Below are 57671 nucleotides of genomic sequence, written 5' to 3' on the forward strand. Positions count from 1 at the left end.
AGATTTTGGAGAAACTTCATTTTATTATTCTTCAAATATATTTAATTGTATTTATAATTGTGAATATTGCTATTTAAGAGGTTTGTATTCATCTTCTAATATTGTAATTTTTGTTAATATAGAAGATTTTTTTGAAGAAATCAATAAAACAATTAAAGATAAAAGAGCATATATATGTATTTCATACGACTCAGACATATTAGCTTTTGAGAATATAACTGGTTTTGTAAGAAAATGGATTGAATTTGCAAGTAAGCATAATAATTTACTTATAGAGATAAGAACTAAGAGCAGCAATTTTAGAAGCATTAAAGATTTAGAAATACCAGCAAATGTTATATTTGCTTGGACTCTATCGCCTCAAGAAATAATTGATAATTTTGAATATAAGACACCTAGCCTTACTGCAAGGCTAAATGACATAAAGTTAGCTATTTCAAAGGGTTTAAAAGTAAGGATATCTCTTGAACCTATCATGAAAATTAAAGGGTTTGAAGCGATTTATGGTAAATTTATAGATAAAGTATTTACAGAAATGCCATCAGAGGCTATAAGAGATGTTAATATTGGAGTATTTAGAATGAGCGAAGAACATATAAAGAGGCTAAGAAGGTTAGATAAATATTCGAAAGTGTTCGGGTATGATTTTAAGAAGGAAAACGGAGTTGTAAGTTATTTTGATGAAGAATATTTAAGAAGTTTTGTAAGAAAAAGATTAATTAACTATATTGATAAAAAGAAGATATATTAGAGGTGATATTAATGTTTTTAGGATGTCATTTGACGATTTCTAAAGGTTATTCAAAGGCTGCAGAAGTTGCAATTAGCATAGGAGCTAATACTTTTCAGTTCTTTACAAGAAATCCTAGAGGTGCAAAAGCAAAAGCACTAGATATGGAGGATATAAAGAAATTTGAAAATATATTAAATGAACATAAATTTGGTCCATTAGTAGCTCATGCTCCATATATACTTAATCTTGCTTCTCATAAAGAAGATACTTGGAATTTAGCAAAAAGAGTGATTAAAGAGGATTTAGAGAGATTAGAAAGTATTCCTTGTCCATATTTTACATTTCACCCAGGGAATCATCTTGGTAAGGGGATAGACTATGGAATAGAAAGAATAGCTCAAGGACTTAATGAGATAATTACAGGCAATGAAAATACTATGATTTTATTGGAGACAATGTCTGGAAAGGGAACAGAGGTAGGCTATACATTTGAGCAAATAAAGAATATAATTGATAAAGTGAAATACTCTGAACTGATAGGAGTTTGTTTAGATACTTGCCACATATATTCAGCAGGGTATGATATAGTTAATGAACTGGATAATGTTTTAGAAGAGTTTGATAAAATTATAGGTATTGATAAACTAAAAGCTATACATCTAAATGATAGCATGAAAGAGTTTGGCAGTAGGAAAGACAGACATGAAAAAATAGGAAAAGGAACTATAGGGCTTGAAGCCATTTTAAACGTATTAAATCATCCTCAGCTAAAAGATTTACCATTTATTTTAGAAACTCCTAATGAGCTTGAGGGATATAGGGATGAGATAAAGTTATTAACTGAAAAAGAGTAAATTATATAGTTATGAAATTAATCCTCGGGTAGATAACCCGAGGATTTTAAATTTATTATTTACATTCCAGAGGATTTTTTTAAATCAAAAAATATAGTTGTATTTTCGAAAAAAAGGGTATATAATAATACACAGATGAACATATGAATAGTTGTTCATATATAAAGGTATGTAAAGGGGTGTTTGAATGAGCAAAAAAATTCGAAAAGAATTGATATTAGAAGGTTTAGATTGTGCAAGTTGTGCAGCTAAAATAGAAACAAAAGTAAATGAATTAGCTGATGTTAAGATAGCTAATCTAAATTTTGTTACTAAAACTTTAACTATTGAATTATTTGATGAAAATAAAATAGAATCGGTTATTTTAGAAACTAAGGATATTGTAAAAAAATTTGAACCTCATGTAATTGTTAAAGAAAAAATTATAGAAAAAGTATCAAAAAAGGTATTAGTATTAATGGGGCTTATGTGTGCTAGCTGTTCAGCTAAAATTGAATCAAAAGTAAAACAAATAAAGGGAGTAAAAAATGCTTATATAGATTTTACCGCTGGAAAATTAATTATTGAGGCTAATAAAAAAGATTTAAATAGAATAACGAAAGAAGCAGTAGAAATAATAAAGAAAATAGAACCAGAAGTAGATGTAATTGATGAAAGTAAAAACAATAAAAAACATAAAGGACATTCTCATGAACATGGACATAGTCACTCTCATGGAGAAGGAGATAATAAAAAAGAGCTTATAAGATTATTAATAGGAGCAGCATTTTTTGGTATTGCTATAATTTTTAAATTTTCATTTTGGGTTGAGTTTATACTATTTCTTATGAGTTATATATTAATAGGAGGAGAAATATTATTAAGAGCAGGTAAAAATATATTAAGAGGTCAAGTATTTGATGAAAACTTTTTAATGGCTGTAGCAACAATAGGAGCTTTTGCAATAGGAGAGTTTCCAGAAGGTGTAGCAGTTATGCTGTTTTATCAAGTTGGAGAATTTATGCAAGATATAGCTGTTAATCGTTCTAGAAAATCTATTGCAGAGCTTATGGATATAAGACCAGACTATGCAAATCTTAAAGTTGGAGAAGATATAAAGAAAGTATCGCCAGATGAAGTTAATATTGGGGATATAATTGTGGTAAAACCTGGTGAAAGAGTTCCACTAGATGGAATAGTTGTGGAAGGTAAATCTATGGTAGATACATCTGCACTAACAGGTGAATCTATGCCAAGAGAGGTTAACGTTGGAGATGAAATATTAGGTGGATTCATTAATAAGAATGGTCTTTTATCTATTAAAGTAACTAAGGAATTTGGAGAGTCTACTGTATCTAAAATACTTGATTTAGTTCAAAATGCAAGTAGCAAAAAGGCTCCAACTGAGAACTTTATAACAAAATTTGCAAGATATTATACGCCTGTAATAGTGTTCGGTGCTTTAGCTTTAGCTATTATTCCTCCACTTGTAATTGAAGGTGCTACATTTTCAGAATGGATTTATAGAGCACTTGTATTTTTAGTAATATCATGTCCTTGTGCTTTAGTTGTATCTATACCATTAGGGTTCTTTGGAGGTATAGGAGGAGCATCTAAGAGAGGAATTCTTGTAAAAGGTGGAAACTATTTAGAAGCTTTAAATAATGTAGATACTGTAGTATTTGATAAAACAGGTACTTTAACTAAAGGGGTATTTAAAGTTACTGAAATAAAAGAAAAAAATGGTATTTCTAGAGAGCAGTTATTGGAATTTGCTGCATATGCAGAAAGTTATTCTAATCATCCTATTGCAGTTTCGATTTTAAAGGAATATGGAAAAGAAGTAAATAAGGATGATATAGAAAGCTATGATGAAATTTCCGGACATGGAATTAAAGCAGTTGTAAAAGGTAAAGTTGTAATTGCAGGAAATGATAAATTAATGAAAAAAGAGAATATTGATTATGAAAGTGTCGATGCAGCAGGAACTATTGTTCATATAGTAATAGATAAAAAATATGCAGGTTATATCATTATTTCAGATGAAATAAAAGAGGATTCTGAAAGATCTATAAGAGAATTAAAAGCTATTGGCGTAAATAAAACAGTGATGCTTACTGGTGATAATAAAAAAGTAGCTGATAGCGTAGGTAAAAAGTTAGGGTTAGATAAAGTTTATGCAGAGCTTTTACCTCAACATAAGGTAGAATTGGTTGAAATGCTGGAAAAAGAGAGACAAACTAAAGGTAAGTTAATATTTGTTGGAGACGGTATAAACGATGCACCAGTTCTTGCAAGAGCTGATATAGGAGTAGCGATGGGTGGATTAGGCTCAGATGCAGCTATTGAAGCAGCAGATGTAGTACTTATGACTGATGAGCCATCAAAACTTGTTACTGCGATTAGGGTTGCAAAAAGAACTAGAAAAATAGTATGGCAAAACATAGTATTTTCATTAGGTGTTAAAGGAATAGTATTACTTTTAGGTGCATTAGGATATGCTACAATGTGGGCAGCAGTATTTGCAGATGTAGGTGTTGCTTTAATAGCAGTATTAAATGCAATGAGAGTTTTAAATGTAAATAATATTTAATTAGTATACCTCGGGCTTCATGCCCGAGGTATTTTATTCTTGGGTTATTATAATAACTCCATTAGCTAGACCATAAATATTACCTGCTAATACTCTACCTAGTTCAGAAGCTATTTTCTCTTGAGATTCTTTGTCCTTGGCTAAAAAAGTAGGAGCACTTGAATGAATTACTAAATTTTTGTCTAGAGTAACAACAGCTAATATACTTCTTGTTTGACTTTCTTTCATTTATATTAAACTCTCCTTTGATTTTATTTAGTTTTTTCTTGTCTTTTTTTATTCATTTCAAGTATAGGAACATTAAGAATAATTTCTTTTAACTTATCTATATCTTTAACAATGGGAACAATAACTAAAGCTAATTCTCCCGTATCAAAATTTCTTCTAGTAGCTACATATCTTTCAAGTCCAAGTAGTCTAGAACATTCATGAATAATGGCTGTTCTCTGCCCTTGATGATTCAATATTATTTTTTCATTATCACCTTTAGGTTTTAATATAACACCAATTCCGTTTTTTAATATTCTTTCTCTAGTAGCAGATAAACCCACATTCATTACAAAAATGTCTCCAACATATAAATTTGCTCCATCTTTAAATTTAAGAGGGGCTTCTTCTATAGTAATAATATCCTTTAATGTATGTCCTTTAGTGTATTGTTTAAGAAGAAATGCAACAATAAAGCCAATTACTGTTGCAAGAATTAATATTATGGAATTTGTTTTGATATATTTTCTTATCATGAATGCAGATATTGTAGTTGTGAGCGAAACAATCATAACAATATAATTTCTGGCCTCAAACGTTTTAGCTATGCCATCTATATAAGATTCACCTCTAGGAGCATAACTATCTCTTTCAAGTGAATGAAGAGTTTCTTTTTCCATTTTTCTAATATCTCTAAATTGCTGTATAGCTAAGGCTAAAAAAGTTACAGCAACGTAGTTCTTACCCAATAGAGCTGGATAAGCAACTGCTCCAATAGCTGCTGCTATGAAGCCTGTTGTTAAATGAATTAAATATCCATTTGGGAAAGTAGGGTATTGTCTTACATCTCCTCTGAGCATCCACCATCTACTTATAAAGCCTACTAAGATACCTATAGATATAAATAGTAAAACATGTAATTCAAGAAGATGATTTTGTTGCATATTAATTCCCCTTAACTTATAATCTATAGGAAATTATATTCCTTACTAAACTATGGATAATTTTAAATATAATTTCCGTAATGGATATGGGCAAAATCTTCCTTAATTTATTTGAATTGAAGATTTTGTTCTTTTTTTGTTATTTTTTTCAACAATAAGTTTTAATATACATTTGCTATTTAGAAAATTACATCAAATAAGTTTACTTTCATGTTTTACATATGAATAAACTTATTTGTATAAAAAGATAATATATATATGGTTAACAGGAGGGATTTAAGTGCAAGGAATATTAGTGAGTATATTGGTAGGTTTATGCACTGGATTAGGAGCATTACCTTTTTTGTTTATAAAAAAAGTTCCACAAGCTTTAAAGGATGGGCTTCTAGGTTTTGCTGGAGGGATTATGGTATTTGCAAGTTCTTTTAATTTAATACAGCCAGCTTTAGAAAAAGGCAACTTAATAAGTGTTATTGGAGGTATAATAATAGGTACACTATTATTAACTTTTATAGAATATTTTGTTCCTCATACACATACAAAAAACTATAAGGAAAATGATAATGGTAGCGTGCTAAAAAAAAATATACTTTTAGCAATAGCGGTTGCCATTCATAATGTACCAGAAGGTTTTGCTATAGGAGTTGGATACGGAACTGGTAATATGAGTACAGGTCTAAATTTAGCATTAGCCATAGGAGTTCAGAATATTCCAGAAGGGTTAGTTGTTGCTGCACCATTAATTGAAGGGGGATATCCGAGAGGTAAAGCACTACTTTTTTCTTTTTTAACAGGGATAGGAGAACCTATTGCTGCTGCTATAGGTTTTTTTGCTGCAAGATTAACAGATAAGTTACTTCCATTAATATTATCAATTGCTGCGGGAGCTATGTTTTATGTAGTATCGCATGAATTAATACCAGAAAGTCACTGTAATAATAATGAGATGTTAGCTACATATGGGTTTATTATAGGGTTAATACTTATGATAATATTTAGAACTGTTATTGGAGAGTAGAGATACTCTCTTTTTTTATAATCTATAGGAAATTATATACCTTATTAAACTGCGGATAATTCTTAATATAATTTCCGTAATTACATTGTAGTTGATTTTAAATCGAAGATTTTGTTCATTAAATTGAATTTTTTTCAAGCTATTCGAATATTGTTTAAAAGGGTCTATACAATTTCAATTAACAATAACCAAACATTATTAAAAGTTATTAAAAGTTCCAATTATAATATAGCCAAGAATAGGCAAAACTTTAAAATAGTATTTAAAGTTAGGAAAAAACACAAGTAATAGGAAGTGGTGTTATGATTAATAAAAATAAAATCAATATTTTTACTGATTGCTTAAAAATTATATTTATTACATTGGTAACAACTATTTTAATTGAGAAGTATATAATAGGCATTACTTTAGTAAAAGGAGGATCTATGCTAAATACAATTAATAATAATGATAGGTTGCTTATTAATAAGTTATCATATATTTATAAAAAACCTTCACGTGGAGATATAATTATTTTTAAACCACCACTAAAGAATCGGAAAGGTGAACTATTTATTAAGAGAGTTATTGCTGTAGAAGGTGATGAGTTTAAGATTGTAGGTAATCATGTATATATAAATGATGAACTTTTGATAGAAGAATATATTAGTGATGAAAAATACATAGAAAGAGATTATAATATTTTACAGGGGATTGTACCTAAAGGATATGTTTTTGTTTTAGGTGATAATCGAAATAACAGTAATGACAGCAGAACTTTTGGATTTGTACCAATAAAAAATATCGTGGGAAAAGCAGTAACGAAGATATGGCCTATTAAGGGTGATACAACATTAGCGGTAGAGTATCCTAGAGATGGTGATGGAATAACTGATTGAAGGATGAGTACAAAGGATGGGTGCAATGGATTTAGAGAAGTTTGTAAAGGAAAAAGCAATAGAAGTTGGATTAGATATAATAGGTTTTTGTAGTGCAGAGCCATTTTATGAAATAAAGGAGTATTTAATACTTAGAAAACAGAAAGGATATGTAACAGAGTTTGAACCAAAAGATATAAAATTAAGAGTTAATCCTAAAGAAATTATGCCATCAGCTAAAACAATAATTACTGCTGGTCTTTCATATAATGTTGATTTCAAAACTAATATTGATACAAAGAATATTTTAAAAGGTAGACTTTCTAGATCTTCATGGGGAATTGATTATCACAATGTGTTATATAGAAAATTGGAATCATTAGCTAATTATATTAAAAAGGTCAAAAATATAGAATATAAAATTTTTGTTGATACTGGTACTCTAGTAGATAGAGAAATAGCTAAAAGAGCAGGAATAGGCTGGTATGGTAAAAACTGCTTGATAATAAATGATGAATATGGTTCTTTTATTTTTATTGGGTATATTGTAACTAATCTTGAGATTGAGGTTAATAGTGAATCTATTAGTAAGTGTGGGGATTGCAGGCTTTGTCTAGATGCTTGTCCAACCAAAGCACTAGAAGATGCTTATGTATTAAATCCTAAAAAATGTATTTCGTATCTTACTCAAACAAAAGAGAAAATTCCATATGAATTAAGAGATAAAATGAGTACTAAAATCTATGGGTGTGATACTTGTCAATTAGTTTGTCCGAAGAATAAGAATGCTAGAAAAGGTAAAACTAAAGAGTTTATTCCAAAAGTAACAGGTGGGTATTTAGATATTGTTGAAATATTTAATCTATCAAACAAAGAGTTTAAGAAGAAATACGGTCATATAACTGGAAGCTGGAGAGGAAAAAATATTTTAAAAAGAAATTGTGTTATAGCGTTAGGGAACTTAAGAGATAAAAGAGCTATAGAGTTATTATATAAAGCTTTAGAAGATTCAAGTCCAATGATTAGAGAGTATTCAGCATGGGCATTAATGAAAATAGATAGGAAACTAGGGAAAAAAATGTTACTATTACATTTAGAAAAAGAAAAATCAATAGAGGTCAAAGAAGAGATACATAAATTTATTGACTATTTTGATAGGATAACAGATTAATTATGTTAAAAATATGACAAAATATTAAAAATATTTGTCAATGAAGGAAAAATGGTTTTAAATGTGGTATATTAATATTGGTTATGTATTTTGATTTAATATATTATTTTTAGGGAGGTCAAGTATATGAACGGTAAAATGAAAGTTGTGTTAAAGGATAAACCTGGTGTTGGAGCAGTGCTTTCAGAAAAAGATATACCTAAAATAGGACCTAATGATGTTTTGGTTAAGGTTTTAGCGACTTCTATATGTGGTACTGATTATCATATTTATAGCTGGGATGAATGGTCACAAAAAAGGATTAAACCACCAAGAGTAATGGGCCATGAATTTGCTGGTGAAGTTGTAGAGATTGGTAGTAATGTAAAATCTGTAAAAGTTGGAGATATAGTTTCAGCTGAGACTCATATTGTGTGTGGAGTTTGTCCTCTTTGTACAACCGGTAATGCACATATCTGTGTAAACACGGAAATATTAGGTGTTGACACTGATGGTACATTTGCAGAATATGTAGCAATACCTGAAAGTAATGCTTGGGTAAATGATAAAGATGTTCCTGTAGAATTATTATCAATACAAGAACCATTAGGCAATGCAGTACATACTGTATTAGCTGGTGAGATTGTTGGAAAGAGTATTGCAGTTGTAGGTTGTGGACCAATAGGATTAATGGCAGTAGCTGTTGCAAAAGCTGCAAGTGCATCGAAAGTTATCGCTATTGAAGTAAATGAATACAGAATAGAATTGGCTAAGAAAATGGGAGCTGACGTTGTTATAAACCCAATCAAGGAAAACGTTATCGAGAGAGTGTTAGAGGAAACTTCTGGATATGGAGTAGATGTTGTTGCAGAAATGTCTGGTAATGTTATAGCAATACAACAGGCATTCAAATATATCAAATTAGGTGGAAGAATGTCATTACTTGGAATTCCTGCTAAAAATGTTGAGCTAGACTTTGCAAATGATATTATATTCAAAGGGATAACAATGCAAGGAATAGTTGGTAGAAGAATGTATGATACATGGTATCAAGTAAAAGGACTACTTGCTTCAGGCAACTTAAACCTTGAGCCTATAATTACTCATAAATTACCATTAGAAGAATTTGAAAAAGGTATGGAGTTAATGAAGAGTGGTAATTGTGGAAAGGTAGTATTGTATCCTAATAAATAATTTATATTTAAGGAGGTAAAAATATGAGTAATGTGCATGAGCTAACATTCTTGAAAGAAAAAATTCAAGAGCTAAAAGATCAAGGAGTTTATAGAAAATTACCGATATTAGAAGGAGCAAATGAAGCAGAGGTAATACTTAATGGTAAAAGAGTTATAAATCTTTCTTCTAATAACTATTTAGGTTTTGCAAATCATCCAAGACTTAAGAAAGCTGCAATTGAAGCAGTTGAGAAATATGGTGTTGGAGCAGGAGCAGTAAGAACTATAATAGGTAATATGGATTTACATGAGGAATTAGAAGAATTACTTGCTAAATTCAAAAGAGAAGAAGCAGCTATGGTATTCCAATCAGGATTCAATTGTAATGCAGGTACAATTCAAGCTATTACTGAAAAAGGTGACTTGATAGTATCTGACGAATTGAACCATGCAAGTATTATAGATGGTTGTAGATTGAGTAAGGCTGATAGAGCTGTATATAAGCACTCAGATATGGACAGCTTAGAAAAAGTTCTAAAAGAAAATAGAGATAAATATAGAAATATTTTAATTATTACTGATGGCGTATTCAGTATGGATGGAGACATAGCTAAACTTCCTGAAATAGTAGAACTTGCTGAAAAATATGAAGCTATGACTTATGTTGATGATGCTCATGGTTCAGGAGTTTTAGGTGAAAGTGGTAGAGGAACTGTTGACCATTTTGGTTTACATGGTAGAGTAGATTTCAGTATTGGTACATTATCAAAAGCTATTGGCGTTATTGGTGGTTATGTTGCAGGAAGCAAAACAATGCAAGAATGGTTAAATCATAGAGGAAGACCAATATTATTCAGTACTGCTTTACCACCAGCAGCAGTAGGAGCTATAATCGAAGCTATTAAAATGCTTATGGAAACTACAGAATACACTGATAGATTATGGAAAAACGCAAGATACTTCAAAGAAAAACTTGGTCAATTAGGATTTAATACAGGAAATAGTGAAACTCCAATAACTCCTGTAATAATTGGAGATGAAGCTAAGACAATGGAATTTAGTAGAAAGTTATTTGAAAATGGAGTTTTCGTATCAGGTATAGTATATCCAACTGTACCTAAAGGAACTGGTAGGGTAAGATGTATGGTAACTGCTGGACATACTGAAGAACAATTAGATAGAGCAGTTGCAGCGTTTGAAAAAGTTGGAAAGGAAATGAGATTACTTTAAAAATAAGGTGCAGGGTTCTGCACCTTTTATGTATAATTATGAAGATATTTTTTTATGGACTAGGTACTAGATACTGGGGGCTAGGTACTAGAATTAGAGAACAGGTAATAGGGGACAGATGACAGAAATAGAAAATTAAAAATTAAAAATGAAAAATTAGTAGTCTAATCTAGGACAATGAGGTCAGGCTTGAAAAAACACTAACAACTGTCGACTAAAGACTAAATGATTAAAGCGAATGGCGAAAAGCAAACGACGATAATTGCTTGAGGTGATTCTATGATTGTAGGAACTTGCAAAATAGATTTGTTCATATATGAAGCTAATTCATTGAAGGAAAAGAGGCATGTGATAAAAAGTCTTATAGGCAAAATACAGTCTAGATTTAATGTTTCAATAGCTGAGGTTGATTTGAATGATACTTGGAGAAAATCGGTTGTAGGGTTTGCGTGTGTTACAAATGATACTTCACATGCAAATAGTATAATTTCAAATGTAATAAATTTTATAGAAAATGATGGTAGGGTAGAAATTACAAATTATGATATTGAGATTTTATAGTTTTTAAAAAAGTAAAAAGGTTGGAAAATCAAGAAAAAGAAATAAGGAAGATTTGCATATGAAGAAAGGACTAACTAAGAGAGAAATTAAGGAAGTTCTAAAAATATTACAAGAGCTTTATCCAGATGCTAAATCTGAGTTAAACTACTCAAATGCATTTGAATTATTGATAGCTACTATATTAGCAGCTCAATGTACAGATAAAAGAGTTAATCAAGTTACAGAAGAACTATTTAAGAAATATAAAAGCCCAGAAGATTATCTCGTACTGACTGAAGAAGAATTAGGTAAGATGATAAAAAGCTGTGGTTTTTACAGAAATAAAAGTAAGAATATACTAAAAACTTGTGAGATTTTGGTAAACGAATATGATAGTAAAGTTCCAGATAATAGAGAAAAATTAATGAAGTTACCAGGGGTTGGTAGAAAAACAGCCAATGTTGTATTAAGCAATGCTTTTGGAAAAGATGCTATTGCAGTAGATACTCATGTTTTCAGAGTATCCAATAGGATTGGTTTAGCTTCAAGTGATAATGTTTACGATACAGAAAAAGATTTAATGAGAAATATACCACATAAGCTTTGGTCGGATGCTCATCATTGGCTTATATATCATGGAAGAAGAATATGTAAAGCAAGAAGACCAAAATGTGAGATTTGTCCATTAACAAAATATTGTCTTTACTATAAAAATATTTGATTAAGATATTGTATATGTTTGAGGCATAGAGAGTAACTAGGTTTTGTAAGTTTTTCTCCATGCCTCTTATTTCATTTTTGTTGTCTTTTAAATTAATTAAAAAATAATTTTTGGAGGAATTTGTTAATAAATGGAGAAAATTAATAGATACTGTTAAATCTAAATCACTGTATTAAATAGATGGTTTACTTAAGAATTGAAAAAGATGGGGGCGTTGACGATAAATAATAGTATAAAAACGTACATAAGTAGATGTTAACGAACCTATATTCGTAAACCCTACTATATTATGCTAAAAAGCGAACTAAAGTTCGCAAATACTAGAGTTAGCTGAAATTAAAAAGGAGGTAAATCTATGGAAATAATCGATGCACATGTACATTCTCTGGCATGTGGTATCATGTGTGGAGGACAAGTAGATGTTAGATATAAAACAGTAAAAGAAGGATTGAAAAGTAGGGGTATAGACAAAGCTGTTTTTGTTCCTATTAATGATATATCTTGGCAACCTGTTGATGAAATGAATGATTATATGATAAGTATAATTAAAAATGACGAAGATATAGTAGGATTCATTGATATAGATATAAGTAAAATGCATTATGCAGGTGGCATTAAAAATATAGAAACAAAAATAGTTGAATTATATGAAAGAGGTTTAAAAGGAATAAAAATTCATTTACAGAACTTAGGAGTTAATGGAGACGACTGGAGACTGCTGCCTATATATAGATTAGCTGGAGAGTTAAATATACCTGTTATGATTCATTGTTATCCAGGTTCATCACCAGGATTAATAGAAAATTCTCATCCAAAATATATTGAAAAGATTGTTAGAGTTTTTCATAAGACAAGTTTTATAATTGCCCATTTTGGAGGAGTACCATATTTTAATTTAATGCCGTGGTTAAATTACGATAATGTTTACTTTGAGACTTCAGGAGTATTACCAATTTTTAAAAAGAATATTGGTATTGAAAAAGTAAAACTAATATTTGAAGAGATTGGATATGATAAGATTTTTTTCGGTTCAGACTTTCCGACAGAAGATATAGATATACAAATTGATATTATGAGAGAAGTAGTAAATAAAGAAAATCTTAGGTATGTTTTTAGTGAAAATATTAAAAAGTTTGGGCGACAATTTAATTGGTGGAAGAAATAACATCAGCTAACATAGCGTTTAAGATATACTATGAAAAACCTATAGTACATCTCAAACACTCAGACTGTTATATGCCGGATTGACCCCCTAATTTTGAACAAAAACTCACTAATTTACATTTATTCTCAAAATTACTTTGCAATTCGCATAAGCCTTTGTTGAAGTTTATATAAATATTTATATTCATCATATACAAGTTGAAAAAATATAAGACATTATATTGTTTAAATAAGATATTAGCGAATATTTATAGGTATATCAATAAAAATAAATTAGTATTATGGAGCTATATTTCAACTGTTAATAAAGTTAATCGTAATATAAAAAGTTTTTATATATGATTTATTATTTAAAATGAGGTGCTTTAGATGATTGAAACAGAAAGACTATTGATAAGAAAAATGAATATGAATGATTATGAAGCATTAAAATTAATACTTTGTGACCCTGTTACTATGCAGTTTTGGCCAAAGCCTTTTTCACCAGAGCAGGTAAAGAACTGGATTAATAGAAATGTTGAGAATTATAAAAAATATGGGTTTGGTAGATGGATAGTTGAATTAAAAAACAGTCGTGAAATAATAGGTGATTGTGGATTTTTGATACTTGAAATAGATGGCAAGATAGAAAATGATTTAGGATACATAATTTATTCAAAATATTGAGGGAAGGGATATGGTACAGAAGCAGCAAAAGCATGTCTTGAATATGGTTTTAAAGAGCTAGGGATGAAAAGAATTATAGCAAACATGCCATATAATCATTACGCTTCAATAAGAGTAGCCGAAAAATTAGGAATGATTAAGGAAAAGGAGTTTATAAATAAAAGAAATCGAGACATTCTTACTTATTTATTTTTTAGGGAGGCATAAAATGTGTTTTTATTAAATTTTATATTTTTTCTATCAGGATTTATTTTTATATATTTTGGATATATGATATGGCGATATAAAAAGCTTTGGTTGATAGCAGGATATAATGAAAAAAGAGTTGCAGATAAAGAAGGGCTTGCTAGATTTACAGGTTTTTATTTATTTTTAATGAGTTTTATTATTATAGTTATATCAATTATAGGAATGATTTTTGATATTAATACAACAATACCGTATACAATAGCTGTTGTTATTATAAGTATAAGAATGGCTTTTGGGCACAGAAAATATGAGAGAAAAAGTTGATTATTTAATAGAAAAAAGGAAAGGGGGATTTTTGTGAAATTTTTTAGATTAAAGTCAGTAAAACATTTGTTATTTACAATATTTCTAATATTTCTAATGAGCATTTTTGTCTACTATACAATGATAGTAATTATAGCTCGTAAAAATACACCTACGATAATTAGTAGAGCATTAAACTCAGAAAGAATTGTTTTAGAATTAAATGATTTATCAGAAAAGCAAATAGATATTCTTTTAAAAGTAGAAGATCCTAATTTTTATAATCATAAAGGTATAGATTTTAAAACTCCAGGTGCTGGAATAACAACAATAACTCAAGGTTTAGTTAAAAAATTTTATTTTGATAATTTTAGACCTGGTATTGCAAAAATTAAACAGACATTAATAGCTCGCTTTGCTTTGAACCCCTTGGTGTCAAAGGAAGATCAACTTAAATTATTTATCAACTATGTATATTTAGGTAATTTAGATGGGAACCCAATCTATGGTTTCGCAAATGCTTCAGAAAGATATTTTGGAAAATCATTTAGTGAACTAAATGAAGATGAATATATATCACTAGTTGCTATGATAATAGCTCCAAATAAGTTTAATGTGATAAAAAATCCAGAAGCTAATTCAAATAGAGTAGAGCGAATTAAGTTACTTATAAAAGGAGAATATGTTCCAAAGGGTCTTATGGATTTATATTATGGAGGAAAATATTTTTCTAAAAAACCACGTAGCTTTTTTAATAAATTAATATGGGGTTATTAGATTTTTAAGTTTTGTAAAAAATATCAAAACCATTTGCTCTTTTCATGCTATTTTTATTTTAGAAGGTGAGTTGAGAATGAATTATTATGAGAGGATTCAAAGATCTTTGGATTATATTGAAGAAAATTTAAAAAGTTCAATTGAAATTGAAAAGGTTGCACAGGAATCATTCATGTCTATTTCGAGCTTTTATAGAATGTTTTATGCTCTTGTAGGTCATACAGTGAAAGATTATATAAGGAAAAGAAGATTATCCTGTGCAGCTAATGAGCTATTAAATACTAAAAAGAGAATTATAGATATAGCGTTAGATTATCAGTATGAGTCTCAAGAAGCCTTCACGAGAGCATTTAGAAATTATTTTGAAATAACTCCTGGGAGATATCGAAAATTTAAAAAAGGAATTAAAAGCATGGAAAGGGTGAATTTAATGGAGAAATATTTTGAATCTCATGGAATAGAAGATAAATATCCTGACATAAAGGTGCTAAAAGAATTAAAACCTATGCGTGTAGCTTACTATCATGCATATGGAAAAAGTCCAGAAATAATAGCGATTACTAAAGTACTTAGCTGGGCAAAAAAGAATAATTTACTTAATGGTGATAATAGTCACAGATTTTTTGGATTTGATAACCCTAGTCCTAGCCCTGATAGAGATGAGTATGGGTACGAGTTCTGGATGACTGTAAGTGAGGACGAAAATATTAAAGGTGACGAAGAAATAAAAATAAAAAAAATTGAGGGAGGAAAGTATGCAGTAATAAATACATCGTTAAGTGATATATCTAATGCTTGGAATAGGTTTATCTCTTGGATAAAGATTAGTAAATACGGATTTGGTACTCATCAATGTCTGGAAGAACATTTACTGAGTGATGAAGAAATAAATGAAAAGACTGTTGATGAATTAATTGAAAATCTTCAACTTGACTTATACATGCCGATAAGAGAAGGTTAAATAAAACTACTATAGGTTATTAGAAAGGAGAGCTGTATTAGAATTAGGCTCTTCTTTGTTTTTTAAATCAATTAAAAATTAAATTTTTGGAGGAATTTGTTAATAAATGGAGAAAATTAATAGATATTGTTAAGTTAAATAACTATGTGGTTTTTGACATTTGTTGTTGTAAGTATGCGAATAATTTGCAGATACAGAAAATATGAGAGAAAGCATTGATCATTAATAGAAAGGTTGAATAATACATGGGTGAAATTTCAATAATATTACTTTTAATTGGTTATATGATTTATAGAGTTGTATATGAAATGCCGAAATTGATTAAAAAGAATGAAGAAAAAATTGGCAAAATAGAGCTAAGGCTTAAAGAAATTGATATGAAATTATCTGAAATAATAAAAAAGTTGGATAATTAATCAAATAGAGGAGAGGATTGAAGGAGGAATAGCATGGCTAAATTTAAATATTGTAGTATTTGTAATATTCAATTAGATCCATATGATACATATCAAGTTAATGGAATGCTGATTTGTGGTGAGTGTTATAAGATTAAGAAGAAGTATCCTGAGATTTCGGAAGAAGAATTACTAGAGAAAATATTAAATGTAAGAGAAAAAATGAAAAAAAGATTCGATGAGTTTATTGTAGTTACTGTTCCTAAAATAGAAGGTAAAAGAATTGTTAAATATTATAATATGATAGTATCAGAATTAGTTATAGGAACAGGTATATTTTCAGAATTAGGAGCTTCAGTTATTGATTTAATTGGAACAACAGGAGCCTATTCAGATAAACTGAAAGAAATAAAAAATAAAGTAATGGACGATTTGATACATAAAGCTGTTAAGTTAGGAGCAAATGCAATTATTGGTGCAGATGCAGAATATATGAAAATTGGCGGCAACATGATACTGTTTTCTATTTCTGGAACACCAGTTCTTATTGAAGATGATAATTAAATTTATTTTGATAATATAAATTAAATTTATTATAAATATACAACATGAAATATTGTTCAAGGAAGGAGAAAAAATACGTGGAAAGTTATGTTTTAAGTGAAGCACGAAAATTCCTTATTACATATTTAAGAGGAAAAAAATATACAAATGAAACCAATTACCCTTGGAGAAAAGGTTGGGAGTTTGTTGTATACCATTCATTTCGAGTTGAATCATATGTAATGAAAATACTTAAAGGTGAAAAACAAAAAATAAGCAGTGAGGAAGTTGAGTTATTGCGCATTGCTGCTATTCTCCATGATATAGGTAGATTTGATGATAGGCAGCAACATGCCAAAATTGGAGCAGAAATAGTTGAAAGTTGGTTAGATAAGAATTATAAAATATCTTCTCAGATAAAAGATGTTGAAAAACTTCTTTATATGATTGAAACTCATTCAAATAAAGACAATTATGAAGATGACTTTTGCTGTAAAGTGTTAAAAGATGCGGATATATTAGATGAAATTGGTGTACTTTCAATATTTATGGCAGCTAATCGAGTTGATAATAATTCTCCATTCTTTTTTAATCAGTTATTAGATAGAGTAAGAAATTTTGAAATTGATTTTTGTAATAGAAAAATGCTCAAATTAAAAACATCAACAGCAAAAGAAATTTTAAAGAAGAAAAAGGATTTTATAGTTTTATTTACAAATCAGTTAGAAGATGAATTGGATGGAGGGGAAGCTATTTTAGATTTAATAAATAAGAATGAGTATTAATGTTGCTAAAAGTAGGAGGGGGATAAATGGATAATCGATTGCTATTATATTTTATCTTACTTGGAATTTATAAAGTAAGTGAGAATTTTGTAATGACTAAAAATAAGACTAACAGATATAAAATAACAAAAGATAGATCTGTTTTATTGATAGTAATTCCATATTATTTAATTATAATTATTCCAATATTTGAGTATCTTCATTTTAAACCACATCCAGGATATATTTCTATGATATTTGGCTCGATATGTTTTATTATAGCGACTTTTTTACGTGTAAAAGCACATATAGACTTAAATAAAGGTTTTTCAATGTATATTGAAAAGATGGAAGGACAGAGCATGGTTGATACAGGACTGTATAGATATATACGTCATCCACTTTATTTAGGTAATATTTTCTTATTTTTGGCTTGCCCTATATTACTGATTTCTAAACTTACATGGATTATTACAATAGCGGGGATTATTGGTATATTGATTAGAATTAAAATTGAAGAAAAATTTTTAATAAATAATTTTAAAGGATATAAAGAATACATTTCTAAAACATGGGCTTTGATACCTAAATTGTATTAATTCATAATTTAAATAAATTGTCAGAGGAGGGAGGAATATGAGAATACCTATTTATCAAATAGATGCATTTGCAAATAAACAGTTTGAAGGAAATCCAGCAGCAGTATGTTGTTTGGAAGAATGGGTTGAAGATGATTTAATGCAGAAAATTGCTAAAGAAAATAATTTATCTGAAACTGCCTTTTTTGTGAAAAAGGGAGACATATATGAATTGAGATGGTTTACTCCAGAGAAAGAAATAGATTTGTGTGGTCATGCTACATTAGCAACAGCTTATGTTGTATTTACTTATTTAGATAAAAATATTAAAAAGATAAGTTTTAAAACAAAAAGCGGAGTTTTAGAAGTATTTAAGGAAAATGACCTGCTTTCTATGATATTTCCATCAAGAAAAGGAGATAAGTGTAAAGTTCCAAATGAGTTAATAAAAGGATTGGGAAGAGAACCTAAAGAAGTTTATAAATCAAGAGATTATATGGCTGTATTTGAAACTGAAGAAGAAATTAAAAATCTAAATCTAAATATGGAAGAATTAAAAAAATTAGATTCATTTGGGGTAATTGTAACAGCAAAAGGTAAAAAAGTAGATTTTGTGTCTAGATATTTTGCTCCCAAAGCAGGAGTTGATGAAGATCCAGTTACAGGTTCAGCACATTGTACTTTAGTACCGTATTGGACAGAAGTTCTAAAAAAAGATGAATTTGTTGCGTACCAGATGTCCGATAGAGGTGGAGTGATATTTTGTAAAGATTTAGGAGATAAAATTAAAATATCGGGCAAAGCCGTTTTGTATTTAGAAGGATATGTAAAAATAGAATAAATTATTATATGTGATAACGACAATAAGGAATTAAAAAGTAGCAAATAAGAGATTTTACAAATATGGAGGTACAAAATGAAAAAAATTGAGTATATATCTGGCAATGAAGATTTATTAGATAGTATTGGATTTCTATGGGAGAAGCTAAATAAGCATCATAAGAATAATTCAAAACACTTTTCAAAAAAATTTTCAAAATTTTCATTTGAAGTTAGAAAAAAAGGATTAATAGATAAAGCTAAAAAAGGTCTCATGAAAATTGAAATTGCAAGAGATATAGAGAAAAACAAAAATATTGGTTATTGCATTAGTACAATAAATGATAGAAATATAGGAGAAATTGAATCGCTATATATTGAACCAGATTATAGAAAGCAGGGGATTGGTAATAAGTTTATGAAAAATGCACTAGATTGGATGAAATTAAATAAGGTCAAATCAATATGTATAGGAGTAAGTGTAGGTAATGAAGAAGTTCTATCATTTTATGAGAAATATGGATTTTTGCCTAGAACTATTATACTAGAGCAGATAAATAAAGAATATAATGAGTAAAAATGTTAGAAAAAAATCTTCGATTTAAATAAATTGTATAAGGTTTAAAATATAGTGGAGTGGTTAAAATGACTTTGTTTTTTAATATTATTACAGGTATTTCAATGGTGCTTGTAGGTATAATGTTGAAAATTTTTCCACCTAAGAAAATCAATTTTATATCTGGATATAGAACATATTTATCTATGAAGAATAAAGAAACTTGGGAAGAAGGAAATAGTTATAGTGCAAAAATGCTTATAGCTATGGGGGTTATTTCTATCATAATCAGTTTTGCTATTTATAAAATAGTAAATCCTAAAATTAGCGCAATAATTTCAACTATTGTTAGTTGTGTTTTAATTATATTAGTACTTCCACTTACAGAGATTCATTTAAAGAAGTTATTTGATAAAAATGGCAATAGGAAACTATAAACTTTGTAGCATATTATAAGAAGTTGCACTTTGATTTACTTGAAAAATCAGGAGCAGGGGGATAATTAATTATATGAAAGTAAAAGAACTTATTAATAAAAGCTTACCTATTTTACTATGCATATCTATTTCACTTAATGTTTATTTGTTGAGTGCATTGTTTGATAAACAAAAAAAGATTGATAGATTTTTGAAATTATGTAATTTTAGTACTGCTGAAACAGTTAATATTATTCTATCAGAATTAGAAGATAAATTGGTTAAAGTAGATGAAGAAAAAATCAAAGATAGAAAATATGTAATAGAGACTTTAAATGATATTGAAAGAAAATTGAATTTGTGTGATCTTCCATTGGGATTTGCTAGGGAGTTAAACAGTAATTTTGATTTCGATATTCATAAGTTAGAAGGATATATATATAGATTAGAACGGTCATTTGTTTTGAGTAAAGAAGGGTTTTCTGATCATGACAGACAAGTATTGAAAGAAATAGCAAGTATTAGGTTGTATACAACACTTATGGACTTTTATGAAGAAAATTCATTTTATCAAAAAAAGCCTAGACATTTTATCAGAGATTCATATAAGAAATTAGAAAAAATCTGTGATGAAGCTATTAAAAAATTAGATGAACAGAAGTAAATTATAGATATTATTTATTTTGTTTGTGTTAATATAGAAATAAATCTACAATAAAAAAATCTAATAAACCATGCAAGAAAAAGGGGGAGGTAAAAATTGACAAAAGTATATTTAGTAAGACATGCAGAAATTGAGCTTATACCAGATGATTATAGTAGACCTTTATCTCAAAAAGGGAAGGAAGATGTTAAGAAAGTAACAGAATTTTTTAAAAACAAAAACATAACTAGAGTTTTATCAAGTCCTTATATTAGGGCTTTACATACTGTAGAAGGTATAGCGAAGGACAAAGGGTTAGATATTGAAGTTGTAGATGATTTTAGAGAAAGAAAAGTAGCTAACAGTTATATAGAAGATTTTGAAACTTTTTCAGAACTTCAGTGGAAAGATTTTGATTATTCTTTAGAAGGTGGAGAATCGTTAAATCAAGTTCAGAAGAGAGGAATAAAAGCATTATTTGATGTGGTTGATAAATATAAAAATGAAAGTATTGTTGTAGGAACTCATGGCACAATATTAGGAGTGATACTGAATTATTTTGATAAAAAATATGATTTTAACTTCTGGAAAACTATAAAAATGCCTGATATATTTCTTTTGGAGTTTGAAGATAGAAGACTAAAATATATTAAAAATATAGCAGTAGAAAATGAAAAGTCTCATTAAGGGACTTTTCAGACTGTAGACAAAATAGAACTATAATGATTGAAAAAAGAACAAAATCTTCGATTTAAATAAATCTAGGAAGATTTTGTTGAAATCCATAAACGGAAATTATATTTAAAATTATACACAATTTAATGAGGTATATAATTTCCTATGGATTATAAAAGTGAATAATTGCAAAGCTTTAGCAAAGAAAACTTGATGAAGAATTTCAGAAAAATCCGTAGGCTTAACAGGACGTCTTGATTAGGTGAGTTAGGATTTTACGAAATTATGAATCTTAGTTTTCTCTAAAGATTTGTCTATGAGCGTTATTTTTTCAACTCATTAAGGAATATAACTTTGTCAACAAGCTCAAAAGTCCCATTGAGGGACTTTTTTTGACATTATAAAAGGAATTATAGGGATTTATGGAGAATAGGTTTAATTGGTTAAATTATAAAAGGGGTGTTTCAAGTGGTCTATGAGATTTCTAATATAGATAAAGAAAGATTGATTTTCTCTTTAGATATAGGTACAAGAACTGTTATTGGATTAGTAGGAATTTATGATGATGAAGGAATATTCAAAATAATAGCCAGCGAAATCAGAGAACATGAAGAAAGAAGCATGTATGATGGACAAATTCATGACATTAACGGTGTTGCTAAAATAGTTAAGGAAGTAAAACAAAGTTTAGAAAATAAAGTTGGTAAAAAATTAGATAAAGTTGCAATAGCTGCAGCAGGTAGGGCACTTAAGACTTACAGAGTAAGAGTTGATAGAAATACAGAAATAGGAGCAGAAATAGATAAAACAATGATAGAAAGTTTAGAAATGGAAGCTGTGCAAAAGGCACAAGAACTGTTAGAGGTCAACAAAGGTATGGAAGAATCTAAATATTATTGTGTCGGTTATACAGTAGTAAATTATTATCTAGATGATAATTTTATAGAAAATTTAGAAGGGCATAGAGGAAATAAAATAGGTGTTGATTTGTTAGCTACATTTTTACCTCATGTAGTTGTAGATAGTTTATATACAGTAATGAATAGGGTAAATTTAGAAGTAATAAATATTACTTTAGAACCAATTGCAGCTATTAATGTAGCTATTAAGAAAAATCTTAGGCTATTAAATCTTGCTCTTGTTGACATAGGTGCTGGAACCTCAGATATAGCAATCACAAAAGATGGAACAATAGTAGCGTATGCAATGGCTTCTATTGCTGGAGATGAAATTACAGAACAAATTGCGAAAACTTACTTACTAGATTATGATACTGCTGAGAAATTAAAAGTAAATCTAAATAAGGAAATTAAACATAAATTCACAGATATAGTTGGAATAGAACATGAACTTACAAGCGAAGAAATATTAGATAGCATAATAGAATCCATTGAAAACTTAGCAAAAGAAATTGCAAACCGAATACTAGAATATAATGATAAATCTCCTAGTGCTGTTTTTTTAATAGGAGGGGGTAGTAACATACCAAGACTACCTGATTTAGTTGCTAATTTTTTAAATTTACCAAAAGAGAGAGTTGTTATCAGAGATACAAATTCTATTGAAAATATAGAGGGTATACCAGAAGAATTAAACGGACCTCATGCAATTACCCCTATAGGAATAGCTATTACTGCAATACAAAGTAAATATAAAGATTTCTTAGAAATAATCGTCAATGGCAAAAAGGTAAAGTTGTTTAATTCTAAAAAGATAAAAGTATCAGATGTGCTTGTACTTATTGGATATAATCCAAGAAATCTTATACCTAAAAGAGGGGATAACTTTAAATGTTTTATAAATGGTAAAGAAAAAATAATTAAAGGAGAGGTTGGACAAGCAGCAAAGATATTTGTCAATAGAAGACCTGCTAATTTAGAGCATAAATTAGATAATGGAGATGAAGTTATTATTGAAGCAGCTACAAAGGGTAAAAAAGTCATACCAAGACTTTATGATTTAGTAGATATAAATAAATGTGTATTTTTGAATGGAGAGAAAATAGATTTAATTAAAAAAGTTGTTGTAAATGGAAGAAGAGTTGATGATAATATTATAATCAATGAAAATGATGAAATTGTATATGATGAAATAAAGACTTTATTTGAGTTGCTAATGGAACGCAATATAAGTACTGAAGAAAATGAAATATTTATTAATGGTAATAAAGTATCAAATGATTGTGAACTTAAAAATAATGATAAAATTTCTGTTGAAATAAAAAAAGAAAAAGATATTGAAAAAATTGATAGACATAATACAATTATATTAAAAGTTAATGGCGAAGATAAAGTTATTTCTTATGAAAAAGAGAGTTTTATATTTGTTGATATTTTTGATTACATCGATTTTGATTTATCAAAACCTATGGGGATGTTAAAGCTAGAAGTAAATGGCAAAAAGGCTGAGTTGATGCAAGAATTAAAAGATGGTGATACTATAAATATCTACTGGGCAAAGTAATGTCTAATCAGCCTCTTTTAGACAGTTAATTTTCATATAATTATCTATTAATTAATAGTATTTAATAAGATAATGCTATTACTGTCTAAGGAGGCATATTATGTTTAATTTAAATAGATATTTTGTAAATGTATTTGTGGCTATATTAATTATTTTAATTTTGTTATTTACTATATTTATATTTATCTCGTTGAATATAACTACTATATATAAAGGTGTTAAAATTAACAATATAGATGTAGGTGGACTAAACAGAAGTGAAGCTTTATTATATTTAGAAAGAGAATTAGGTTATAAACTTAATAATAAATTTGTTAAACTAATTTATGGAGATTACAAGTATATAATTGAATATAAAGAACTTGGTATTACTTATGATTATTACAAAGCTATTGATGAAGCTTTTTTAATTGGTAGACAAGGTACTATAATAAAGAGGATTAAAGATATATTATATGTTAGAGCCAATGGATACAATATAGAAATGGGATTATTGTATAATGATATTCGCTTAAGAAATATAATAAATAAAGTTTCTAAAGATATAAATGTGGAAAGTAAAGATGCTTATATAATTTATAGTAAGGATGGTTTTAAAGTATTTCCTGAAGTATATGGCAGAAAGGTTAATAGAGAGAAATTGAAAAGTAGAATAGTAAATGCAGTTTTAGTAGGGGGTTTTGTAGAAATCCCAGTTGATATAGAAAAACCTAAAATTACTAAGGATATGCTAAAGCAAATAAAAGATAGATTAGGAAGTTTTACTACTACTTTTGCAGGCAGTAGTCTAGGAAGAAAACATAATATTAATTTAGCATCTAGTAGTATTAATGGGAAGATCCTTTTACCAGGTGAGGTTTTTTCTTTTAATGAAACTACAGGCCCTAGAGATGCTAATGCAGGATATAAAGAGGCAAAAATAATATTAGATGGAGATTTAACACCAGGTATTGGAGGAGGAGTTTGTCAGGTTTCTACAACATTGTATAATGCAGTTTTATTGTCAGATCTTAAAATAGAAGAGAGACATCCTCATTCTATACCAGCAACATATGTTGAAAAAGGATTAGATGCAACTGTGGCATATGATTATTTAGATTTTAAATTTAGTAATAATACAAATTATCCTATATATATACATTCAGAGGTTAAAGATAATAATTTAACAATAACGATTTTTGGTAAGAAGGCAAAAAAAAATAGAGTAGTTAAGATAAAATCTGAGATTATTCAAATATTAGAACCAGAAGTAGAAATAAAAATTGACGAAAAATTAGAACCTGGAACAAAAAATATATTACAAAGAGGAAGATATGGGTATAAAGTTAAAACGTATAAGGAAGTTTATGAAAATGGTAGAAAAATAAAGACAGAAATTATATCAAGTGATTATTACAAACCTAGAAAAGAAATTGTCAAGGTAGGTCCTGAACAAAAGGATAAAATAAATTAAATGATTTGGCATTATAATTAGTAATATACGGAGGGGAAAAATGGAGGAGTTATATTCAAAAAAGATAAAATGTCCTGTTTGTAAAAATGATTTTACAACGAGTAAAGTTAAGCGTTCTAAGCTAAGAGTTGAAAAAAGAGATACGGATTTTTTCACATATTATAAAGGAGAAAATCCTTTAAAATATAGCGTGTTTGTTTGTCCAGAATGCGGTTATGCTGCATTAGAGGATAAATTTGACAAGATAAAATCTAAAGATATTGAAGTGATTAAGCAAAATGTATCAAATAAATGGATGAAAAGAGAATTTTCTTTAAAAAGAAGTGTGGATGAAGCAATTACATGTTATAAGTTAGCTTTATATTGTGGTCAATTATTAAACTTCAAAAATTATGACTTGGGAAATATAACTTTAAGACTAGCATGGATGAATAGGTTGAATGGAGATAAGGAAGAAGAGAGATTCTTGAGATTAAGTGCAGAACTTTTTAGAAATGCATATTACAACGAAGATATTCCTTCATCTCCTTTTGATGAATTATCATTAGCTTATTTAATTGGAGAATTGCATAGAAGGTTAGGAGATAGAGAAGAAGCTTTAACATGGTTTAGTAGGGTTATATCTAATAGAGCTATTAAGAACAACCCAAGACTAGACAAGCTAGTGAGAGATCAATGGTATTTAGTTAAAGGAGAAAGGTAGGAACTTAAATGAGAGCCTATTATTACAGTTTTAATTCAGATTTGCTTGGTGAAATTTATTTAGCTTTTACTAGCAAAGGTTTAGTAAGGTTAAGTTTACATACTGAAGAAAAAAAGGATTTTTTTAATTGGCTTAAAATATATTTTGATGAAATTAGTGAGTATAATGGTGAAGAGCTAGAGTATAGTTTGCAAATAAAGTCATATCTGAAAGGAAAACTAAAAAAGTTTGATATACCAGTAGAATTTTATGGTACAGAATTTCAGAAAAAAGTATGGGAACAGTTACTTAAGATTCCGTATGGGAGTGTAAGGTCTTATAAAGATATAGCTTTGGCAATAGGGAAACCAAAGGGGTTTAGAGCTGTTGGTGGAGCAAATAACAAAAATCCTATTCCTATTATTGTACCGTGTCATAGGGTTATAAATAATAATAGAGAGATAGGTGGATATGGAGGAGGAATTGATTACAAAATTAAATTACTAAAGCTTGAAGGTGTTAAAATAGAAGCTAGGAAAGAAAAATATATAGTTGAGTATTAGCCGTTTATTTTGTGCATTTTTGTATCCTACTGCATAATATGTTAAAAAAAGCATAGAAGGTGGTAGGATGTTTTTCTTTTTTAGGAGTTTGTTTAAGCAATCAAATGGCTACCCAATAGTTTTTATACCAGGACTTTTTGGTTCAATAGGTAGTGATATAATTCCTGGTGCAGGTAAGTTTAGATTTGGACCAGCTGACTATGTATATAGACCAATAATAGAAGACCTTAATAAATTAGGATATAGGCTTGACGAAAATCTTTTTATAGCGTTTTATGATTGGAGAAAAGAAAATGCTTATTCTGCACAAAAATATTTAATTCCTGTAATTAAAAAAGCAAAAGAGAAGACAAAAAAAGAAAAAGTTAATATTATTTGTCATAGTATGGGAGGTATAGTTGCAAGAGCCTATATTCAGAGTGATTATTATGAAAATGATGTAGACAAACTTGTTATGATTGCAACGCCTAATAGTGGATCAGCAAATGCATACTATTTTTGGGAAGGAGGAGAGTTGCCTTATAAAGAATATAACGAAAGTTTATTTTATAAAATTCTATGGGAAGGTTTTATTTGGATTTTAAAGTTCATTCATAAAGAAAAAGATAATTTGAGTTTATTACACAATTATTTTCCGTCAATCAAAGATTTATTACCTAGTAATGAGTATGGGGATTATTTATTTATAGAAAATAACGATAGATTTGTGCGATTTATACCTATTTCTCAAATCAGTAGTCAAAATGAGTTTTTGAATACTTTAAATAAAAACATATATGAAATGTATCAAAAAGGCATAAAAATTTATCTTATAACAGGAACAGGAAAACAGACTAGGAAGTATTTGTGTGTTGAAAAGGTACCCAAATCTATTAAATGGTTTGATGGTAAACCCAAATATGCAGTTTATACGATTAGAGGGGATGGAACGGTAACAGAAGATAGTGTTTATACAGTATATGGAGATAGATACAAAATAAAAAGTGATCATGTTGAGATTTTAAAGGAATGTGGAGGTATTTTATCTAGTATTTTAAATGTCAGAAGAGCTAGAAGAACTATGAGAGCAAGGCACAAAAAAATGGTGAATGTTTATAGTATTATTGCTAGTAATGTAGAAAAAATTTCTATTAGTAATAATAGAGGTTGTAATGTTATGTTTAACGATAGATATATTAGGGCTGGAGAATTATATGTTGAAAAATTAGGACAGGATTTGTATTGGATTATAATGGATAATGATAGGCTTAAAAATTTAACAGTAAATATTAAAACTAAAAAAGATAAACAAACTAAAGTGATGGTATTAAAAGGTGATGAGAATCGTATAGTTAAAAAAGTTGATGAAGCTGTAAATAAAGAGAGTTTTATATTAAAAATATAGAGAAAAGTTTGAAGAAAGCCCCATTTTTATTTGGGGCTTTTATTTTCATTTTTATAGATATTATCTAATGCACGTTGATATCCAGCATCAAATGGAATATAGTATTTATAGTACTCTATAAGGAGTTTTTTCTTTTCACTGAATTCTTTAAAATATTCATACATATATATTACATGATCAAGCAAAGCTTTCTGTTCTTTAAAGTAATAGTATGAGCCTTTAATTTTTGGTACATTACCTCGAAAAGGAATATATAATTGATAATAAGTTTTTTCTCTTTTTTCATCATCAGGAATAATAATATTAATAAAAGTATAGCTATGCTTTTGATTATCTTTGAGCAACTTTTCTATTTCATTCATTATAATTACTTTTTGAATATAGTTAAATTTTTCATATTTCCTATAAATTTCATCTCGAGTTTCAGCATCAAAATCTCTAAACGTTCCAATGGAATTAGTAGGTGAATTTTTTTCATATAATTCAATAATTTCTTCACATATTTTGGAGTTTTCCTTCATCACTTCAATGATTTTATCCATTTCATTAATTTTTACAGCATCTATTTTTTTATTGATAATTACTATAAAGAGTGGCGAACTCAACAAAAGAAGGAATATAAAAACTTTTAAAAAAAATTTTCCCATACAAAACCATCCTTTTTTACTTGTCACACCATATATTATATAATACTATACAAAATATTACGATAATGACAATAAATGTATGTCATTTAAAAAAATAATAGTTTTTTATAATTCATAGGAAATTATATTCCTTGTTATACTGTGGGTGATTTCGAATACAATTTCCATTTATTTTTTATTCATGTTTTTTCCTTTCATTTGATAGTGACGCTTACAGTCATTTACTTGAAGAAATAAATACAATTTGATATTATCATATTGAGGTCTCAAAAACCTATTGTATACAAAAAACTATAATGATTGAAAAAAATAACAAAATCTTCGATATAAATAAATTTAGGAAGATTTTGTTGAAATCCATAAACGGAAATTATATTTAAAATTATCCACAATTTAATGGGGTGTATAATTTCCTATGGATTATAAAACAAATATTACAAAGCTTTAGCAAAGAAAACTTGATGAAGAATTTCAGAAAAATCCGTAGGCTTAATGGGATGTTAAGCCAGCATCCTACAAGACAGGACGTCTTGATTAGGTGCGTTAGGATTTTTCGAAATTATGAATCTTAGTTTTCTCTAAAGATTTGTCTATGAGCGTTATTTTTTTCAATTAATCCATTTGATAGGGTTGATATTTTTATGTATTACTAAGATTATGAGGGGGTGCAGGAAAGGTGGACAAGGGATTGATTCAAGTTTATACAGGTGATGGTAAGGGAAAAACTACAGCAGCGTTAGGATTAGGATTGAGAGCTGTTGGCTATGGTTACAAAGTAAAGATGATACAATTTCTAAAAGGGCGTGATTCTGGAGAATTATTTAGTACGAAAAAACTTAATGGAGATTTTGAAATATATAGATTTGATAAATCAAAAAAGTTTTTTTGGAATATGAATGAAGCTGAAAAGGAAGAATTAAAGAAAAAAATTAGTGATGCTTTTGATTTTATTGAAGAAACAATTGAAAAAAATGATTGTGACATTCTTATTTTAGATGAAGTTATGGGGGTTATAAGTAATAAACTAGTTTCAATAGATAGAGTTTTACATATTTTAGATATTAAACCAGAGAATATGGAAATTATATTAACTGGAAGAAATGTTCCTGAAGCTATACTTGATAGGGCGGATTTAGTTAGTGAAATGAAAATGGTTAAACATCCTTTTGAAAAAGGCATACCAGCAAGAAAAGGAATCGAATATTAAATAATAAACGGAGGGAGCAAGATGATTAAAAGCAAATTTACTAAGGTATTAGTCTTATTATTATCTTTAATATTAATTATGGGTGCATTTACAGGTTGTGTTAAAAAGAAAGAAGAAAACATTGATAATAAAAGCGAAATAAATGATAATGAATCTAATACTACTGGTACAATTTATCCATTAGAAGTAGAAGATGACTTTGGAAATAAAGTAACAATAGAAAAAGAACCATTAAGAATAGTATCTTTAGCACCTAGTCATACTGAGATTTTATTTGCAATAGGCTTGGGTGAGAGAGTAGTAGGTGTATCAAATTACTGTGATTATCCAGAAGAAGCAAAAAATAAAGAAAAAGTTGGAGATTCTTTTAATGTAAATGTTGAAAAAATAATAGAATTATCTCCAGATTTAGTAATACAATATGGACAGGGTAAAGAAGAAGTTAACAAGAGATTACAGGAAGCAGGTATTAAAGTATTAAGTTATGAGCCAGAGTCTATAGAGGATGTAATTAATTTAATTGATGAATTAGGCAAAATAACTAATAGTCAAAGAGCTGCTAAAATGACTATAGTTGACATGATGACAAAAAGAGATTTTATATTATCAAGAGTTGCAGGAAAAGAAAAAGTGAAAGTGTTTTATGAGGTGTGGGATCAACCGTTAATGGCAGCAGGTCCAGGTTCTTTTATTGATGAGCTTATTAACTTAGCGGGTGGAGAAAATATTGCTAAAGATGCACAAGGGAAATATCCTCAGTTTGATTTAGAGCAGCTTATTGAAAGAAATCCAGATGTATATTTGACAGCAAAGGATAGAGAAGATAAGACAGTAGATAGTATAAAAGCAAGAGATGGATACGAAAATATAAATGCTATTAAGAATGATAGAGTTTATATATTAGATCCTAATATAATATCAAGACCAGGACCTAGAATAGTAGATGGCTTAGAATTAATAGCAAGAAAAATACATCCAGAAGCATTTAAATAGGATTGAGTAGTGATGGATATGAGATTAATAGCTAAAATTAAAGGTAAGAAAAGCATAGTGTTTTTGACATTAATTATTGTATTAGTAATGAGTGTTTGTATATTTGCTACAATAGGTACTGCTAGTATAAGTGTATTAGAGACAATTAAGATAGTGGCTTCAAGATTGCCTTATATCGGCAGTTATATAAACATTAATGAAATACCCCAGTCTCATTTTATCATTATTTTAAAAGTCAGATTGCCTAGAGTATTATTAGGAGTATTAGTAGGAGCAGCCCTTTCAAGTGTTGGGGCTGCTTTTCAAGGAATGTTTAAAAATCCTATGGCTGATCCATATGTTATTGGAATATCATCAGGAGCAGCTTTAGGTGCTTCTATAATAATTATCTCAGGGCTAAATATTGGTTTATTTAAACTTTCAAGTGTTTCAGTTGGTGCTTTTTTAGGAGCTATGCTTTCTACTTTTGTAGTTTACTTTATTTCGAAGGTAAAGAATAAAGTTCCAATAAATACACTTTTATTGTCTGGAATAGCCGTTGGACAACTTTTCACGGCTATTATGTCTTTTCTGATGGTTATTTATACAAAAGATGTAAGTAAGATAATATTTTGGACTTTGGGCAGTTTTTCTTCAAAAGGATGGGATGAATTAATTCCAGTTGCAATACCTGTTTTGCTTTCAATAGTAATATTGAATTTCTTTTCAAGAGATTTGAATGTTATGCTTATGGGCGAAGAATCTGCACGAAGTATGGGAATAGATGTGGAAAGAGTAAAGTTGATTATTTTAGTTATATGTGCTTTTATGACGGCAATGGTAGTTTCAGTAAGTGGTATTATTGGTTTTGTTGGTTTAATAATACCACATATAATAAGACTTATTATAGGTCCTGACCATAGGATTTTACTGCCTTCTTCAGCTTTGTTTGGTGGAATATTTATGATATTTGCAGATACTATAGCAAGGACTATAATATCACCGACAGAAGTGCCTGTAGGTATTATTACAGCTATGTTTGGTGGTCCCTTTTTTCTATATCTTTTGTTAAAGAAGAAAAAAACTTACTAATTCAGGAGTGAAATAGATGAAAACAGCTATAGAAGTTGAATCCCTTTATTTTAGTTATGGAGATAGTTTAGTTTTAAGGGACATTAATTTTAAAATTGAAAAAGGAGAATTTGTCAGCATAATAGGTCCTAATGGTTCAGGAAAGTCAACACTATTAAAAAATATGATTTCTATATATAAACCAAGTAGAGGTCTTATTAAAATAGATGGGAAAGAGTTAGGAGAATATAAAGCTAAGGAACTTGCTAAAAAGGTAGCTATAGTTCCACAAGATACAAATATTGCTTATGATTTTTCAGTATTTGATGTAGTTATGATGGGTAGAAATCCATACTTAGGTCGATTTCAAAAGGAAAGCTATAAAGACTTTCAAATAGTAAAAGATTCGTTGAAACTTACAGATACTTTGCATTTAAAAGATAAGAGTATCAATCAAATTAGTGGTGGAGAAAGACAAAGGGTAATCATTGCTAGAGCTTTAGCTCAACAACCTGAAATTATACTTTTAGATGAGCCTACATCACATTTAGATATTAATCATCAGTTAGAAATTCTTTCTTTACTAAAAAAGCTAAATACAGAAAAAAATATGACTATAGTGATTGTTATACATGATATAAATCTAGCAACAAGGTATAGCAATAAAATGATTTTACTTAATAAAGGTGAAATACTTAGTATTGGGAAGCCTAAAGAAGTAATTACATATGAAAATATAGAAGCGGCGTATAATTTAAATGTGGTTATTACTAAGGATTTGTATACTAATAGTCCATATTTGATGCCTTTAACACCAAAAAATAAGGTGCAAACTAACATTTTAGATAAGAAAGTGCATGTTATATGCGGTGGAGGTACAGGTGTTGAGATAATAAGTAAACTTGATTCTTTGGGATATCAAGTATCTTTAGGAGTTATTAATATAGGAGATACAGATTGGGAATTAGGCAGGAAATTATCATTAGAAATAGTGGAGGAATTACCTTTTACAGCTATTGGTGATAAAGCGTTTGAGAAAAATCTGGAGGCAATAGATAAAAGTGATGTTGTAATTCTTTGTAATGTACCTTATGGTTCTGGTAATTTAAAAAATTTACTAGCAGCTTATAAAGGTCTTAAAGATGGAAAAACTATTTATCTGTTTAATAATAATAACGAATATGATAATTTTGACTATGTTGGTGGAAAAGCTGTTAAAATTCTAGAAAATATGAAACAAATTGGTTTGAAAGTTTTTAATGATTTTGATGAGTTGATTAAACAATTGTAAGAATTCTTTGTAGTAGTTGTTAAAAAAGATATTTTAAAACTAATGTAGAAAAGGTGATATGCATGAAGTATAAATTGATAGCAGTAGATATGGATGGTACTTTGCTAAATAGTAACAATGAGATTTCAGAAAAAAATAAGAATGCATTAAGAATTGCTACGGAAAAAGGAATACAGGTAGTTATTTCAACTGGCAGAATATTTACATCAGCAAGATTTTACGCAAAGTTATTAGGTATTGTGACTCCAATAATAGCTTGTAATGGAGCATATATTTGTGAATATCATAGGAATAATGTGCTTTATGAAAATCCGATAAATACTGTTGATTGTAGAGAAATAATTAAAGTGTTAGAAGATAACAATATGTATTTTCATTTTTATGATAATGATACCTTCTATACCAAAGAATTGAACTATAATTCTTTAAAATATTACAATTGGAATAAAAAACAGAAACCAGGGGATAAAATTAATATACAATTAATTGATGATGCCAACAAATTATTTGAAGAACGAAAACCTAAGATTTATAAATTTGTTACAATGGATAATGATTTGGATAAGTTAAATTATGTAAAGAATATACTTAGTAAGAATAAGAATATCGAAATTGTAAGTTCATGGAAAGGTAGTTTTGATATAATGAGTAAAGGTGTATCTAAGGGTAAAGCGTTAGAAAAGCTCTGCAATATATTTAATATTAAAAATAGTGAAGTAATAGCTATTGGGGATAATTATAACGATTTATCAATGATAGAATTTGCAGGTTGTGGTATAGCTATGGGGAATGGAGAAGAGGAAGTAAAAAAGAAGGCTGATATAATTACGGATACAAATGATAACGATGGAGTTTATAAGGCTTTAAAAGAATTAATATATTAATGAATTGAATAATTAGTTTCTATGTATAAAATAATAGATTTTAAGATAAAAATCTTAAAATCTATTATTTTTTGGAGGGAATGTAGTGAAAGTAAGAAGGGTTTTTGAACCAATTGTTTCAATAGCAAAAGATTCTAATGAAGGAGATTCTTTAGAAGAATGTCTTTATAATTTACCATTGCAGAGGATATTAAAAGAAGGCGATAGAGTAGTTATAACACCAAACTGGGTGAAAGCAAAGAAACCAAATACTGCCACTGTAGTTGGACCTAATACTTTAGACAGACTCATAAAGATAATAAAAAGATTTAATCCATGCGAAATAATAATAGCAACTGGCTCAGGAGGAGACCCAACTGATAAAGTTATGAAATATGTAGGTTATGATAAAGTAATAAAAGAGAATAATGTGAAATTTATTGATTTAAACTATGGACCATATGTAGATTTAGAATTAAATCATAATAAACCATCTAAAACTAAAATTAATGTGCTTTATGAAGAAATGGATGTATTAATATCATTCACACAATTGAAAATACACGAAGAAGCTACTATTAGTGCTGGGATTAAGAATATTGCTTTAGGTTGGCCGCCTGCTGAAATTCATGGATTTCCTAAAAAGTCTTTAGGGATACATGAAGATTTACATCATTTTATAGTGGCTATGGCAGAAAAAATACCTATAGATTTAACTATAATTAGTGCAGATAAGGCAATGATTGGAACTGGTCCTTCGGATGGAAAGGCTGTTGATACTCCTGGAATAATAATTGCTGGTACAGATCCTGTGGCTTGTGATACTGTAGGTGCAAGACTACTTGGATTTTTACCTCAAGCTGTTCATTATCTGTATGATTTATATAAAAAAGGGTTGGGTGAGGCTCAATTAGAGAAAGTGGATATGAGAGGACTAGATTTAAAAACAGCAGAACAAATTTTTAGCTATAGAGCTTATAATCAGGATATAGTTATTGATAAAAATGGGATAAAAGGTATACATGGTAATCAATGATAGTATTAAATGTTGAAGGAGTGGATATATGGATGATATTATAATAAGTGCCTTGATAAAATCGGGGCAAGAAATATTTTCCCAGGCAATAAGGTTATTTGTGGAAATTGAAGAACCTTATATTAAGAAAGAGGTTAAATTAAAGGATGATATAGGGATAATTACTGGTTTAGTTGGCAATTTAAAAGGACAGATTATAATAAAACTCTCAGAGTCAATATCTAAAAAAATTGTATCGAGTATTTTGGATGATGTTCCAATTGCTAAGCTAGATGCTTCTTGTAGAAAAATATTGTGTGATATGAGTAATATGTTAATTTGCAATGCTATTTCAGATATTTATAATTCTGGAATTGCAATTGATTTGTCTATACCAGCATTAATATATGGTCAAGAAATAAAATATACAGTAAGTGATGGGATCATATACTGTATTCCGTTTAGAGCAGGAAGTGATGTGATAGAAGTTAATATTATATTAAAAAAGAATGATAACAAAAATTTATAAGGGGGTTTTCTTATGGCTTTAAACATTGTTTTAGTTGAACCTGAAATTCCACAAAATACAGGAAATATTGCTAGAACCTGTGCAGCTACAGGTATATCTTTACATTTAGTTAGACCACTGGGCTTTTCATTAGATAATAAGTATTTGAAAAGAGCAGGATTAGATTATTGGCATATTTTAGACATACACTATTATGATGGTTTCGATGAATTATTAGAAAAATACGGAAAAGAGAAATTTTTTTATGCAACTACTAAGGCGAAAAAAAGTTATACAGATATTAAGTTTTTTGATGGATGTTTTCTTGTGTTTGGCAAGGAAACGGCTGGGTTACCAGAAGACTTGCTTAAAGAGAATATTGATAGATGTATGCGAATACCTATGTTGAATAGTGAGCATGCAAGGTCTTTAAATTTATCTAATTCTGTAGCAATTATAGCCTATGAAGCTCTAAGACAATTGAATTTTCCTAATCTCAAGTAATAAAAATAAAATTTACATAGAATTAACAAAAAAAATGAAAAATTAATAAATTTAACATAGAATTAACAAAACATAATAAAAAATATTGTATTATTAGTATTGTGCTAACAAAAGAATGATTGGAGGTACTAATATGGAAATTGCTTTTGGTGTACTTGGTGGTTTAGGACTATTTTTATACGGTATGAATTTAATGGGAACTGGGCTACAAAAAGCAGCTGGTGAAAAATTAAAAAAATTAATTGAAATTTTGACAAATAACAGATTTATGGGAGTTCTTGTAGGTACGGTAGTAACAATGATTATTCAAAGTAGTAGTGCTACTACCGTAATGGTTGTAGGTTTTGTAAATGCAGGACTTATGACTTTAAGCCAAGCAATTGGAGTAATAATGGGTGCTAACATTGGTACAACCGTAACAGCACAGTTGGTAGCTTTTAAATTAACAGATGTTGCACCAGTTGTAGTAGCAATAGGTGTTGCTATTTGGCTATTTAGTTCAAAGAAGAAGCACAGAGAGATTGCTGAGATACTTATAGGATTTGGTATACTTTTCATTGGTATGGATTTTATGAAGCATTATTTAAAACCTTTAAGTGGGTCACAAGCTTTTAAAGACTTATTAACTAGTTTAGAAAATCCATTCTTAGGTATTTTGGTAGGTTTTGGGTTAACTACAATAGTACAAAGTAGTAGTGCTTCAATAGGTTTACTTATAGCATTAGCCAGTCAAGGACTTATAACAATAGATATAGCATTACCTATATTATTTGGTGATAATATTGGTACTTGTGTTACCGCTTTATTATCAAGTATTGGTGCAAACAAAACAGCAAAGAGAGCTGCACTTATGCACTTATTATTTAACATTATAGGTACATTGATATTTATGATTGTATTAAGATATCCAATACAGCATTTAGTGACACGTTTAACACCTCAAGATGTTGAAAGACAGATTGCTAATGCACATACATTCTTTAATATTATTAACGTAATAGTTCAATTCCCATTTGCAGGATTTATTGTTATGGCTGCTAAGAGGTTAATACCAGGGGAAGTTGAAGAAGATAATACTGGATTAAAATATTTAGATACTAGAATTATTGAAACTCCTTCTATTGCAGTAGGGCAGGCTGCGAAAGAAGTTTTGAGAATGGGAAAAATTGCTCAAAATTCTCTTAAAATGGCAAAAGAATCTTTCTTTAGTAAGAGTGAAAAGTTAACACATAAAGTATTTGAACAAGAGAAATTTATTAATCAATTAGAAAAGGATATTACTCAGTATCTTGTAGAACTTTCAAATGCTGATTTAACTGATGAGCAACAAGTTAGGGTAACTACTTTATTCAATACAGTTAACGATTTAGAAAGAGTAGGAGACCATGCTGATAACATTGCTGAACTTGCACAATATGCAATAGATAATAAACTTAATTTCTCAGATGAAGCTTTAAGAGAACTTGAAATGATGTTTGAAAAAGTAGAAAATTCATATAGAACAGCTCTTATGGCATATAAAACAGCAGATCCAGAAATAGCTAGAAGTGTAATAGCTTTTGAGGAAGATATTGATTTAATGGAGAAGCAATTAAGAGCAAATCATATTGAAAGATTAAATAAACAGTTATGTCATCCAAGTTCAGGTATAGTATTCTTAGATATGATAAGTAACTTGGAAAGAATAGCGGACCATGCGTCAAATATTGCATTAACAATTTTAGATGCACTTAAATAAGAAAATCTTCGATTTAAATAAATATAAAATTAATGATGATTTTCTTGAAATCCGTTACGGAAATTATACTTAAAATTATCTAAAAACTAATAAAGAATATAATTTCCTACGGATTATAAAAAGAGCCTTTTATGGCTCTTTTCTATTTGTTGACAAAGTTATATTACTTAATGAATTGAAAAATAACGCTCATGCGAAAGAATTTAGAACAAACTTAAGGCTCAAATTCTTAGAAAATCCTAACGCACCTAATCAAGACGTCCTGTCTTGTAGGATGCTGGTTTGACATCCTGTCAAACCTACGGATTTTCTTTAAAATTTTCGCCTAGTTTTTTAAAACTAAATTCTTTCAAGCATTCGCTTTTATTTTCATAGATTTATAAAAGAACAAGTTTGTCTACAGTCTGAAAAGAGCCTTTTATGGCTCTTTTTTTGTAGTTTATAGTTAATAGACTATCGACTATTGACTGTTGACTAATAAAAACAAATTACGAAAAGCGAATAGGAAGTGACGTTTTTTTCTTGAGTACTTTATTTTTTAATTATATAATAATGTTTAAAGACATTGTCTAGATAAGGAGGAAATAAAGGTGGAAAAAATAAAAATTATAACAGATAGTGTTTCTGATATTCCTTCGCAATATATTGATGAATATGATATAGAGGTTGTTCCTTTGACAATTAATTTTGAAAATGAAAGCTATAAAGATAAGGTTGATATTACAGTCGATGAGTTTTATAAAAAAATGGATGAAAGTGATAAGTTACCAACTACTTCGCAGGTAACTCCAATGGAGTTTTTAAATACATATAAAAAATTCCAAGATGATTATGATTATTTAATTGTGATAACTTTATCATCAAAACTAAGTGGGACATATCAGTCGGCTATTACAGCAGCTCAAATAGCAGAGATTGAAGATAAAGTTATAGTTGTAGATTCTAAAGGTATTACATTGGGGCAAGGGTTAATTGTATTAGAAGCTGCTCGTATGGCTAAGAATGGTAAAAGCAAAGATGAAATTATAGAAAGGTTAAATGAGTTAATTGATAAATTAGAATATATCATTGTAGTTGATTCACTAGAAAATTTAAAGAAGCTTGGTAGAATATCTGCTACTAAAGCATTTTTAGGAGAAAAACTTAAAATTAAGCCAGTTATAACTATGCAAGATGGATATATTGTGCAGATGGATAAGATACGTGGAAGGAAAAAAGTAATTAAATGGATTGTAGAGAAAATAGAAAATGAGAATATAAATTTAGCCAATCAGACAATAGGTATAAATTATGCAAGAGATAAGGAATTTGCTTTAGTACTTATAGATGCTATAAAAGAAAATTTTGATGTTGGAGAAATAGTTTTTGGTGAAGTAGGTTGTACAGTAGCTATTTTTGCTGGTACTGGTGCATTTGCTATATATTATGAAAAAGAATAAAAATCTATTGATAAATTGTGGATATATTAAAAGACGAATCACGTAATTATTTACAGGAAGGTGATAGAGTGGCAAGTAAAGTTTATTTTGTAAACTTAAGAGCGAGAAGCAAAAAAGATAATATACCGAATAAAATTCAAAGGTTATTTGATAAAGCTGGTATTAAAGAAATATTATCAAATGATGATTTAACTGCAATAAAACTGCATTTTGGAGAAAAAGGTTCTAGTGCTTTTATACATCCAATTTTTGTTAGACAAATAGTTGATAAAGCAAAAGAATGTGGAGTTAAACCTTTTTTAACAGATACAAATACTCTCTATACAGGAAGCAGGACAAATAGCGTTACACATATACAAACAGCAATAGAAAATGGATTTGCGTATGCTGTAGTAAATGCCCCTATAATAATAGCTGATGGTATATATAGCAAAAACTCAGTTGAAGTTAAAATAGACAAAAATCATTTTGAAACAGTAAAAATAGCTGGAGATATTTATTACTCTAACTCTATGATTGTATTAAGCCATGTTAAGGGACATGGAATGGCTGGATTTGGTGGTGCTATAAAGAACTTAGCAATGGGTTGTGCGACTGCTGCAGGAAAACAAATTCAGCATTCTGATGCTAAGCCTAAAGTCATTAGTAAGAAGTGTGTTGGTTGTAAGTTATGTGTTAAGCACTGTCCTGTTGAAGCTATAGAAATGGCAGATAATAAAGCAGTTATAGATAAAGACAAATGTATTGGATGTGGTGAATGTATAACAATATGTCCTAAACGTGCAATTCAAATACAATGGGAGACAGATTCAGATGTTTTCCTTGAAAAAATGGCTGAATACGCTTATGGAGCTGTTAAAAACAAAGAAGGTAAAGTTGCATACTTTAATTTTGTGATGAATGTAACTCCAATGTGTGACTGTGTTCCGTGGAGTGATGTACCAATAGTTAATGATGTAGGTATATTAGCTTCTTTTGACCCAGTAGCAATAGATAAGGCAAGTATAGATTTAATAAATGAGCAAATTGGTATAAAAAATAGTGATTTGAAAGAGGGACACAAACCAGGTGAAGATAAATTTCATGGTTTACATCCACAAGTTGATGCTAATAGAATATTAGAGTATGGAGAAGCTATTGGATTAGGTAGTGTAAATTATGAATTAATAGAAATTAAATAAATGAAAAATTTGTTGTATAAGAAAAATTTATGTATTATAATATGAGTATAAAGAAGTTTAATAATTGAATATTGTTTTAACTGGATGAGAGATGCGGGAGAGACCGTTAAGGCGCCGAAGGAGTAAGTTATATACCTTGTGCCGGTATGTAATGAAGCTCTCAGGCAAAAGGACCGTATTTCGACAGTTCTCTGGAGAGCCTTAGGGCACCGAAGGAGCAATTCTTGTAAAAGAAGAAACTCTCAGGTTATAAACAGAGCAAAGGCACCTATAAAGGGCTTTTGCTCTGTTTTTATGTCATTTTTACTGAAAACCTTTTCCTTTTAAGGAGTGAATTGATTGGGTAAAATACTTATAACCAATAATCCTTTAGTAAAAGAGCAATTATCGGAATATATCGTAGTAGAGTATTATGAAACGGACTATTTGAATATTTTGAGAAAAGTTAGAGATAAAATACATCTAGGTCATAAGTTGTTATCACATCCTTTATCAGGTAGTGTTAAACCTAATGAAACACCTTACAAATCTATAATTATTAGTAGTGATAGAGCAAAATTAGATTATGATTCACTGATAATTATTGAGGGGAGTATACAAACTGCAGAAAAGTTTTTAAGAGATTTTAAAACTCCAAATTGGCCAGAAAAGATTTTATTGGATTTTCAAACTATAGATTTGTCTCTTATTAAGGATGTTGTTATAAACGAAAAGGTATAATTTAAAAAGCTGTATTTGCATAAAAAAAGCGTTAAAGAGAGAAAATTTAGTTAAGTTGGAACAAAATTTTAAAAGGGGTGTTGATTATGGAAAATTTATATGATGTAGTTATTATAGGTTCAGGCCCAGCAGGTCTATCAGCTGCTTTATATGCAGGAAGGGCAAGGTTAAAGACTTTAGTTATTGAAAAAGAGAGAACAGGAGGACAAATAGTAACTACAGATGAAGTTGCTAATTATCCTGGATCAATCAGAAATGCAACAGGACCTTCTTTAATCGCAAGAATGGTTGAACAAGTTGAAGAATTTGGAGCAGAAAGAGTTTCTGATACTATTACTGAAGTTGAATTAGAAGGAAAAATCAAAGTGCTTAAAGGAGAAAAGGGAGAATACAGAGCTAAAACTGTAATAGTTGCAACAGGCGCAAAACCTAGACAGCTAAATTGCCCAGGAGAAAAAGAGTTTACTGGAAAAGGAGTTTCTTATTGTGCTACTTGTGATGCTGATTTCTTTACTGATTTTGACGTATATGTAATTGGTGGAGGAGATTCAGCAGTAGAAGAGGCTATTTATTTGACAAAGTTCGCTAGAAAAGTAACTATAATACATAGAAGAGATCAGTTAAGAGCAGCTAAATCTATTCAGGAAAAAGCGTTTAAGAATGAAAAAATTGATTTTATTTGGAATTCTGAAGTAAAGGAAATAAAAGGCGATGGTATCGTTGAATCAATGGTTATAAGAAACAGAGTGACTGGTGAAGAAACAGAAATACATGCAAATGAAGAAGATGGTACTTTTGGTATATTCGTATTCATAGGATATATGCCACAAACTGATTTATTCAAAGGTATATTAGATATGGATGAAAGAGGTTACTTGTTAACTGATGAAGATATGAAAACAAATATTGAAGGAGTTTTTGCGGCAGGAGATTGTAGGAAAAAGTCATTAAGACAGGTTGTTACTGCCTGTGCAGATGGAGCAATAGCTGCTACACAGGCTGAAAAATATATCGAGAATAATTTTAGTGAATAAAATAAGGAGGGGTTATGATGTTAGAAGTAAATAAGGAAACTTTTGAAGCTGAAGTACTAAATGCAGAAGGATATGTATTAGTAGATTTCTGGGGAAAAAGCTGTGAACCTTGTAAAGCTTTATTACCACATGTAGAGGAATTAGCAGAAAAATATGGAGACAAGATGAAATTCTGTAAACTTGATACTTCATCAGCAAGAAGACTAGCTATTAAGCAAAGAGTATTAGGATTACCTACAATAGCTATTTATAAAGATGGAGAAAAAATTGATGAATTAACAAAAGAAGATGCAACACCTGCAAACATAGAAGAAATGATTAAGAAGTATATCTAAATTTTTTCTTTGAATATATTGAAAACTAAAGGGAGGTGAATTGCATGCGCCTAGAACTAGGAAATATCTATATCAAAGATGTTCAATTTGGTAATGAAACAAAGGTTGAAAATGGAGTACTTTATGTAAATAAAGAAGAATTGATTTCTATCATATCAGAAGATGAACATCTAAAGAGTGTAGATGTTGAGTTAGCTAGACCAGGTGAAAGTGTAAGAATAATGCCTGTAAAGGATGTTATTGAGCCTAGAGTTAAAGTAGAAGGAAAAGGTGGCATTTTCCCTGGTGTAATATCAAAGGTAGAAACAGTAGGTTCTGGAAGAACTAATGTTTTGAAAGGCGCTGCTGTAGTAACTACTGGTAAAATAGTAGGTTTCCAAGAAGGTATAATTGATATGACTGGCCCAGGAGCCGAGTATACACCTTTTTCAAAGTTAAATAATGTTGTTTTAGTATGTGAGCCAGTTGATGGTTTAAAGCAACATGAACATGAGAAAGCTGTTAGAATGGCTGGATTAAAAGCTGCAGAGTATTTAGGAAAAGCAGCTAAGAATGTAGAGCCAGATGATGTTGAAACTTACGAATTTTTACCATTACTTAAGAGTATTGAAAAATATCCAAATTTACCAAAGGTAGCATATGTATTAATGCTTCAAAGCCAAGGTTTATTACATGATACTTATGTATATGGTGTTGATGCTAAACAGATATTACCAACTTTAATAAGCCCAACTGAGTTAATGGATGGTGCTATTATTAGTGGTAACTGTGTATCAGCTTGCGACAAGAATACTACTTATCATCACTTAAATAACCCAATAATTCATGACCTTTATAAGAAACATGGAAAAGAATTGAATTTTGTTGGTGTTATTATAACTAATGAAAACGTATATTTAGCTGATAAAGAACGTTCATCAAACTGGACTGCTAAATTAGCTGAATATTTAGGTGTAGATGGTGTTATCATTTCACAAGAAGGTTTTGGTAACCCAGATACAGACTTAATTATGAACTGCAAGAAAATAGAACAAAAAGGCATTAAAACAGTTATTGTAACAGATGAATATGCAGGAAGAGATGGAGCTTCACAATCATTAGCAGATGCAGACCCACTAGCAAATGCAGTTGTTACAGGAGGTAACGCTAATGAAGTTATCGAGTTACCACCTATGGACAAAGTGATAGGACACATTGAACCTGCTAATAAGATTGCTGGTGGATTTGATGGTAGCTTAAAAGAAGATGGTTCAATTGTAGTTGAGTTACAAGCTATAACAGGAGCTACTAATGAGCTAGGATTTAATAAATTAACAGCTAAAGGATATTAAACTATTTACTTGTAAATTATAAATAGTGTACAAAACAAAGAAAACTGAAATAAAAATTAGATAGAAAGGAAGGGTAAGAATGGGATTACTAGATGGTAAGAAAGTAATCGTAATTGGTGACAGAGATGGAATTCCTGCACCAGCTATTGAAGAGTGCTTAAAGACTACTGAAGCTGAAGTAGTTTTTGCATCAACTGAATGTTTTGTCTGAACTGCTGCAGGAGCTATGGACCTAGAAAATCAAAAGAGGGTTAAAGATTTAACTGAAAAATATGGTGCTGAAAATATTGTTGTAATATTAGGAGCTGCTGAAGCAGAAGCTGCTGGGCTAGCAGCTGAAACTGTTACAGCAGGAGACCCTACTTTTGCAGGTCCATTAGCAGGAGTCCAGTTAGGACTTAGAGTATATCATGCGGTAGAACCAGAATTCAAAAATGAAGTTGATCCAGAAGTTTATGATGAGCAAATTGGTATGATGGAAATGGTATTAGATGTAGATGAGATTATAAGTGAAGTTAGCGATATAAGAGAAGAATATTGTAAATTTAACGACTAAATAAGACCCGAATTAGAGAGGGGGGGAAAAATGAGCAAAATAAGAGTAGTTCATTATATTAATCAATTCTTTGCAGGAATTGGTGGAGAAGAGAAAGCTGACCACAAACCTGAAGTAAGAGAAGGTGTTGTAGGTCCAGGAATGGAATTTAGCAAAAGATTTGGTGACGAAGCAGAAATAGTAGCAACTATAATCTGTGGTGACTCATATTTCAATGAAAATATAGAAGAAGCAAAGAAAACAATAATTGAAATGGTTAGAAAATATAACCCTGACTTATTTATTGCTGGTCCAGCGTTTAATGCTGGTAGATACGGGGTTGCTTGCGGTACTATAACTGAAGCTGTTAATAAAGAATTAGGAATACCAGTATTAACAGGTATGTATCCAGAAAACCCTGGAGCAGACATGTTCAAAAAGAGCGTTTATATAGTAGAAACTAAAAATAGTGCAGCTGGTATGAGAAAAGCTGTTAAATCAATGGCTGCTCTAGCTCTAAAACTAGCAAAAGGCGAAGAAATAGGAACTCCTGATGTGGAAGGTTATATTCCTAGAGGTATAAGAAAGAATTATTTTGCAGAAAAAAGAGGTTCAGAAAGAGCCGTTGAAATGCTTATCAAAAAGCTTAAAGGTGAGGAATTTAAAACTGAGTATCCAATGCCAGATTTTGACAGAGTAGAACCAAATCCTCCAGTAAAGGATATTACTAAAGCTAAGATTGCTTTAGTTACTTCTGGAGGTATAGTACCAAAGGGCAATCCGGATCATATTGAATCTTCAAGTGCATCTAAGTATGGTAAATATGATATTTCACAATTCGATGATTTAACACCAGAAACACATGAAACAGCACATGGTGGTTATGACCCAGTATATGCAAATGAAGATGCAGATAGGGTATTACCTGTAGATGTTCTTAGAGAACTTGAAAAAGAAGGAAAAATTGGAGAACTTCACAGATACTTCTATACTACAACTGGTAATGGTACTGCTGTTGCTAACGCTAAAGCTTTTGCAGCTGAGTTTGCAAAAGAGTTAGTAGCAGATGGTGTAGATGCTGTTATCTTAACATCTACATGAGGTACTTGTACACGTTGCGGTGCAACGATGGTTAAAGAAATTGAAAGAGCAGGAATTCCTGTAGTTCACATGTGTACAGTAGTACCTATATCATTAACTGTTGGTGCTAATAGAATAGTTCCAACAATAGCGATACCACATCCACTTGGAAATCCAAGCCTTAGCAAAGAAGAAGAGAAGGCTTTAAGAAGAAGCTTAGTTGAAAGAGCATTAAAAGCTTTACAGACTGAAGTGGATGGACAGACAGTTTTTGAAGAGTAAGTTAATCATATAAAACTATAAGGGTGATGATAGGTTCATCACCCTTTATTAAAATATAGCAGAATGATGTTTTATGAAAACATATGCTATTCGTTTTTTGGATATCAAATAACGAATATCAAAAGGCGAGAGACCAATGACGAGAATTTATGGAGGTGAAAACTATGAGTTTTGCAGTAGTTAAAGGAACTGGTTATGTTTTAGTACATGCACCTGATATGGTTATACACAGTGGTACTACTCAAACTTCAGAGAGAGTAATAAATCCTGATTCAGAATATTTAAAAGAACTTCCAAAGCATTTGCGTAATTTTGATGAAGTTGTAAGTTATGCACCAAATCAAACTTATATCGGAAATATTTCGCCAGATGATTTAGCTAAAATTGAGATGCCTTGGTATGATAAAAAAGTTGAAGGTGCAGATAGATTTGGTAAGTTTGGAGAAATAATGCCTCAGGACGAATTTATAGGTCTTATGAAGATATCTGATGCATTTGATTTAGTAAAACTTGAAAAAGAATTTACTAATGTTGTTAAAGAGAAATTAGAAAAACATCCATTAATAAATGATAACCTAATTTCAAAACTTAAAGAAGGAGAAGAAATCTCTGAAATAGAAAAATTGATTAATGAGCAGCATGCTGAACCTATCTATAATGAAGGTAAAATAGTTGGATGTGTTAAGAGAGCACATGATATTGATATTAACTTGAATGCTCATACTTTATTTGAAAACTTAGTTGTTAAAGCTTCAGGTGTATTAGCGTTATTAAATTTACTAGCTAAGAACAATTTTAAAGCTGAAGATATAGATTATGTAATTGAATGTTCAGAAGAAGCTTGCGGAGATATGAACCAAAGAGGTGGTGGAAACTTCGCAAAGGCAATTGCAGAAGTTGTAGGTTGCATCAACGCTACTGGTTCAGACACAAGAGGATTCTGTGCTGCACCTACTCATGCATTAATAGAGGCTGCTGCTTTAGTTCAAGCAGGAGTTTATGAAAATGTTGTAATAGTAGGTGGAGGAGCAACTGCAAAATTAGGAATGAATGGAAAAGACCACGTGAAAAAAGGTATGCCTGTATTAGAGGACGTTTTAGGTGGATTTGCAGTATTAGTAAGCAAAAATGATGGTGTAAATCCTGTATTAAGAACTGATTTAGTAGGACGCCATACAGTTGGAACAGGTTCATCACCACAGGCTGTAATAACTTCACTAATAACAGCTCCTCTTGATAAAGGAAATCTAAAAATTACAGACATAGATAAGTATTCTGTTGAGATGCAAAACCCAGATGTTACAAAGCCTGCTGGAGCAGGAGATGTTCCTACATCGAACTATAAGATGATTGCTGCTTTAGGTGTTAAGAGAAAAGAACTAGACAGAAAAGACTTAATGAATTTCGTTAAAGAACATGGTATGCCAGGATGGGCTCCAACTCAAGGACATATTCCTTCTGGTGTTCCTTATATTGGTTTTGCAAGAGAAGAACTACTTAATGGTAAAATAAATAGAGTTATGATTGTTGGTAAAGGTAGTTTATTCTTAGGTCGTATGACAAATCTATTTGATGGTGTGTCAATCGTAATTGAAAGAAATAGTGGTAAAGTGGATAGCAATAAAGGAGTTTCTGAAGAAGAAGTTAAAAAGTTAGTAGCAGAAGCTATGAGGGAATTTGCATCACATCTTTTAAGAGATTAGAGGTGATATAGATGTCAGATAACAACGTAAAAAAGCTCATTGGTAAAGTCTTTAATGACATAGCTGATGCAATAGAAACAGGACAATTTGGAAAGAAAATAAGAGTGGGTATTACAATTCTAGGTAGTGAGCATGGAATTGAGAATATAGTTAAAGGAGCAGAGATAGCTCAATCGAGAGATAATTCAATTGAAGTAGTATTGATAGGACCTAAAGTAGATACAAAATTAGAAATAGTTGAGGCTAATACTGAAGAAGAAGCTCATAAGAAAATGGAAGAACTACTAGATAGCGGTGAAATTCATAGTGCTGTTACAATGCATTATAATTTCCCAATAGGTGTTTCAACCGTAGGAAGGGTTATTACACCTGGTTTAGGTAGAGAAATGTTTATAGCTACTACAACTGGAACATCTTCTCCACATAGAGTAGAGGCTATGATTAAAAATGGAATTTTTGGTATTATAACTGCTAAAGCAATGGGAGTAGAAAATCCTACTGTAGGGATACTTAATGTTGATGGAGCTAGACAGGTTGAAAGAGCTCTAAAAGAGTTATCAGCAAATGGTTATGAGATAAACTTTACTGAATCAATGAGATCTGATGGTGGTTCAGTAATGAGAGGAAATGACCTTTTGGCAGGTACACCTGATGTAATGATTACTGATACATTAACAGGTAATTTACTTATGAAGATTTTCTCTTCATTTACAACAGGAGGAAGTTATGAAGCTATAGGTTATGGATATGGTCCTGGAATTGGAGAAGATTACAGTAGAATAATCCTAATACTTTCAAGAGCTTCAGGCGTTCCAGTAGTAGCAAATGCTATTTCTTATGCTGCAAAGCTTGCTAAAGGTGATTTAATAAGAATTAGCAAAGAAGAGTTTAATAAAGCAAAGAAAGCTAAATTAGACGATATATTAAAGGGATTGAAAAAAGAAGCAGCAGTTAAAGAAGTAGAAGAAGAGGTTGCACCTCCGCCAAAGGAAGTTGTAACTGGATCAATTTCAGGTATAGATATTTTAGAATTAGAAAATGCTGTTAAAGCATTATGGAAAAACGGCATTTATGCAGAAAGTGGAATGGGATGTACAGGTCCTATAGTAATGGTTAATGAATCAAAGTTAGAAAAAGCTATAGAAATACTGGCGAATGCTGGTTATACATCTAAGGAATCAGACCCATGTTAGTAAATGCCCTAGGTATATTCCTGGGGCATTTTACATAAATTATTATAGTAAACAAGTATTAGAAAGTTTTAAATTTGAAGAACAAAACCTTCGATTTAAAAAAATATTTAAATAAATTAAGGAAGATTTTGTTGAAATCCATGAATGGAAATTATATTTTAAATCAGTATAAATTAACAAGGAATATAATTTTCTATGAATTATAAAAAATTGAGATTTTTTAGAGGAATTTTTAAAACTTTATAGAATATTATAATTTGTCACTTAATTCTGCAAACTGGTTTGCAGACTAAATAATATTTAAGGAGGTATTTCAAAATGTCAAAGAAGATTATTGCACTTTTATTAACTACTGTTTTAGTACTTACTTTAGCAGTAGGTTGTACTAGTAAAACTGAAAAGGTAACTATTGGTATGATTACTGATACTGGTGGATTGGGTGACCAGTCATTCAACGATTCTGCTTGGGATGGTTTAGCTAGAGCAGAAAAAGAACTTGGTATTGAAAGAAAAGTACTTGAGTCTGAAACTGCTGATGATTATTTACCAAACTTAACTAGTTTTGCTGAAGAAAATATGGATTTAATTATAGGTGTTGGTTTCTTATTCAATGAATCAATGAAGACAGCAGCTGAGCAATTCCCAAATCAAAAATTTGCTATAATCGACTCAGTGGTTGATGCTCCAAATGTTGCATCACTTACATTTAAAGAAGAAGAAGGTTCATTCTTAGTAGGAGTTATAGCTGGACTTACAACTAAAACTAATAAAATAGGTTTTATTGGTGGAATGAAATTCCCTCTAATAGAGAAATTTGAATATGGTTTTAGAGCAGGTGTTAAAGCTGTTAACCCTAATGCAGAAGTATTTGTAAACTATGCTGATTCTTTTGAAGATGCTGCTAAAGGTAAAGAAATAGCATTAGTACAACACGAAAAAGGCGCTGACGTTATATACCATGCTGCTGGTGGTGTTGGTGTTGGATTAATCGAAGCAGCTAAAGAAAAAGGATTCTGGGCAATAGGTGTTGATAAAGACCAATCAGCTCTAGCTCCAGAAAACGTTCTTTGCTCAATGGTTAAGAGAGTTGACAATGCAACATTCTATGTTGCTAAAGCTGTAAAAGAAGGAACATTTGAAGGTAAAGTTTATACTTATGGTTTAAAAGAAGAAGGTGTAGGTTATAGCGATAAAGCTGGTAACTTAACTAAAGAATTAAAAGATGCAGCTGAAAAATATAAGAAAGCTATTATAGATGGTAAGATAAGCGTTCCTAAAACTAAAGAAGAGTTTGAAGCTTTTGAAGCTCCAGAATTGTAAAAATATTTATACTTGATAAAATTTTATAATATCGGTTATAATAATTAGGTCAGATGTTACATCTGACCTAATTGTGTCTAAAGGAGGGAATCTGGATGAGTTATGTAGTAGAGATGAAAAACATTACTAAAGTTTTCCCAGGTGTTGTTGCTAATGATAACGTTAACTTTTCTGTTAAGAAAGGTGAGATTCACGTTTTATTAGGTGAAAATGGAGCTGGAAAAACTACCTTAATGAATATATTATATGGTTTATATGAGCCGACATCTGGTGAAATATATATTAAAGGAGAAAAGGTGGAAATAAAAAACCCTAACATCGCTATTGCAAAAGGGATAGGAATGGTGCATCAGCATTTTATGTTGGTTGAACCCTTTACGGTAGCGGAAAACATTATCCTGGGTACTGAACCATCATTGTACGGTGGTTTGAAATTGGACAAGGAAAAAGCAGTAGAAGAAGTAAATAGAATTTCAAGCGAATATGGTTTAGCTGTAGACCCAAATGTAAAGATACAGGACATTTCTGTAGGTATGCAACAAAGAGTTGAAATATTAAAAGCTCTTTATAGAGGTGCAGATATTTTAATACTAGATGAACCAACAGCAGTTCTTACTCCACAGGAAATTGAGGAACTTGGAGTTATTTTAAGAAACCTTGCTAATCAAGGTAAATCTATAATTCTAATTACTCATAAATTAAAAGAAGTAATGGCTATGAGTGATAGGGTAACAGTTATAAGAAGAGGTAAAGTTATAGATACCTTAAATACGAAAGATACTAATAGTGAAGAATTAGCTGAGTTAATGGTAGGTAGAAAAGTTAATTTAGTAGTTCAAAAAGAAAAACAGGAAGCTGGTAGGCCAGTATTAGAGGTTAAAGATTTACATGCATTAGATAATAGAGGAGTACCAGCACTTAAAGGTATTAGTTTTGAGGTTAAAGCTGGAGAAATTTTTGCATTAGCAGGTGTAGATGGCAATGGTCAAACTGAATTAGTAGAAGTGCTAACGGGACTAAGAAATGCAACAAAAGGAAAGATTTTGTTAGAAGGCAAAGATATTACCAAATCAAAAACTAGAGAAATAATTGAAGAAGGTGTAGGCCATATACCTGAAGATAGACATAAGAGAGGATTAGTTCTTAAGCATACACTTGCAGAAAACATGGTGCTTGGAAATCATTACAAAGAGCCATTCAGTAAGAATGGTATTATGAATTACGAAGTTATTCACGAACATGCTAAAAAGTTAATTAAAGAATTTGACGTTAGAACACCAAGTGAAGAAGTTACTGCAAAGTCACTTTCAGGAGGTAATCAACAGAAAGTTATTATAGCAAGAGAGCTAAATAGAGATCCAGTTTTATTAATTGCTGCACAGCCTACAAGAGGTTTAGATGTTGGGGCAATTGAGTTTGTACACAAAAGGTTAGTAGAACAGAGAAACAAAGGAAAGGCTGTACTTTTAGTTTCTCTAGAGTTAGATGAAGTTATGGCATTAGCTGATAGAATAGGTGTAATATATGATGGTAAGCTTGTTGGAATTCTTGATGCAGAAGAAGCTACTGAGAAAAAACTTGGTATAATGATGGCAGGAGGCAAAGCATAAATTTGTAATATTAATAAGGTGAGGTGAAACAATGGAAAAGGATAGCAAGTTAAAAGTATTTATTGAAAACATAAAATTCCCATTATTAGCAATTTTATTATCTTTCTTAATAGGTGCCTTATTCATTATTTGGACAGGTAACAATCCTTTAGTTGCTTATTGGGCACTTTTTAGTGGTAGTTTAGGAGGTTTAGACAAGTTCGGGCAAACGCTTTTAAAAACTACTCCATTAATATTTACTGGTTTAGCAGTTTCATTTGCTTTTAGATGTGGTTTATTTAATATAGGAGCTGAAGGACAATATGTAATTGGAGCGTTAACTACAGTAGCTGCTGGTTATATACTTAATTCTGTATTTGGAGATTTACCAGGATTTATACTTATACCTTTAATTATGATAATAGGTGCTTTAGGTGGTGCGCTTTGGGCATCAATTGCAGGTTTTCTTAAGTCAAAGTTAGGGGTACACGAGGTAATAACTACAATAATGCTTAACTATACGAGTATTCATGTAAGTAATTTCTTTGTTAGAACTGCCTTAAACCCTTCTACTTTAGAGGGAACTACACAAAAAGCTCATACTGTTTTACTACCTGAATCTGCAAGGTTAACTCAATTAAGAGAAATTATACCTTGGTTTGGTTATTCGAGTGTTCATACAGGTATATTTATAGCTATAATTTGCGCTATTGCAGCATACTTTATATTATTTAAAACAACTTTAGGATATGAAATACGTTCAGTTGGACAAAACTCTTATGCAGCAGAATATGGTGGAATAAGTGTTTCAAAAAATCTAATATTAGCGATGGTTATTTCAGGTATGTTTGCAGGATTAGCAGGTGCTACACAAGTAGCAGGTTTAACATATAAAGTAGATATGGCTCCTGCTTCACCTGGATATGGTTTTACAGGTATAGCTGTTGCTTTAGTTGGTAAAAATCATCCACTTGGAGTATTAGCTAGTGCACTTTTATTTGGTATTTTGAGTAATGGTGCTAGAAAAATGCAAATTGCAGGTATTCCAAGGGAAGTAGTTGGAATCATACAAGGTATAATTATCATTTTCATAGCAGGTGAGAGAATTGTTAAATTTGTATCTAAAATAAGAGAACGCAGAAATAGAAAAGGCAACGTTGAGGGGGTGAATTAAGTGTTAGGAGTTATAATAGCTGTAGTAGCATCAGCCTTAAGATTAGCAACGCCACTTATTTTCGCATCATTAGGAGGAGTTTTCTCTGAAAGGTCTGGTGTTGTTAATATAGCGCTTGAAGGTATTATGATAAACGGGGCATTTTTCTCAATATTAACTACTGAATTTACAGATTTACCTTGGTTAGGAGTATTAGTTGCGGCTATCGTTGGTATATTGACTTCTTTAATTCTTGCTTTCTTAGCTATTCATCTTAAAGCTGATCAAGTAGTTACTGGAGTTGCAATAAACTTACTTGCAGCAAGTTTAACTGCTTTCTTATTAGAAATGGTATGGCACAGGTCAGGTCAAACTGATCCGGTTGAAAGTGCGATAAGAGCTAAACCAATACCATTAATAAATAAAATTCCGATTATTGGAGATTTAACTTCTCAGCTAACACCTTTTGTGTATTTAGCTATATTAGCAGTTATCGTTTCATATTATGTTTTATATAAAACACCTTTTGGATTAAGAGTTAGAGCAGTTGGTGAACATCCGAGAGCAGCTGATACAGTAGGTATTAATGTATATAAGATTAGATATATATGTGTTATGATAAGTGGTGCATTAGCAGGAATTGCAGGTTCAGCTCTATCACTAGGTGCGATAAGCTTATTCAGAGAGGGTATGACTGCAGGGAAAGGTTTTATAGCATTAGCAGCTATGATATTTGGTAAATGGCATCCTGTAGGAGCTTTTCTAGCTTGCTTATTCTTTGGATTTACAGAAGCGATTCAAATACAAGCATCAACTCTTGGATTAGGTTTTATACCATCAGAGTTTTTACAAACAATACCTTATATAGCTACAATCTTAGCTTTAGCTGGTGTAGTAGGTAGAGCTGTTGCTCCAGCAGCAGATGGTATACCTTATGAAAAAGGTGAAAGATAATATAAAAAAGGTATTTTGCTCTCTGTCAAATAAGGCAGAGAGCTTTTATTTTGTGTTTTTTTTGATATAATATTTAAAGAAACAAATTAGTCATAAACTAGTAGTTAATACTATAGATATAGTAATAAATTAAACATTTTAGGAGTGAAATATATGAGACTTGGATTTGAATTGAGTCTTCAGCAGTCTCAGAAATTAATAATGACACCTGAATTAAGACAAGCTATTCAAATATTACAGTTTACAAATTTTGAATTGCTAAAGTTTATTGAGGAAGAATTAGAAAAAAATCCATTATTAGAAGTTGAATCTGGAGAAAGTAAGGTAGAAAGAGAGATAGATTTAGATAAATTAAAAACTGAAATCAATTGGAAAGAATACTTAGGAAAATATGATGACATAAGTTATAGTGGTTATAAAGAGAATGACAGTAACGATTGGATTTTAGAAAATTATATAACATATAAAACTACACTTAAAGAACATCTTTTGTTTCAATTGAATCTGACGTTATTTAACGAAATGGATAAAAAAATAGGTGAATTTATAATTGAAAGTTTAGATGAAAATGGTTATTTAAGAGTTACAACTGATGAGATAGCAAATCAGTTAAAAATTGAAAATAATCAAGTTGAAAACGTTTTAAGGATAATTCAGACTTTTGATCCAGTTGGAGTAGGAGCTAAAGATTTGAAGGAGTGTCTAAAAATACAGTTAGAAGATAGGAAAATAAAGGACCCATACGTTTACAAAGTTTTAGATAGTTATTTAGAAGAGATTGGGTGTAACAAACTTACTAAAATTGCAAAAGAATTGGGTATTAGTATAAAAAAGGTACAATGGATATGTGATTTAATTAAATCTCTTGAGCCGAAGCCAGGAAGAAGTTTTATAAGCAGTAGTGATGATGTTAAGTTTATAAAGCCTGATGTTACTTTAGAGATTATTGATGGTGAATATATTATACATGTAAATGATATAACAGCCCCTAGATTAACTGTGAATAATTACTATAGAAGGCTACTTAATCAAGCAATTGAAGAGGATATTGCTAAATTTATAAAAGGTAGGCTTGATTCTGCTTTATGGTTAATTAAGAGTATAGAACAAAGGAGAATGACGATTTACAAAGTAGTGGAGGCAATAGTTAGACATCAAAGAGAGTTTTTTGAAAAGGGAAAAATAGCTTTAAAGCCTTTATCGTTAAAAATGGTAGCTGATGAGTTAGAAATACATGAATCTACAGTAAGTAGAGCAATAAATGGTAAATATATACAAACTCCTAGAGGGATATTTGAGTTGAAATTTTTCTTTTCAAGAGGAGTATCAGCGAATGAAGGAGAAATTTCTTCAACTAGTGTTAAATCTATGATAAAAGAGTTAATAGAAAATGAGGATCCTAAAAAGCCATTGAGTGACCAAAAAATAACAGATATATTAAGAAAGAAAAACATAAAAATATCTAGACGAACTGTAGCGAAATATAGAGATGAATTAAACATTCCTTCTTCAAATTTAAGAAAAAGATATTAAAGAAAAAATAAGGTTTCTAATCTTGAAATTTAAAAATATATTGATTATAATATAGTTGTTGGTAAATTTTTTTATAAGCAATGGGACATAATAAATATACGCGGGACATTAAACGTCCATAGGTTTTGTAATTATTCCTATATTTTATTAATTATTTAATGGACTATGTGGGACATATACTGTCATTGTGGACACCATAAGTCCATAAGGAGAGAGAAATTATGAAAGATATTATAGAGCTACAAAGAAAAATTGTACCTGAAATGATTGAGATTTTAGAAAAGAGGTATAATATTCTAAGAAAGATATATTATAATCAACCAATAGGCAGAAGAACGTTAGCTAATAGTTTAAATATTGGTGAGAGAATAATAAGAACAGAAGTTAACATATTGAAAAAACAGGGTTTATTGGAAATAAAATCTCAAGGTATGAATGTTACTGAAGAAGGCAAAATAATAATTGAGGATTTGAAAGATTTTATACATAGATTAAAAGGTTTGAATGGATTAGAAAAAAAATTAGAGGAAAAATTAAATATTAACAATGTTATAGTAGTACCTGGTAATTATGATGAGGATAATTTAATTTTAAAGGATATTGGTAAAGCTTCAGCTAAGTATTTAAAGCAAATCATAAAAAACGATAGTATTATAGGAATAACTGGCGGTACTACAATGGCTCAACTCGCTGAGGAAATGCCAAATCAAAAAGGAGAAAATGATATACTTGTACTTCCTGCTAGAGGTGGGCTTGGAAGGAATGTAGAGGTACAGGCTAATAATGTAGCAGCAAAGCTAGCACAAAAGCTAGGTGGGCATTATAAATTACTACATGTACCTGATAATATAGGGAAAGAAGCTCTTGACGCACTTTTGCAAATACCAGAAATTAGAGAGATTGTTGAAGCTATAAAGAAGCTAGATGTATTAGTATTTGGAATAGGTAGAGCAGATGTTATGGCAAGAAGAAGGCAGCTTAGTCCAGAAATAATCCAAGAATTAAAGAATAGAGGTGCAGTTGCAGAAGCTTTTGGACATTACTTTAATACAAAAGGAGAAAAAGTTTGGGAATCAAATTCAGTAGGTTTATCTCTAGTAGATTTTGAGAATTTAAAAAATGTGGTTGGAGTTGCATGTGGTGTAAGTAAAGCTGAAGCTATAATTGCTATTTGTAGCCTTAAGAGAGATATGACTCTAATTACAGATGAGGGAGCAGCTAGAAAAATATTAGAATTAGTCAAATAAGCTACATTGTGTAGCAAAAAATATAAAGGAGGAGTATACAATGGCTATTAAAGTTGGTATTAATGGTTTTGGAAGAATAGGAAGAAATGTTTTAAGATCAGCATTAGAAAATGGAGTTACTGAATTTGAAGTTGTAGCAATCAATGACTTGGCTAAACCAGAAGATTTAGCACACTTATTTAAATATGACTCATGTTTTGGAAAATTTGAAGGAACTGTAGCAGTAGAAGGAGATTATATAGTATTAAATGGAAAGAAAATAAAAGTTTTAAGTGAAAGAAATCCTGAAAATTTACCTTGGGGAGAATTAGGAGTAGATATAGTAATAGAATCAACTGGTATCTTCAGAGACAGAGAAGGTGCAGAAAAACATATTAAAGCAGGAGCTAAGAAAGTTATAATTAGTGCACCTGCTAAAGGTGAAGATGTAACAATAGTTATGGGTGTAAATGAAAAAGATTATGATCCAGCAAATCACAATATAATTTCAAATGCTTCTTGTACAACTAACTGTTTAGCACCAGTTGCTAAAGTTATATTAGAGAAATTTGGAATCAAAAAAGGTTTAATGACTACAGTTCACTCATATACAAATGACCAAAGAATATTAGATGCACCACACAAAGACTTAAGAAGAGCTAGAGCAGCTGCTGAATCAATCATTCCTACTACTACAGGAGCAGCTAAAGCAGTTGCATTAGTATTACCTGAATTAAAAGGAAAATTAAGTGGTATGGCAATGAGAGTGCCAACTCCAACAGTTTCAGTAGTAGATGTAGTATTCGAAGTTGAGAAAGAAGCTACTGTAGAAGATGTAAATAAAGCTTTAAAAGAAGCTGCAGAAGGAGAATTAAAAGGAATTTTAGGATATTCAGATGAACCACTAGTATCAATTGATTACAGAAAAGATTCTCATTCATCAATAGTTGATGCTTTATCAACTATGGTAATCGGTGGAAATATGGTGAAAGTTGTTTCATGGTATGACAATGAATGGGGATATTCAACAAGAGTTGTTGATTTAGTAAAATACATTATTGAAAGAGGACTATAAAAGATGCTGACCGGTTTTGTAGTTATCTACAAAACCGGCTTTACCTTTAAAAAGAGTTTCGTTAATATCAAAAGTTTTATGAAAAATTTGTGTTTTTCGTTTTTAACTTTCTAATTTAACGAAAAGCGAGTGACGAGCGACCAATAACGATTTTTAAGGAGGGGTAGTATGTTAAAT

General features: G+C 30.0%; 58 protein-coding genes, 1 pseudogene and 1 riboswitch (2 of these 60 only partly in view). Of the genes and pseudogenes, 56 read left to right on the plus strand and 3 right to left on the minus strand.

Annotated elements, in window-relative coordinates; genetic code table 11:
* The 3 genes from BFN48_RS01400 to BFN48_RS01410 form a co-directional block, all read left to right on the plus strand.
* Positions 1 to 751, plus strand: partial view of an SPL family radical SAM protein gene (locus BFN48_RS01400; RefSeq protein WP_207644681.1) — the 3' portion only. It extends 266 nt beyond the left edge of the window; 751 of the gene's 1017 nt are visible here — the last part of the coding sequence; its start codon lies beyond the left edge, outside the window; it ends in the stop codon at positions 749 to 751.
* 11 nt (positions 752 to 762) lie between these two features.
* Positions 763 to 1587 (plus strand): deoxyribonuclease IV, encoded by an 825-nt coding sequence (locus tag BFN48_RS01405; RefSeq protein WP_069649092.1) that lies wholly within the window; start codon positions 763 to 765, stop codon positions 1585 to 1587.
* Positions 1588 to 1774: 187 nt separating this feature from the next.
* Positions 1775 to 4159, plus strand: coding sequence for a heavy metal translocating P-type ATPase (locus tag BFN48_RS01410; protein ID WP_069649093.1), 2385 nt, complete (start codon positions 1775 to 1777; stop codon positions 4157 to 4159).
* A 33-nt stretch (positions 4160 to 4192) separates the two neighbouring features.
* Here the strand turns inward: BFN48_RS01410 and BFN48_RS01415 are convergent, their stop codons facing one another.
* Together BFN48_RS01415 and BFN48_RS01420 are read right to left on the minus strand one after the other, a co-directional pair.
* Entirely contained in the window at positions 4193 to 4387 is a 195-nt protein-coding gene (locus BFN48_RS01415) for a capping complex subunit for YIEGIA (RefSeq protein ID WP_069649094.1), read from the minus strand.
* 23 nt (positions 4388 to 4410) lie between these two features.
* Complete coding sequence (locus BFN48_RS01420; protein ID WP_069649095.1) at positions 4411 to 5310, minus strand: YIEGIA family protein; 900 nt, start codon at positions 5308 to 5310, stop codon at positions 4411 to 4413.
* A 280-nt stretch (positions 5311 to 5590) separates the two neighbouring features.
* Here BFN48_RS01420 and BFN48_RS01425 point away from each other — a divergent pair, with 280 nt between their 5' ends.
* The 26 genes and pseudogenes from BFN48_RS01425 (at position 5591) to BFN48_RS01545 (ending at position 27995) form a co-directional block, all read left to right on the plus strand.
* A complete protein-coding gene (locus tag BFN48_RS01425; protein WP_069649096.1) occupies positions 5591 to 6328 on the plus strand; it encodes a ZIP family metal transporter in 738 nt (245 codons plus the stop codon).
* 302 nt (positions 6329 to 6630) lie between these two features.
* Complete coding sequence (gene lepB, locus BFN48_RS01430; protein ID WP_069649097.1) at positions 6631 to 7206, plus strand: signal peptidase I; 576 nt, start codon at positions 6631 to 6633, stop codon at positions 7204 to 7206.
* Positions 7207 to 7231: 25 nt separating this feature from the next.
* Positions 7232 to 8356 carry a tRNA epoxyqueuosine(34) reductase QueG gene (gene queG, locus BFN48_RS01435; protein WP_069649709.1) on the plus strand — a complete coding sequence of 375 codons (1125 nt, stop codon included), beginning with the start codon at positions 7232 to 7234 and terminating at the stop codon, positions 8354 to 8356.
* 126 nt (positions 8357 to 8482) lie between these two features.
* Positions 8483 to 9529, plus strand: coding sequence for an L-threonine 3-dehydrogenase (gene tdh, locus BFN48_RS01440; protein WP_069649098.1), 1047 nt, complete (start codon positions 8483 to 8485; stop codon positions 9527 to 9529).
* Positions 9530 to 9552: 23 nt separating this feature from the next.
* On the plus strand, positions 9553 to 10740 hold the full coding sequence (locus BFN48_RS01445; RefSeq protein WP_069649099.1) for a glycine C-acetyltransferase: 1188 nt from the start codon (positions 9553 to 9555) through the stop codon (positions 10738 to 10740).
* Positions 10741 to 11019: 279 nt separating this feature from the next.
* The gene (locus BFN48_RS01450) at positions 11020 to 11301 is read left to right on the plus strand and encodes a DUF503 domain-containing protein (protein ID WP_069649100.1); all 282 of its coding nucleotides are present in this window, start codon (positions 11020 to 11022) and stop codon (positions 11299 to 11301) included.
* Positions 11302 to 11359: 58 nt separating this feature from the next.
* The gene (gene nth / locus BFN48_RS01455; protein ID WP_069649101.1) at positions 11360 to 12001 is read left to right on the plus strand and encodes an endonuclease III; all 642 of its coding nucleotides are present in this window, start codon (positions 11360 to 11362) and stop codon (positions 11999 to 12001) included.
* Positions 12002 to 12356: 355 nt separating this feature from the next.
* The gene (locus BFN48_RS01460) at positions 12357 to 13166 is read left to right on the plus strand and encodes an amidohydrolase family protein (RefSeq protein WP_069649102.1); all 810 of its coding nucleotides are present in this window, start codon (positions 12357 to 12359) and stop codon (positions 13164 to 13166) included.
* A gap of 368 nt (positions 13167 to 13534) precedes the next feature.
* Positions 13535 to 14038: pseudogene (locus BFN48_RS12600) on the plus strand (GNAT family N-acetyltransferase).
* A 3-nt stretch (positions 14039 to 14041) separates the two neighbouring features.
* Entirely contained in the window at positions 14042 to 14344 is a 303-nt protein-coding gene (locus BFN48_RS01470) for a DUF3784 domain-containing protein (protein WP_069649103.1), read from the plus strand.
* Between the two features lie 33 nt (positions 14345 to 14377).
* Positions 14378 to 15100, plus strand: coding sequence for a biosynthetic peptidoglycan transglycosylase (locus BFN48_RS01475; protein WP_083238726.1), 723 nt, complete (start codon positions 14378 to 14380; stop codon positions 15098 to 15100).
* A 76-nt stretch (positions 15101 to 15176) separates the two neighbouring features.
* A complete protein-coding gene (locus BFN48_RS01480) occupies positions 15177 to 16061 on the plus strand; it encodes an AraC family transcriptional regulator (RefSeq protein WP_069649104.1) in 885 nt (294 codons plus the stop codon).
* 245 nt (positions 16062 to 16306) lie between these two features.
* Positions 16307 to 16477: a hypothetical protein gene (locus BFN48_RS12320; RefSeq protein WP_176718788.1), complete on the plus strand. Its 171-nt coding sequence runs from the start codon at positions 16307 to 16309 to the stop codon at positions 16475 to 16477.
* Positions 16478 to 16510: 33 nt separating this feature from the next.
* Entirely contained in the window at positions 16511 to 17020 is a 510-nt protein-coding gene (locus BFN48_RS01485; protein WP_083238727.1) for a heavy metal-binding domain-containing protein, read from the plus strand.
* A 77-nt stretch (positions 17021 to 17097) separates the two neighbouring features.
* Entirely contained in the window at positions 17098 to 17784 is a 687-nt protein-coding gene (locus tag BFN48_RS01490) for an HD domain-containing protein (RefSeq protein ID WP_069649105.1), read from the plus strand.
* Between the two features lie 26 nt (positions 17785 to 17810).
* The gene (locus BFN48_RS01495; RefSeq protein WP_069649106.1) at positions 17811 to 18362 is read left to right on the plus strand and encodes a methyltransferase family protein; all 552 of its coding nucleotides are present in this window, start codon (positions 17811 to 17813) and stop codon (positions 18360 to 18362) included.
* Positions 18363 to 18399: 37 nt separating this feature from the next.
* Entirely contained in the window at positions 18400 to 19182 is a 783-nt protein-coding gene (locus tag BFN48_RS01500) for a PhzF family phenazine biosynthesis protein (protein WP_069649107.1), read from the plus strand.
* Positions 19183 to 19257: 75 nt separating this feature from the next.
* Positions 19258 to 19737, plus strand: a complete 480-nt coding sequence (locus tag BFN48_RS01505) for a GNAT family N-acetyltransferase (protein ID WP_069649108.1) — start codon at positions 19258 to 19260, stop codon at positions 19735 to 19737.
* A 68-nt stretch (positions 19738 to 19805) separates the two neighbouring features.
* On the plus strand, positions 19806 to 20153 hold the full coding sequence (locus tag BFN48_RS01510) for an SdpI family protein (RefSeq protein WP_069649109.1): 348 nt from the start codon (positions 19806 to 19808) through the stop codon (positions 20151 to 20153).
* A 73-nt stretch (positions 20154 to 20226) separates the two neighbouring features.
* Positions 20227 to 20796, plus strand: a complete 570-nt coding sequence (locus BFN48_RS01515) for a hypothetical protein (protein ID WP_069649110.1) — start codon at positions 20227 to 20229, stop codon at positions 20794 to 20796.
* Positions 20797 to 20892: 96 nt separating this feature from the next.
* On the plus strand, positions 20893 to 21462 hold the full coding sequence (locus tag BFN48_RS01520; RefSeq protein WP_069649111.1) for a histidine phosphatase family protein: 570 nt from the start codon (positions 20893 to 20895) through the stop codon (positions 21460 to 21462).
* A 456-nt stretch (positions 21463 to 21918) separates the two neighbouring features.
* Positions 21919 to 23913, plus strand: a complete 1995-nt coding sequence (locus BFN48_RS01525; protein WP_083238729.1) for a cell division protein FtsA — start codon at positions 21919 to 21921, stop codon at positions 23911 to 23913.
* A 100-nt stretch (positions 23914 to 24013) separates the two neighbouring features.
* A complete protein-coding gene (locus tag BFN48_RS01530; protein WP_069649113.1) occupies positions 24014 to 25366 on the plus strand; it encodes a VanW family protein in 1353 nt (450 codons plus the stop codon).
* Positions 25367 to 25406: 40 nt separating this feature from the next.
* A complete protein-coding gene (locus tag BFN48_RS01535; RefSeq protein WP_069649114.1) occupies positions 25407 to 26069 on the plus strand; it encodes a DUF2225 domain-containing protein in 663 nt (220 codons plus the stop codon).
* Between the two features lie 8 nt (positions 26070 to 26077).
* Complete coding sequence (locus BFN48_RS01540; RefSeq protein ID WP_069649115.1) at positions 26078 to 26611, plus strand: methylated-DNA--[protein]-cysteine S-methyltransferase; 534 nt, start codon at positions 26078 to 26080, stop codon at positions 26609 to 26611.
* Positions 26612 to 26678: 67 nt separating this feature from the next.
* Positions 26679 to 27995 (plus strand): lipase family alpha/beta hydrolase, encoded by a 1317-nt coding sequence (locus BFN48_RS01545; RefSeq protein ID WP_069649116.1) that lies wholly within the window; start codon positions 26679 to 26681, stop codon positions 27993 to 27995.
* Positions 27996 to 28021: 26 nt separating this feature from the next.
* Here the strand turns inward: BFN48_RS01545 and BFN48_RS01550 are convergent, their stop codons facing one another.
* Positions 28022 to 28642 carry a hypothetical protein gene (locus BFN48_RS01550; RefSeq protein WP_069649117.1) on the minus strand — a complete coding sequence of 207 codons (621 nt, stop codon included), beginning with the start codon at positions 28640 to 28642 and terminating at the stop codon, positions 28022 to 28024.
* Between the two features lie 676 nt (positions 28643 to 29318).
* Between BFN48_RS01550 and BFN48_RS01555 the strand changes: the two genes are divergently transcribed.
* From BFN48_RS01555 to BFN48_RS01695, 27 genes are all read left to right on the plus strand, one after another.
* Positions 29319 to 29849: a cob(I)yrinic acid a,c-diamide adenosyltransferase gene (locus BFN48_RS01555; protein ID WP_069649118.1), complete on the plus strand. Its 531-nt coding sequence runs from the start codon at positions 29319 to 29321 to the stop codon at positions 29847 to 29849.
* Between the two features lie 21 nt (positions 29850 to 29870).
* Positions 29871 to 30842, plus strand: coding sequence for an ABC transporter substrate-binding protein (locus BFN48_RS01560; protein WP_083238730.1), 972 nt, complete (start codon positions 29871 to 29873; stop codon positions 30840 to 30842).
* Positions 30843 to 30854: 12 nt separating this feature from the next.
* Positions 30855 to 31913: a FecCD family ABC transporter permease gene (locus BFN48_RS01565; RefSeq protein WP_242863191.1), complete on the plus strand. Its 1059-nt coding sequence runs from the start codon at positions 30855 to 30857 to the stop codon at positions 31911 to 31913.
* Positions 31914 to 31929: 16 nt separating this feature from the next.
* Positions 31930 to 33183 (plus strand): ABC transporter ATP-binding protein, encoded by a 1254-nt coding sequence (locus BFN48_RS01570; RefSeq protein ID WP_069649119.1) that lies wholly within the window; start codon positions 31930 to 31932, stop codon positions 33181 to 33183.
* Positions 33184 to 33245: 62 nt separating this feature from the next.
* Entirely contained in the window at positions 33246 to 34067 is an 822-nt protein-coding gene (locus BFN48_RS01575) for a Cof-type HAD-IIB family hydrolase (protein WP_069649120.1), read from the plus strand.
* Between the two features lie 85 nt (positions 34068 to 34152).
* The gene (locus BFN48_RS01580) at positions 34153 to 35082 is read left to right on the plus strand and encodes a DUF362 domain-containing protein (RefSeq protein ID WP_069649121.1); all 930 of its coding nucleotides are present in this window, start codon (positions 34153 to 34155) and stop codon (positions 35080 to 35082) included.
* 28 nt (positions 35083 to 35110) lie between these two features.
* Positions 35111 to 35590, plus strand: a complete 480-nt coding sequence (locus BFN48_RS01585) for a chemotaxis protein CheX (protein WP_069649122.1) — start codon at positions 35111 to 35113, stop codon at positions 35588 to 35590.
* A gap of 12 nt (positions 35591 to 35602) precedes the next feature.
* Positions 35603 to 36073 (plus strand): tRNA (uridine(34)/cytosine(34)/5-carboxymethylaminomethyluridine(34)-2'-O)-methyltransferase TrmL, encoded by a 471-nt coding sequence (gene trmL / locus BFN48_RS01590; protein ID WP_069649123.1) that lies wholly within the window; start codon positions 35603 to 35605, stop codon positions 36071 to 36073.
* 133 nt (positions 36074 to 36206) lie between these two features.
* Positions 36207 to 37811 carry a Na/Pi cotransporter family protein gene (locus tag BFN48_RS01595; protein WP_069649124.1) on the plus strand — a complete coding sequence of 535 codons (1605 nt, stop codon included), beginning with the start codon at positions 36207 to 36209 and terminating at the stop codon, positions 37809 to 37811.
* 590 nt (positions 37812 to 38401) lie between these two features.
* Positions 38402 to 39250 carry a DegV family protein gene (locus BFN48_RS01600; RefSeq protein WP_069649125.1) on the plus strand — a complete coding sequence of 283 codons (849 nt, stop codon included), beginning with the start codon at positions 38402 to 38404 and terminating at the stop codon, positions 39248 to 39250.
* Between the two features lie 17 nt (positions 39251 to 39267).
* Entirely contained in the window at positions 39268 to 40431 is a 1164-nt protein-coding gene (locus BFN48_RS01605) for a DUF362 domain-containing protein (RefSeq protein ID WP_278287282.1), read from the plus strand.
* An 84-nt stretch (positions 40432 to 40515) separates the two neighbouring features.
* Positions 40516 to 40617, plus strand: a riboswitch (glycine riboswitch).
* A gap of 153 nt (positions 40618 to 40770) precedes the next feature.
* Positions 40771 to 41151 carry a GrdX family protein gene (locus BFN48_RS01610; protein WP_069649127.1) on the plus strand — a complete coding sequence of 127 codons (381 nt, stop codon included), beginning with the start codon at positions 40771 to 40773 and terminating at the stop codon, positions 41149 to 41151.
* A gap of 86 nt (positions 41152 to 41237) precedes the next feature.
* Complete coding sequence (gene trxB, locus BFN48_RS01615) at positions 41238 to 42185, plus strand: thioredoxin-disulfide reductase (protein WP_069649128.1); 948 nt, start codon at positions 41238 to 41240, stop codon at positions 42183 to 42185.
* 17 nt (positions 42186 to 42202) lie between these two features.
* Complete coding sequence (trxA, locus tag BFN48_RS01620; protein WP_069649129.1) at positions 42203 to 42520, plus strand: thioredoxin TrxA; 318 nt, start codon at positions 42203 to 42205, stop codon at positions 42518 to 42520.
* Between the two features lie 44 nt (positions 42521 to 42564).
* Entirely contained in the window at positions 42565 to 43851 is a 1287-nt protein-coding gene (locus BFN48_RS01625) for a glycine/sarcosine/betaine reductase component B subunit (protein WP_069649130.1), read from the plus strand.
* A gap of 79 nt (positions 43852 to 43930) precedes the next feature.
* On the plus strand, positions 43931 to 44407 hold the full coding sequence (grdA, locus tag BFN48_RS01635) for a glycine/sarcosine/betaine reductase complex selenoprotein A (protein ID WP_083238732.1): 477 nt from the start codon (positions 43931 to 43933) through the stop codon (positions 44405 to 44407).
* A gap of 30 nt (positions 44408 to 44437) precedes the next feature.
* Entirely contained in the window at positions 44438 to 45748 is a 1311-nt protein-coding gene (gene grdB, locus BFN48_RS01640) for a glycine reductase complex selenoprotein B (protein ID WP_083238733.1), read from the plus strand.
* A gap of 164 nt (positions 45749 to 45912) precedes the next feature.
* Entirely contained in the window at positions 45913 to 47451 is a 1539-nt protein-coding gene (gene grdC / locus BFN48_RS01650; RefSeq protein ID WP_069649134.1) for a glycine/sarcosine/betaine reductase complex component C subunit beta, read from the plus strand.
* Positions 47452 to 47462: 11 nt separating this feature from the next.
* A complete protein-coding gene (grdD, locus tag BFN48_RS01655; RefSeq protein WP_069649135.1) occupies positions 47463 to 48644 on the plus strand; it encodes a glycine/sarcosine/betaine reductase complex component C subunit alpha in 1182 nt (393 codons plus the stop codon).
* A 318-nt stretch (positions 48645 to 48962) separates the two neighbouring features.
* Complete coding sequence (locus tag BFN48_RS01660; RefSeq protein ID WP_069649136.1) at positions 48963 to 49964, plus strand: BMP family lipoprotein; 1002 nt, start codon at positions 48963 to 48965, stop codon at positions 49962 to 49964.
* 95 nt (positions 49965 to 50059) lie between these two features.
* Positions 50060 to 51574: an ATP-binding cassette domain-containing protein gene (locus BFN48_RS01665; protein WP_069649137.1), complete on the plus strand. Its 1515-nt coding sequence runs from the start codon at positions 50060 to 50062 to the stop codon at positions 51572 to 51574.
* Positions 51575 to 51605: 31 nt separating this feature from the next.
* Positions 51606 to 52727, plus strand: a complete 1122-nt coding sequence (locus BFN48_RS01670; RefSeq protein ID WP_069649138.1) for an ABC transporter permease — start codon at positions 51606 to 51608, stop codon at positions 52725 to 52727.
* A complete protein-coding gene (locus tag BFN48_RS01675) occupies positions 52728 to 53660 on the plus strand; it encodes an ABC transporter permease (protein WP_069649139.1) in 933 nt (310 codons plus the stop codon).
* 153 nt (positions 53661 to 53813) lie between these two features.
* Entirely contained in the window at positions 53814 to 55193 is a 1380-nt protein-coding gene (rpoN, locus tag BFN48_RS01680) for an RNA polymerase factor sigma-54 (protein WP_069649140.1), read from the plus strand.
* Between the two features lie 221 nt (positions 55194 to 55414).
* Complete coding sequence (locus BFN48_RS01685) at positions 55415 to 56440, plus strand: sugar-binding transcriptional regulator (RefSeq protein WP_069649141.1); 1026 nt, start codon at positions 55415 to 55417, stop codon at positions 56438 to 56440.
* 40 nt (positions 56441 to 56480) lie between these two features.
* The gene (gap, locus tag BFN48_RS01690; RefSeq protein WP_069649142.1) at positions 56481 to 57494 is read left to right on the plus strand and encodes a type I glyceraldehyde-3-phosphate dehydrogenase; all 1014 of its coding nucleotides are present in this window, start codon (positions 56481 to 56483) and stop codon (positions 57492 to 57494) included.
* 168 nt (positions 57495 to 57662) lie between these two features.
* On the plus strand, positions 57663 to 57671 hold the 5' end (the start) of the coding sequence (locus BFN48_RS01695; protein WP_069649143.1) for a phosphoglycerate kinase. 1185 nt of this gene lie beyond the right edge of the window; only the first 9 of its 1194 coding nucleotides appear in the window; the start codon lies at positions 57663 to 57665; its stop codon lies beyond the right edge, outside the window.

This window comes from Caloranaerobacter ferrireducens, from assembly GCF_001730685.1.
Classification (GTDB): domain Bacteria; phylum Bacillota; class Clostridia; order Tissierellales; family Thermohalobacteraceae; genus Caloranaerobacter; species Caloranaerobacter ferrireducens.

What these genes read in the sequence shown, in the direction of transcription:
- BFN48_RS01485 (WP_083238727.1), top strand. Translation starts at nt 16,511, where the DNA reads ATGGCTAAATTTAAATATTGTAGTATTTGTAATATTCAATTAGATCCA.
- BFN48_RS01595 (WP_069649124.1), top strand. Translation starts at nt 36,207, where the DNA reads ATGGAAATTGCTTTTGGTGTACTTGGTGGTTTAGGACTATTTTTATAC.
- BFN48_RS01530 (WP_069649113.1), top strand. Translation starts at nt 24,014, where the DNA reads ATGTTTAATTTAAATAGATATTTTGTAAATGTATTTGTGGCTATATTA.
- trxB (WP_069649128.1), top strand. Translation starts at nt 41,238, where the DNA reads ATGGAAAATTTATATGATGTAGTTATTATAGGTTCAGGCCCAGCAGGT.
- BFN48_RS01410 (WP_069649093.1), top strand. Translation starts at nt 1,775, where the DNA reads ATGAGCAAAAAAATTCGAAAAGAATTGATATTAGAAGGTTTAGATTGT.
- trxA (WP_069649129.1), top strand. Translation starts at nt 42,203, where the DNA reads ATGTTAGAAGTAAATAAGGAAACTTTTGAAGCTGAAGTACTAAATGCA.
- BFN48_RS01565 (WP_242863191.1), top strand. Translation starts at nt 30,855, where the DNA reads ATGGATATGAGATTAATAGCTAAAATTAAAGGTAAGAAAAGCATAGTG.
- BFN48_RS01495 (WP_069649106.1), top strand. Translation starts at nt 17,811, where the DNA reads ATGGATAATCGATTGCTATTATATTTTATCTTACTTGGAATTTATAAA.
- BFN48_RS01420 (WP_069649095.1), bottom strand. Translation starts at nt 5,310, where the DNA reads ATGCAACAAAATCATCTTCTTGAATTACATGTTTTACTATTTATATCT.
- BFN48_RS01510 (WP_069649109.1), top strand. Translation starts at nt 19,806, where the DNA reads ATGACTTTGTTTTTTAATATTATTACAGGTATTTCAATGGTGCTTGTA.
- grdD (WP_069649135.1), top strand. Translation starts at nt 47,463, where the DNA reads ATGTCAGATAACAACGTAAAAAAGCTCATTGGTAAAGTCTTTAATGAC.
- BFN48_RS01545 (WP_069649116.1), top strand. Translation starts at nt 26,679, where the DNA reads ATGTTTTTCTTTTTTAGGAGTTTGTTTAAGCAATCAAATGGCTACCCA.
- BFN48_RS01570 (WP_069649119.1), top strand. Translation starts at nt 31,930, where the DNA reads ATGAAAACAGCTATAGAAGTTGAATCCCTTTATTTTAGTTATGGAGAT.
- BFN48_RS01685 (WP_069649141.1), top strand. Translation starts at nt 55,415, where the DNA reads ATGAAAGATATTATAGAGCTACAAAGAAAAATTGTACCTGAAATGATT.
- BFN48_RS01535 (WP_069649114.1), top strand. Translation starts at nt 25,407, where the DNA reads ATGGAGGAGTTATATTCAAAAAAGATAAAATGTCCTGTTTGTAAAAAT.
- nth (WP_069649101.1), top strand. Translation starts at nt 11,360, where the DNA reads ATGAAGAAAGGACTAACTAAGAGAGAAATTAAGGAAGTTCTAAAAATA.
- BFN48_RS12320 (WP_176718788.1), top strand. Translation starts at nt 16,307, where the DNA reads ATGGGTGAAATTTCAATAATATTACTTTTAATTGGTTATATGATTTAT.
- BFN48_RS01445 (WP_069649099.1), top strand. Translation starts at nt 9,553, where the DNA reads ATGAGTAATGTGCATGAGCTAACATTCTTGAAAGAAAAAATTCAAGAG.
- queG (WP_069649709.1), top strand. Translation starts at nt 7,232, where the DNA reads ATGGATTTAGAGAAGTTTGTAAAGGAAAAAGCAATAGAAGTTGGATTA.
- trmL (WP_069649123.1), top strand. Translation starts at nt 35,603, where the DNA reads ATGGCTTTAAACATTGTTTTAGTTGAACCTGAAATTCCACAAAATACA.
- BFN48_RS01665 (WP_069649137.1), top strand. Translation starts at nt 50,060, where the DNA reads ATGAGTTATGTAGTAGAGATGAAAAACATTACTAAAGTTTTCCCAGGT.
- BFN48_RS01450 (WP_069649100.1), top strand. Translation starts at nt 11,020, where the DNA reads ATGATTGTAGGAACTTGCAAAATAGATTTGTTCATATATGAAGCTAAT.
- BFN48_RS01625 (WP_069649130.1), top strand. Translation starts at nt 42,565, where the DNA reads ATGCGCCTAGAACTAGGAAATATCTATATCAAAGATGTTCAATTTGGT.
- BFN48_RS01560 (WP_083238730.1), top strand. Translation starts at nt 29,871, where the DNA reads ATGATTAAAAGCAAATTTACTAAGGTATTAGTCTTATTATTATCTTTA.
- BFN48_RS01575 (WP_069649120.1), top strand. Translation starts at nt 33,246, where the DNA reads ATGAAGTATAAATTGATAGCAGTAGATATGGATGGTACTTTGCTAAAT.
- BFN48_RS01585 (WP_069649122.1), top strand. Translation starts at nt 35,111, where the DNA reads ATGGATGATATTATAATAAGTGCCTTGATAAAATCGGGGCAAGAAATA.
- BFN48_RS01480 (WP_069649104.1), top strand. Translation starts at nt 15,177, where the DNA reads ATGAATTATTATGAGAGGATTCAAAGATCTTTGGATTATATTGAAGAA.
- BFN48_RS01460 (WP_069649102.1), top strand. Translation starts at nt 12,357, where the DNA reads ATGGAAATAATCGATGCACATGTACATTCTCTGGCATGTGGTATCATG.
- BFN48_RS01515 (WP_069649110.1), top strand. Translation starts at nt 20,227, where the DNA reads ATGAAAGTAAAAGAACTTATTAATAAAAGCTTACCTATTTTACTATGC.
- BFN48_RS01500 (WP_069649107.1), top strand. Translation starts at nt 18,400, where the DNA reads ATGAGAATACCTATTTATCAAATAGATGCATTTGCAAATAAACAGTTT.
- lepB (WP_069649097.1), top strand. Translation starts at nt 6,631, where the DNA reads ATGATTAATAAAAATAAAATCAATATTTTTACTGATTGCTTAAAAATT.
- BFN48_RS01550 (WP_069649117.1), bottom strand. Translation starts at nt 28,642, where the DNA reads ATGGGAAAATTTTTTTTAAAAGTTTTTATATTCCTTCTTTTGTTGAGT.
- rpoN (WP_069649140.1), top strand. Translation starts at nt 53,814, where the DNA reads ATGAGACTTGGATTTGAATTGAGTCTTCAGCAGTCTCAGAAATTAATA.
- BFN48_RS01505 (WP_069649108.1), top strand. Translation starts at nt 19,258, where the DNA reads ATGAAAAAAATTGAGTATATATCTGGCAATGAAGATTTATTAGATAGT.
- grdC (WP_069649134.1), top strand. Translation starts at nt 45,913, where the DNA reads ATGAGTTTTGCAGTAGTTAAAGGAACTGGTTATGTTTTAGTACATGCA.
- BFN48_RS01670 (WP_069649138.1), top strand. Translation starts at nt 51,606, where the DNA reads ATGGAAAAGGATAGCAAGTTAAAAGTATTTATTGAAAACATAAAATTC.
- BFN48_RS01540 (WP_069649115.1), top strand. Translation starts at nt 26,078, where the DNA reads ATGAGAGCCTATTATTACAGTTTTAATTCAGATTTGCTTGGTGAAATT.
- tdh (WP_069649098.1), top strand. Translation starts at nt 8,483, where the DNA reads ATGAACGGTAAAATGAAAGTTGTGTTAAAGGATAAACCTGGTGTTGGA.
- BFN48_RS01415 (WP_069649094.1), bottom strand. Translation starts at nt 4,387, where the DNA reads ATGAAAGAAAGTCAAACAAGAAGTATATTAGCTGTTGTTACTCTAGAC.
- BFN48_RS01660 (WP_069649136.1), top strand. Translation starts at nt 48,963, where the DNA reads ATGTCAAAGAAGATTATTGCACTTTTATTAACTACTGTTTTAGTACTT.
- BFN48_RS01405 (WP_069649092.1), top strand. Translation starts at nt 763, where the DNA reads ATGTTTTTAGGATGTCATTTGACGATTTCTAAAGGTTATTCAAAGGCT.
- gap (WP_069649142.1), top strand. Translation starts at nt 56,481, where the DNA reads ATGGCTATTAAAGTTGGTATTAATGGTTTTGGAAGAATAGGAAGAAAT.